Annotated in this window: 55 protein-coding genes and 1 tRNA gene (1 of these 56 cut by a window edge); 33 read left to right on the forward strand and 23 right to left on the reverse strand. The window is 68.9% G+C overall.

Translation table 11 applies throughout. From position 1 onward, the window contains the following. Positions 1-213: the start of an alpha-ketoacid dehydrogenase subunit beta gene (locus ACIQLD_RS17235; RefSeq protein ID WP_402609963.1), read on the reverse strand. 816 nt of this gene lie to the left of the window's left edge; 213 of the gene's 1,029 nt are visible here — the first part of the coding sequence; it begins with the start codon at positions 211-213; its stop codon lies off the left edge, out of view. Beyond that, positions 210-1,328 carry a thiamine pyrophosphate-dependent enzyme gene (locus ACIQLD_RS17240; protein ID WP_402609965.1) on the reverse strand — a complete coding sequence of 373 codons (1,119 nt, stop codon included), beginning with the start codon at positions 1,326-1,328 and terminating at the stop codon, positions 210-212. The genes ACIQLD_RS17235 and ACIQLD_RS17240 overlap by 4 nt, the downstream gene beginning before the upstream one ends. 151 nt (positions 1,329-1,479) lie before the next feature. On the opposite strand from ACIQLD_RS17240, the gene ACIQLD_RS17245 reads away from it, so the two are divergent. Next, entirely contained in the window at positions 1,480-1,917 is a 438-nt protein-coding gene (locus tag ACIQLD_RS17245) for an Lrp/AsnC family transcriptional regulator (RefSeq protein ID WP_021198788.1), read from the forward strand. Here the strand turns inward: ACIQLD_RS17245 and ACIQLD_RS17250 are convergent. The 3 genes from ACIQLD_RS17250 to ACIQLD_RS17260 are packed head-to-tail and all read right to left on the reverse strand — an operon-like array spanning position 1,902 to position 3,393. Then, entirely contained in the window at positions 1,902-2,330 is a 429-nt protein-coding gene (locus tag ACIQLD_RS17250; protein ID WP_402609967.1) for a DUF202 domain-containing protein, read from the reverse strand. The two genes, ACIQLD_RS17245 and ACIQLD_RS17250, sit on opposite strands and share 16 nt — an antisense overlap. Continuing rightward, positions 2,327-2,683, reverse strand: coding sequence for a YidH family protein (locus tag ACIQLD_RS17255; RefSeq protein ID WP_402609969.1), 357 nt, complete (start codon positions 2,681-2,683; stop codon positions 2,327-2,329). Before ACIQLD_RS17255 ends, ACIQLD_RS17250 begins: the two co-directional genes overlap by 4 nt. A 59-nt stretch (positions 2,684-2,742) precedes the next feature. Next, complete coding sequence (locus ACIQLD_RS17260; protein WP_402609971.1) at positions 2,743-3,393, reverse strand: HAD-IA family hydrolase; 651 nt, start codon at positions 3,391-3,393, stop codon at positions 2,743-2,745. A 91-nt stretch (positions 3,394-3,484) separates the two neighbouring features. Here ACIQLD_RS17260 and ACIQLD_RS17265 point away from each other — a divergent pair, with 91 nt between their 5' ends. Further along, the gene (locus ACIQLD_RS17265) at positions 3,485-4,600 is read left to right on the forward strand and encodes a DUF998 domain-containing protein (RefSeq protein WP_402609973.1); all 1,116 of its coding nucleotides are present in this window, start codon (positions 3,485-3,487) and stop codon (positions 4,598-4,600) included. Positions 4,601-4,619: 19 nt separating this feature from the next. Here ACIQLD_RS17265 and ACIQLD_RS17270 read toward each other — a convergent pair whose 3' ends face one another. Then, entirely contained in the window at positions 4,620-5,546 is a 927-nt protein-coding gene (locus tag ACIQLD_RS17270) for a spermidine synthase (RefSeq protein ID WP_402609975.1), read from the reverse strand. A 38-nt stretch (positions 5,547-5,584) separates the two neighbouring features. On the opposite strand from ACIQLD_RS17270, the gene ACIQLD_RS17275 reads away from it, so the two are divergent. The 5 genes from ACIQLD_RS17275 (at position 5,585) to ACIQLD_RS17295 (ending at position 12,043) form a co-directional block, all read left to right on the forward strand. Continuing rightward, a complete protein-coding gene (locus tag ACIQLD_RS17275) occupies positions 5,585-7,408 on the forward strand; it encodes an ABC-F family ATP-binding cassette domain-containing protein (protein ID WP_402609977.1) in 1,824 nt (607 codons plus the stop codon). A 40-nt stretch (positions 7,409-7,448) separates the two neighbouring features. Beyond that, positions 7,449-9,227: a Na+/H+ antiporter gene (locus ACIQLD_RS17280; protein WP_402609979.1), complete on the forward strand. Its 1,779-nt coding sequence runs from the start codon at positions 7,449-7,451 to the stop codon at positions 9,225-9,227. 103 nt (positions 9,228-9,330) lie between these two features. Then, positions 9,331-10,242, forward strand: coding sequence for a MetQ/NlpA family ABC transporter substrate-binding protein (locus ACIQLD_RS17285; protein ID WP_402609981.1), 912 nt, complete (start codon positions 9,331-9,333; stop codon positions 10,240-10,242). A 98-nt stretch (positions 10,243-10,340) separates the two neighbouring features. Next, on the forward strand, positions 10,341-11,384 hold the full coding sequence (locus tag ACIQLD_RS17290; protein WP_402609983.1) for a methionine ABC transporter ATP-binding protein: 1,044 nt from the start codon (positions 10,341-10,343) through the stop codon (positions 11,382-11,384). Continuing rightward, complete coding sequence (locus tag ACIQLD_RS17295; protein WP_402609985.1) at positions 11,384-12,043, forward strand: methionine ABC transporter permease; 660 nt, start codon at positions 11,384-11,386, stop codon at positions 12,041-12,043. Before ACIQLD_RS17290 ends, ACIQLD_RS17295 begins: the two co-directional genes overlap by 1 nt. Here ACIQLD_RS17295 and ACIQLD_RS17300 read toward each other — a convergent pair. Genes ACIQLD_RS17300 through ACIQLD_RS17310 form a run of 3 tightly spaced genes read right to left on the reverse strand, consistent with a single transcriptional unit; the run spans position 12,030 to position 13,985 of the window. Continuing rightward, positions 12,030-12,968 (reverse strand): pseudouridine synthase, encoded by a 939-nt coding sequence (locus tag ACIQLD_RS17300; RefSeq protein WP_402609987.1) that lies wholly within the window; start codon positions 12,966-12,968, stop codon positions 12,030-12,032. The two genes, ACIQLD_RS17295 and ACIQLD_RS17300, sit on opposite strands and share 14 nt — an antisense overlap. Before the next feature lie 19 nt (positions 12,969-12,987). Further along, positions 12,988-13,482, reverse strand: coding sequence for a MarR family winged helix-turn-helix transcriptional regulator (locus tag ACIQLD_RS17305; protein WP_029260528.1), 495 nt, complete (start codon positions 13,480-13,482; stop codon positions 12,988-12,990). A 29-nt stretch (positions 13,483-13,511) separates the two neighbouring features. Further along, positions 13,512-13,985: a GNAT family N-acetyltransferase gene (locus tag ACIQLD_RS17310; RefSeq protein WP_402609989.1), complete on the reverse strand. Its 474-nt coding sequence runs from the start codon at positions 13,983-13,985 to the stop codon at positions 13,512-13,514. A 112-nt stretch (positions 13,986-14,097) separates the two neighbouring features. Between ACIQLD_RS17310 and ACIQLD_RS17315 the strand changes: the two genes are divergently transcribed. The 6 genes from ACIQLD_RS17315 to ACIQLD_RS17340 all read left to right on the forward strand — a co-directional run bounded on the left by ACIQLD_RS17315 (position 14,098) and on the right by ACIQLD_RS17340 (position 19,713). Further along, positions 14,098-14,169 (forward strand) — tRNA-Gln (locus ACIQLD_RS17315). A gap of 1 nt (position 14,170) precedes the next feature. Next, the gene (gene glmU, locus ACIQLD_RS17320; RefSeq protein WP_402609991.1) at positions 14,171-15,601 is read left to right on the forward strand and encodes a bifunctional UDP-N-acetylglucosamine diphosphorylase/glucosamine-1-phosphate N-acetyltransferase GlmU; all 1,431 of its coding nucleotides are present in this window, start codon (positions 14,171-14,173) and stop codon (positions 15,599-15,601) included. A gap of 6 nt (positions 15,602-15,607) precedes the next feature. After that, on the forward strand, positions 15,608-16,642 hold the full coding sequence (locus ACIQLD_RS17325; RefSeq protein WP_402609993.1) for a ribose-phosphate diphosphokinase: 1,035 nt from the start codon (positions 15,608-15,610) through the stop codon (positions 16,640-16,642). Between the two features lie 93 nt (positions 16,643-16,735). Then, complete coding sequence (locus tag ACIQLD_RS17330) at positions 16,736-17,209, forward strand: hypothetical protein (protein WP_402609995.1); 474 nt, start codon at positions 16,736-16,738, stop codon at positions 17,207-17,209. A 14-nt stretch (positions 17,210-17,223) separates the two neighbouring features. After that, positions 17,224-18,105, forward strand: a complete 882-nt coding sequence (locus ACIQLD_RS17335) for an FAD:protein FMN transferase (protein WP_402609997.1) — start codon at positions 17,224-17,226, stop codon at positions 18,103-18,105. A gap of 33 nt (positions 18,106-18,138) precedes the next feature. Then, positions 18,139-19,713, forward strand: coding sequence for an FAD-dependent oxidoreductase (locus ACIQLD_RS17340; protein ID WP_402609999.1), 1,575 nt, complete (start codon positions 18,139-18,141; stop codon positions 19,711-19,713). A gap of 53 nt (positions 19,714-19,766) precedes the next feature. Here ACIQLD_RS17340 and ACIQLD_RS17345 read toward each other — a convergent pair whose 3' ends face one another. The 3 genes from ACIQLD_RS17345 to ACIQLD_RS17355 form a co-directional block, all read right to left on the reverse strand. Continuing rightward, positions 19,767-21,263 (reverse strand): sensor histidine kinase, encoded by a 1,497-nt coding sequence (locus ACIQLD_RS17345; RefSeq protein ID WP_402610001.1) that lies wholly within the window; start codon positions 21,261-21,263, stop codon positions 19,767-19,769. A gap of 26 nt (positions 21,264-21,289) precedes the next feature. After that, positions 21,290-22,018 (reverse strand): response regulator transcription factor, encoded by a 729-nt coding sequence (locus tag ACIQLD_RS17350; RefSeq protein WP_017828429.1) that lies wholly within the window; start codon positions 22,016-22,018, stop codon positions 21,290-21,292. Positions 22,019-22,089: 71 nt separating this feature from the next. Beyond that, a complete protein-coding gene (locus ACIQLD_RS17355; protein WP_402610003.1) occupies positions 22,090-23,055 on the reverse strand; it encodes an acetylxylan esterase in 966 nt (321 codons plus the stop codon). A 125-nt stretch (positions 23,056-23,180) separates the two neighbouring features. Between ACIQLD_RS17355 and ACIQLD_RS17360 the strand changes: the two genes are divergently transcribed. After that, a complete protein-coding gene (locus ACIQLD_RS17360) occupies positions 23,181-27,191 on the forward strand; it encodes a hypothetical protein (protein ID WP_402610005.1) in 4,011 nt (1,336 codons plus the stop codon). A 91-nt stretch (positions 27,192-27,282) separates the two neighbouring features. Here the strand turns inward: ACIQLD_RS17360 and ACIQLD_RS17365 are convergent, their stop codons facing one another. Together ACIQLD_RS17365 and ACIQLD_RS17370 are read right to left on the reverse strand one after the other, a co-directional pair. Further along, positions 27,283-28,443: a mandelate racemase/muconate lactonizing enzyme family protein gene (locus ACIQLD_RS17365; protein WP_402610007.1), complete on the reverse strand. Its 1,161-nt coding sequence runs from the start codon at positions 28,441-28,443 to the stop codon at positions 27,283-27,285. A gap of 96 nt (positions 28,444-28,539) precedes the next feature. Further along, positions 28,540-29,343: an IclR family transcriptional regulator gene (locus ACIQLD_RS17370; protein WP_402610009.1), complete on the reverse strand. Its 804-nt coding sequence runs from the start codon at positions 29,341-29,343 to the stop codon at positions 28,540-28,542. Between the two features lie 227 nt (positions 29,344-29,570). Between ACIQLD_RS17370 and ACIQLD_RS17375 the strand changes: the two genes are divergently transcribed. The 3 genes from ACIQLD_RS17375 to ACIQLD_RS17385 are packed head-to-tail and all read left to right on the forward strand — an operon-like array spanning position 29,571 to position 32,729. Continuing rightward, entirely contained in the window at positions 29,571-30,509 is a 939-nt protein-coding gene (locus ACIQLD_RS17375) for a carbohydrate ABC transporter permease (RefSeq protein WP_021199740.1), read from the forward strand. Then, positions 30,509-31,366, forward strand: a complete 858-nt coding sequence (locus tag ACIQLD_RS17380; RefSeq protein ID WP_167253394.1) for a carbohydrate ABC transporter permease — start codon at positions 30,509-30,511, stop codon at positions 31,364-31,366. The genes ACIQLD_RS17375 and ACIQLD_RS17380 overlap by 1 nt, the downstream gene beginning before the upstream one ends. A 49-nt stretch (positions 31,367-31,415) precedes the next feature. Beyond that, positions 31,416-32,729, forward strand: a complete 1,314-nt coding sequence (locus ACIQLD_RS17385; protein ID WP_402610012.1) for an ABC transporter substrate-binding protein — start codon at positions 31,416-31,418, stop codon at positions 32,727-32,729. A gap of 151 nt (positions 32,730-32,880) precedes the next feature. Here ACIQLD_RS17385 and ACIQLD_RS17390 read toward each other — a convergent pair whose 3' ends face one another. Together ACIQLD_RS17390 and ACIQLD_RS17395 are read right to left on the reverse strand one after the other, a co-directional pair. Next, on the reverse strand, positions 32,881-33,600 hold the full coding sequence (locus ACIQLD_RS17390) for an SDR family NAD(P)-dependent oxidoreductase (RefSeq protein ID WP_402610014.1): 720 nt from the start codon (positions 33,598-33,600) through the stop codon (positions 32,881-32,883). After that, a complete protein-coding gene (locus ACIQLD_RS17395) occupies positions 33,597-34,514 on the reverse strand; it encodes a dihydrodipicolinate synthase family protein (protein ID WP_402610016.1) in 918 nt (305 codons plus the stop codon). The genes ACIQLD_RS17390 and ACIQLD_RS17395 overlap by 4 nt, the downstream gene beginning before the upstream one ends. Before the next feature lie 112 nt (positions 34,515-34,626). On the opposite strand from ACIQLD_RS17395, the gene ACIQLD_RS17400 reads away from it, so the two are divergent. From ACIQLD_RS17400 to ACIQLD_RS17415, 4 genes are all read left to right on the forward strand, one after another. Beyond that, positions 34,627-35,544, forward strand: a complete 918-nt coding sequence (locus tag ACIQLD_RS17400) for an SMP-30/gluconolactonase/LRE family protein (protein WP_402610018.1) — start codon at positions 34,627-34,629, stop codon at positions 35,542-35,544. Then, positions 35,541-36,185, forward strand: coding sequence for a bifunctional 4-hydroxy-2-oxoglutarate aldolase/2-dehydro-3-deoxy-phosphogluconate aldolase (locus ACIQLD_RS17405; protein ID WP_402610020.1), 645 nt, complete (start codon positions 35,541-35,543; stop codon positions 36,183-36,185). Before ACIQLD_RS17400 ends, ACIQLD_RS17405 begins: the two co-directional genes overlap by 4 nt. A 103-nt stretch (positions 36,186-36,288) precedes the next feature. Further along, on the forward strand, positions 36,289-37,746 hold the full coding sequence (locus ACIQLD_RS17410) for an ABC transporter permease (protein ID WP_402610022.1): 1,458 nt from the start codon (positions 36,289-36,291) through the stop codon (positions 37,744-37,746). An 89-nt stretch (positions 37,747-37,835) separates the two neighbouring features. Beyond that, positions 37,836-38,561: an ABC transporter ATP-binding protein gene (locus tag ACIQLD_RS17415; RefSeq protein ID WP_402610024.1), complete on the forward strand. Its 726-nt coding sequence runs from the start codon at positions 37,836-37,838 to the stop codon at positions 38,559-38,561. 75 nt (positions 38,562-38,636) lie between these two features. Here the strand turns inward: ACIQLD_RS17415 and gndA are convergent, their stop codons facing one another. Together gndA and ACIQLD_RS17425 are read right to left on the reverse strand one after the other, a co-directional pair. Beyond that, positions 38,637-40,091, reverse strand: a complete 1,455-nt coding sequence (gene gndA / locus ACIQLD_RS17420; protein WP_402610026.1) for an NADP-dependent phosphogluconate dehydrogenase — start codon at positions 40,089-40,091, stop codon at positions 38,637-38,639. A 56-nt stretch (positions 40,092-40,147) separates the two neighbouring features. Beyond that, the gene (locus ACIQLD_RS17425) at positions 40,148-41,038 is read right to left on the reverse strand and encodes an NAD(P)-dependent oxidoreductase (RefSeq protein WP_402610028.1); all 891 of its coding nucleotides are present in this window, start codon (positions 41,036-41,038) and stop codon (positions 40,148-40,150) included. 99 nt (positions 41,039-41,137) lie between these two features. Here ACIQLD_RS17425 and ACIQLD_RS17430 point away from each other — a divergent pair, with 99 nt between their 5' ends. From ACIQLD_RS17430 to ACIQLD_RS17460, 7 genes are all read left to right on the forward strand, one after another. Then, positions 41,138-42,196, forward strand: coding sequence for a D-2-hydroxyacid dehydrogenase (locus tag ACIQLD_RS17430; RefSeq protein WP_402610030.1), 1,059 nt, complete (start codon positions 41,138-41,140; stop codon positions 42,194-42,196). Positions 42,197-42,251: 55 nt separating this feature from the next. Continuing rightward, a complete protein-coding gene (locus ACIQLD_RS17435) occupies positions 42,252-43,040 on the forward strand; it encodes an IclR family transcriptional regulator (RefSeq protein WP_402610032.1) in 789 nt (262 codons plus the stop codon). A 212-nt stretch (positions 43,041-43,252) separates the two neighbouring features. After that, positions 43,253-44,671: an MFS transporter gene (locus tag ACIQLD_RS17440; RefSeq protein ID WP_402610034.1), complete on the forward strand. Its 1,419-nt coding sequence runs from the start codon at positions 43,253-43,255 to the stop codon at positions 44,669-44,671. After that, positions 44,668-45,453, forward strand: a complete 786-nt coding sequence (locus ACIQLD_RS17445) for an SDR family oxidoreductase (protein ID WP_402610036.1) — start codon at positions 44,668-44,670, stop codon at positions 45,451-45,453. Before ACIQLD_RS17440 ends, ACIQLD_RS17445 begins: the two co-directional genes overlap by 4 nt. Next, positions 45,453-46,184 (forward strand): fumarylacetoacetate hydrolase family protein, encoded by a 732-nt coding sequence (locus ACIQLD_RS17450; protein ID WP_402610038.1) that lies wholly within the window; start codon positions 45,453-45,455, stop codon positions 46,182-46,184. The genes ACIQLD_RS17445 and ACIQLD_RS17450 overlap by 1 nt, the downstream gene beginning before the upstream one ends. A 16-nt stretch (positions 46,185-46,200) precedes the next feature. Further along, positions 46,201-47,238, forward strand: coding sequence for a zinc-binding dehydrogenase (locus ACIQLD_RS17455; protein WP_402610039.1), 1,038 nt, complete (start codon positions 46,201-46,203; stop codon positions 47,236-47,238). Then, on the forward strand, positions 47,235-47,726 hold the full coding sequence (locus ACIQLD_RS17460; protein ID WP_402610041.1) for a gluconokinase: 492 nt from the start codon (positions 47,235-47,237) through the stop codon (positions 47,724-47,726). The genes ACIQLD_RS17455 and ACIQLD_RS17460 overlap by 4 nt, the downstream gene beginning before the upstream one ends. A 43-nt stretch (positions 47,727-47,769) precedes the next feature. On the opposite strand, the gene ACIQLD_RS17465 is transcribed toward ACIQLD_RS17460, so the two are convergent. After that, a complete protein-coding gene (locus tag ACIQLD_RS17465; protein WP_017828452.1) occupies positions 47,770-47,895 on the reverse strand; it encodes a hypothetical protein in 126 nt (41 codons plus the stop codon). Between the two features lie 223 nt (positions 47,896-48,118). Here ACIQLD_RS17465 and ACIQLD_RS17470 point away from each other — a divergent pair, with 223 nt between their 5' ends. Both ACIQLD_RS17470 and pth read left to right on the forward strand, forming a co-directional pair. Further along, positions 48,119-48,733, forward strand: coding sequence for a 50S ribosomal protein L25/general stress protein Ctc (locus ACIQLD_RS17470; protein WP_402610043.1), 615 nt, complete (start codon positions 48,119-48,121; stop codon positions 48,731-48,733). Positions 48,734-48,831: 98 nt separating this feature from the next. Further along, a complete protein-coding gene (pth, locus tag ACIQLD_RS17475) occupies positions 48,832-49,413 on the forward strand; it encodes an aminoacyl-tRNA hydrolase (RefSeq protein ID WP_402610045.1) in 582 nt (193 codons plus the stop codon). 27 nt (positions 49,414-49,440) lie between these two features. Here pth and ACIQLD_RS17480 read toward each other — a convergent pair whose 3' ends face one another. Both ACIQLD_RS17480 and trpS read right to left on the reverse strand, forming a co-directional pair. Further along, positions 49,441-50,124 carry a hypothetical protein gene (locus ACIQLD_RS17480; RefSeq protein ID WP_402610047.1) on the reverse strand — a complete coding sequence of 228 codons (684 nt, stop codon included), beginning with the start codon at positions 50,122-50,124 and terminating at the stop codon, positions 49,441-49,443. Positions 50,125-50,145: 21 nt separating this feature from the next. Further along, the gene (gene trpS / locus ACIQLD_RS17485; protein WP_402610049.1) at positions 50,146-51,150 is read right to left on the reverse strand and encodes a tryptophan--tRNA ligase; all 1,005 of its coding nucleotides are present in this window, start codon (positions 51,148-51,150) and stop codon (positions 50,146-50,148) included. A gap of 45 nt (positions 51,151-51,195) precedes the next feature. Between trpS and ACIQLD_RS17490 the strand changes: the two genes are divergently transcribed. From ACIQLD_RS17490 to ACIQLD_RS17500, 3 genes are read left to right on the forward strand one after another with little or no spacing between them, the layout of a single operon-like run. Next, positions 51,196-51,840 carry an SRPBCC family protein gene (locus ACIQLD_RS17490; RefSeq protein ID WP_402610051.1) on the forward strand — a complete coding sequence of 215 codons (645 nt, stop codon included), beginning with the start codon at positions 51,196-51,198 and terminating at the stop codon, positions 51,838-51,840. After that, positions 51,837-52,520 (forward strand): DUF4166 domain-containing protein, encoded by a 684-nt coding sequence (locus ACIQLD_RS17495; protein WP_402610053.1) that lies wholly within the window; start codon positions 51,837-51,839, stop codon positions 52,518-52,520. The genes ACIQLD_RS17490 and ACIQLD_RS17495 overlap by 4 nt, the downstream gene beginning before the upstream one ends. After that, a complete protein-coding gene (locus ACIQLD_RS17500; RefSeq protein ID WP_402610055.1) occupies positions 52,517-53,155 on the forward strand; it encodes a DUF4166 domain-containing protein in 639 nt (212 codons plus the stop codon). The genes ACIQLD_RS17495 and ACIQLD_RS17500 overlap by 4 nt, the downstream gene beginning before the upstream one ends. Here ACIQLD_RS17500 and ACIQLD_RS17505 read toward each other — a convergent pair. Both ACIQLD_RS17505 and ACIQLD_RS17510 read right to left on the reverse strand, forming a co-directional pair. Continuing rightward, positions 53,149-53,988, reverse strand: a complete 840-nt coding sequence (locus ACIQLD_RS17505) for an exodeoxyribonuclease III (protein WP_402610057.1) — start codon at positions 53,986-53,988, stop codon at positions 53,149-53,151. The two genes, ACIQLD_RS17500 and ACIQLD_RS17505, sit on opposite strands and share 7 nt — an antisense overlap. 10 nt (positions 53,989-53,998) lie before the next feature. Beyond that, positions 53,999-55,204 carry a YihY/virulence factor BrkB family protein gene (locus ACIQLD_RS17510; RefSeq protein WP_402610058.1) on the reverse strand — a complete coding sequence of 402 codons (1,206 nt, stop codon included), beginning with the start codon at positions 55,202-55,204 and terminating at the stop codon, positions 53,999-54,001. Between the last annotated feature and the right edge of the window lie 77 nt (positions 55,205-55,281).

Raw genomic sequence — 55,281 nt, forward strand, 5'->3', positions numbered from 1 at the left:
GTCGAAGCAGCGCTCCTCGCCGAAGCGGGCAGTGAGACCATCGGTGATGCGGAAGACGCCGCCCAGCGCGCCCACGTCTTCACCGAACACCACGACATCGGGATCGGATTCGATCGCGTCGGCCAGGGCGCGGTTCAACGCAGCGGCCATCGTCATCGTCGACGCGGTGGCGGCTTCGCTCGCGGTGCGGGTGTCGTCCTGGGCGATCGTCATCGGTGTGCTCCGTTCGTCGCGGTTCCGGCATCGGTGAGACGCGATCGTTCGATCTCCCCGCGCAGCAGGTCCCACTGCTCGTCGAGTTGAGGGGATCGGGTCGCGGTCACGAAGCGGAACAGGTCTTCGGGGTCGAGGTCGGCGTCGGTGTTCAGCGCGGTCCGCATCGCCGTGGCGATCTCTTCGGCACCCGAAGCGAAGCGCTCCTCGGCGTCGGCGTCGAGCGCGCCGGCGGAGGTGAGGTGCGCACGAAGGCGCAGCAGCGGGTCACGGGCGATCCACGCCTGCACCTCGTCGCGCTCGCGGTAGCGGGTGTCGTCGTCGGCGTTGGTGTGCGCCTGCATCCGATACGTGTGCGCTTCGACGAGGCTCGGCCCTCCGCCGGCTCGCGCGCGCGACATCGCCTCGTCGAGCACGGCGAGCACGGCGGCGACGTCGTTGCCGTCCACGCGCTGCCCGGGCATCCCGTACCCGATGGCTTTGTGGGCGAGCGAGGGTGCCGCCGTCTGACGGGAGAGCGGAACCGAGATCGCGAACTCGTTGTTCTGCACGAAGAAGACCACGGGGACGTGGAACACCGCAGCGAAGTTCATGGCCTCGTGGAAGTCGCCCTCGCTGGTGGCGCCGTCGCCGCAGAGTGCGAGGACGACCGTGTCCTCGCCCCGATGCTTCGCGGCCTGGGCGAAGCCGACGGCATGCAGCAGCTGGGTGGCGAGTGGAGTGGCCTGCGGAGCGACGCGGTGTGCCCGCACGTCATATCCGGAATGCCAGTCGCCCTTGAGGAGCACCATCGCATCGGCGGGATCGACGCCCCGCGCGATGACGGCGACCGAGTCGCGATAGGTGGGGAACAGCCAATCCGTGGCGCCGAGCACCATGGCGGCGCCGATCTGGCAGGCCTCCTGCCCGTGCGACGACGGATAGACGGCGAGGCGACCCTGACGCACCAGGGCTCCGGCCTGATCGTTGATGCGGCGGCCCTCGACGAGCCCACGGTACGCCGCGAGCAGTGTGTCCGAATCGGGGAGCGCATACCGCTCGTCGACGACGGCCGTTCCGTTCTCGTCGATCAGTTGCACCGCGGTGTCTCGCGGGAGCAGGTCGGTGTGCAGCATGCGTTCGCCCTCCTTGCCGAACTCGATGAGGACAGCATGCCTCTGGTGCGTCAGTCATCCAAGATCTTTCGCCGAATCGTGGATGAAAGTGGGCTGCGTGGGGCATTCTTGAGCGAAGCGTCAGAAATTCTGTACCGAAGGAAGGGTGCGCATGGTCGCGCTGGATGAGACGGATCGGGCAATCCTCGAGGAACTGCGTCAGGATGCGCGCGCGTCGATGACCGCGATCGCGGATGCCGTGCACATCTCGCGCGCCGGTGCACACGCGAGGATCAAACGGCTCACCGACACGGGGGTCATCACGGGCTACACGGTGCGCACCGACCCCGTGCTCCTCGGGCACCACGCCAGTGCCTACGTGACCCTCGCGATCGAGCAGGCGACCTGGCAGGCGGTGAGCGAACGGCTGCGGTCCATACCCGAGATCGAGCACATGGCGCTGGTCGGTGGCGACTTCGATGTGATCCTGCTGGTGCGCGCGAACGACGCCCGCGATCTGCGTCGCATCGTGCTGGAGGACATCCAGGCGATCCCGTCGATCCGCTCGACCAGGACCACCCTGATCTTCGAGGACTATCCCAGGAACTGAGCCTCGAGGAGCGACGACACCACGACGATCCCGATGCACAGGAGACCGAATGCCGTGGCGAGAACGGTGAGGGCGACGAGCAGCCCTCCGCCGGGGGCCATGATCCGCGCCGAGCCCGGCGGCGACGCGCCCGGAAGCGTCGAATGCAGCCATGCGGTCATCCGCAGCTGACGACGGCGCGCCGCGAACCAGAGGGCGCAGGCCGCCACGAGACCGGCGGCGCCAGGGACGAAACCCCACACGGCGAAGGCCGGCGGCAGCAGCAGAGGGAAGATACGCAGCGATACCAGCGAGCCGATCGCGATCGCGAGGGCGGTGCGGCGCCAGGCGAGTTCCGTGCGCTCGGGCTGCAGGCCCGGATCGAACGGTCCCCGAGCGTCCGATCTCCTGGCATCCGACCTCCGAGCGGTCACCGCCAGAGCACCCCGGCCAGGACGAGCAGGCCGACGACGGTCACCACGATCGCGAGCACGACGGCGGAGAACGCTCCGGGCAGCGGGCGAGACCGACGCATCGCGCGCTCGGCACGCATCCACTCCCACCAGGCCAGGGGAGCGACGACGGTACCGGTGATCATCAGCACGAGCGAGGCTGCGAGCCGGAACCCGGCGTGAAGGTCGAGGCCGAGCACCTCCAGGGCGACGCCACCGGCGATCAGCGCGAGAGCCGTGCGCGTCCAGGCGAGGAAGGTCCGCTCGTTCGCGAGGGAGAAGCGCGGATCGGGCTCCTCACCGGTTTCGTAGACCGAGGCGGGGAAACGTCGCATCGCCTCATCGTAGCGGCGCGGTGGGGCGTGAAGCGGATCGGAGGGAGGAGCGGGTCGCGTCAGTCGATCGTGAGCTCGAACCCGTCTGCACCGGCGGTGACGGCGACCTGCGACAGGTCGGTGACCACAACGGTCGGGTGGTGCGCCGCCGCATGCGTGCCCACGCCGACGACGCGCATGCCCGCAGCGAGACCCGCCTGGATGCCCGCACCGGAGTCCTCGAACACGACGCAGTCCGCCGGAGCGATCCCGAGCAGCTCTGCCGCGCGGAGGAAGCCCTCGGGGTCGGGCTTGGAGGCGGACACATCCTCGGCCGTGACCTTCTGTTCGGGAACCGTGAGACCCGCTGCCCGCATCCGCGCGGTCATGAGGGCGACATTCGCGGAAGTGACGATCGCGTGCGGGAACGGATGCAGAGCACCGAGCAGCGCACGGGCCCCGGGGATCTCGATCACTCCGTCGACGTCACCCGCCTCGTTCGCGAGCATGATGTCGTTCTCGTGCAGGTTGATCGCATGATCGCGCTCCGGGAGCATGATCGCCATGCTCTGATGACCCTGCCGTCCGTGCACGGTGCGCAGCACCGTCTCGGGGTCGATGCCGTGGGGCTCGGCCCAGGCGAGCCACAGCCGTTCCACGACGGCGGTCGAGTCGACGAGGGTGCCGTCCATGTCGAGGAGGGCGGCGCGGGCGGCGATGGTCTGGGTCACCCGTCCAGGCTAGCCGCACAGGTGGCAATGCCTGGCGCGTGCCCCGCGTGCGCGTGAGCGGCTTCTAGGATGTGGACCGGGAAGGACGAGGATGAACGCACTCGCGAGCAGGGTCATGCAGGTGCTGCGTCAGGTGCGCGGTCCGGAGACGGCGGAGGCCGTCTTCGAGGCGACCGCGCTGATCGTCGGCGCCGGATTCTTCGTCGCCGGCTTCGTCATCGGCCTCCCCGTGTTCTGGGGACACGATCTGGCGATCAGTGGCAGCGGTTCGATCGGCGCTTTCGCGGCATACGGGGGTGCGATCACCGCGGTCATCGCGTTCACCCTCGGGCGCCTCGCCGTGCGGCCCGAGCAGCCCGACCCGCGCGCGGTGCGCGACGGATTCAGCGTGCCGGGCGACCGGCTGCGGTGGTACGACCTCACAGCCATCGCGTTCGCCCACGCGGCCATCGCGTGCCTCGGCTGGCTCGGCGTCGCTGAGCTCCTCGAGCAGAGCTTCACCGATGCCCCGGTGTTCCCGTTCCCCGGCGCCATCCTGGTGGCGGTCGCCTTCGCGCTGACCGGATACGTCTGCTTCCTCAGTGCCGTCGCCCTCACCCCGATGGTGCTGTCGCTGGTGCTCGCGGTCTTCCTCGTGGTCGGGGCGTTCGCCAGCATGCTCGCCTCCAGCGACGTGCACTGGTGGCGCAACAACCTGTCCGCGCTCGGCATGAGCACGAACAGCGCATCGGTCGCGTTCAACGTGACGCTGGTCATCGCCGGGGTGATGATCACGACGATCTCCCGCTACGCGACCGCCGGCCTCCCCGCCGAGAGTCCCGAAGAACGCCGTGGACGCTTCATGGTGCGCGGTGGCTTGATCCTGATGGGGATCTTCCTCGCGTGCGTCGGCATCTTCCCGGTGGACGAGTTCTTCCTCCTGCACAACACCGTCGCGACGGGCATGACCGTGGTGTTCGGGGTCGTCGTCGTCGGGCTGCCGTGGTTCCTGCCGACCATCCCTCGTGTGTTCGTGGCCTTCGGGTGGATCTACGTGCTGGTGATCATCCTGCTCGCGGCCTTCTTCGCGGTCGGCTACTACAACCTCACCGCTGTCGAGCTGATCGCCGCCGTGCTGATCTTCAGCTGGATCATCGTGTTCCTGCGCACGGCGGGGTCGGTCACCGCACCGGTCGTCGCGGCCGATGCTTCCGCGGAGGCGGGCTGACGATGCAGTCGCGCTCGCGCTAGTCCCAGATCGGGTCGTCGGGGTCGGGGGAGTCCGTGCCGTCGGCGTCGGTCATGATGCGTGCCTCGGCGATCCACGACGTCAGCGAGCCGTCGTGGAGCATGTGCGGTCGCGGTGATCCGAGAAGGTCGGGGGTCGTCACGATGTCCAGCGGATCGTCGCTCGCGAAGATGACGACGTTGCCGAGGGGTCCTTCATCATCCTCCGGTTCCGCGTCGAGAACGACGGCGACGTGGGCGAACACGGTGCGCAGTGTCGCCGCCTGTCGCCGGGAATACTCGAACGGATGACCGTCGAGCAGGTTCACGGCCACGACGCCTCCTGTTGCGGAGCGCGCGGCGACGCGGCGGTAGAACTCCTCGCTGGCCACCCGGTGTCGGATGACTGCGGCATCCCACAGATCGACGACGGTGAACTGCGCATCGACCCAATCGGTGTCGACCGCGGTGCTGCCAGGTGCTGCGGCGTCGGGCGCGGGAGAAGGGGATGACGGCGCTGAGGATCGCGCCTCGTCGGGAAGATCTGCGTCTGCGACCGCTCGTGCATCGCCGAAGATGACTCGCAGATCAGCGCCGGGGGGCAGCGGCAGCGAGGCGATCACTGCTGCATAGAGTTCAGGCTCGAACTCGACCGCGATTTGGGGGGAACCGGCACGCGTGGCCTCGACGTAGCGTGCCAGCGTGAGTGCTCCGGCTCCCAGATGCACGGTGAACAGCGGTGCACCGGGCGCGGCTGCGGCATCCATCGCCCTGGCGATGTGCTGGGTGTAGGCGTATTCGAGTTCACTGGGGTCTGTCATCGAGACGACGGACTGCGCAATCCCGTCGACGCTGAGCTCGTAGCGCCCGGCTCGCCTTCTCGATTCCACCAGCTTGGCCTTGCGGTCATCGAGCGAGAGCGAGAACACCCGGCGATTCCTTGGCACCCGTCGATCCTAGATCGGGCGACTACCCTTGAGGGAACATGGCACATCTTCTCGGGGCTGAAGCCCTCCATCTCGAATACCCGACCAGAGTCGTCTTCGACTCCGTGACCCTCGGCATCGAGGAGGGCGACCGCATCGGTATCGTCGGCCGCAACGGTGACGGCAAGTCGAGCCTCCTCGGCATGCTGGCAGGCATCAAGCAACCGAATTCCGGACGGGTCACGGTGCGCGGAGGAACGCGCATCGGCGTGCTCGATCAGGCGGACAACCTCCCGGACGACCTCACGATCAGCGCTGCGGTCGTCGGCGACATCCCGGAGTACGAGTGGGCGGGCGACGCGCGAGTGCGCGACGTCATCGAAGGGCTGCTCACCGACCTCCCGTGGGATGCCGAGATCGGTTCTCTCAGCGGCGGGCAGCGGCGTCGGGTGTCGCTCGCGAAGCTCCTCACCGGAGACTGGGACGTCATCGCCCTCGACGAGCCGACCAACCACCTCGACGTCGAGGCGATCACCTGGCTCGCCGGCCACCTCAAGAAGCGCTGGTCGCCGAACTCGGGCGCCCTCATGGTCGTGACCCACGACCGGTGGTTCCTCGACGAGATCAGCACCGAGACCTGGGAGGTGCACGACCGCATCGTCGAGCCCTTCGAGGGCGGCTACGCGGCGTACATCCTGCAGCGCGTCGAGCGCGACCGCATGGCGGCCGCCACCGAGGCGAAGCGTCAGAACCTCGCCAAGAAAGAGCTCGCGTGGCTCCGTCGTGGTGCTCCGGCCCGCACGGCCAAGCCGAAGTTCCGCATCGACGCGGCCAACGAGCTCATCGCCGACGTGCCCGAGATCCGAGACAAGGTGTCGCTGCAGTCCCTCGCCGTCTCACGACTCGGCAAAGACGTGGTCGACCTGCTCGACGTCGGTGTCACCTACCCCACGGCTGACGGCGGGGAGAAGGTCGTGCTGCGCGACATCGAGTGGCGCATCGCTCCGGGTGAGCGCACCGGCATCCTCGGCGTGAACGGCGCAGGCAAGTCCACGCTGCTCGGGCTCATCTCCGGCACCGTCCAGCCGACCGTGGGCCGGGTCAAGCGGGGCACGACGGTGAAGGTGCAGACCCTCACCCAGCGACTCGACGAGCTCACCCAGCACTGGAACGACCCGGTGCGCGTGATCATCTCCGGCCTTCGCACCTCGTACACGATGGGCGCCGGTTCCAAGGCGCAGGACCTGACTCCCGGTCAGCTGCTCGAACGCCTCGGGTTCGACTCCGCCCAGCTCTCCACGCCGGTCAAGGACCTCTCGGGCGGCCAGCAGCGCCGCCTGCAACTGCTGCTCGTGCTGCTCGACCAGCCGAACGTGCTGATCCTCGACGAGCCGACCAACGACCTCGACACCGACATGCTCGCCGCGATCGAAGACCTTCTCGACTCCTGGTCGGGCACGCTCCTGGTCGTCAGCCACGACCGGTACTTCCTGGAGCGCGTCACCGACCAGCAGTACGCGATCCTCGACGGTCACCTGCGCCACCTCCCCGGCGGGGTGGACGAGTACCTGCGGCTGCGTCACCTGCAGTCCTCCACGGGGTCGAAGCAGACCGCGACGGCCGCAGCGACGGCGACGGCGACGGCAACTGCGAAGGGGCTCGACGGCGCGGCGCTGCGCACGGCGCAGAAGGAGGTGTCGGCCCTCGAGCGACGCATCCAGAAGCTCACGCAGCAGGTGAACGCCGCCAAGACCGCGCTGGCCGACCACGACCAGTCCGACTACGCGGGCCTCGGCGACCGGATGAAGAAGATCAGCGAGCAGCAGGCCGAGATCGAGGAGCTGGAGCTGCGCTGGTTCGAACTCACCGAGGAGATCGGCTGACGGAGGAATATCCTTCTCTCAACGCTGTTGGGAGGTAGGGATGGAAGGCCTCGAAGTAACAGTCCTGCTCGGACTCACGATTCTCGTCGGAACCCTTATCGCCCCGCGCGTGCGTCTCGCGCTGCCCCTCGTCCTCGTCATCTTCGGACTGCTGCTCGGCTTCGTGCCGCAGCTGCGCGAAGTGCAGCTGCCACCGGAGACGGTGCTGCTGCTGTTCCTCCCGGTCATGCTGTTCTGGGAGAGTCTCACCACGTCTCTGCGGTCGATCCGCCGCGACTTCCGCTACATCCTGCCGATGAGCACGGTGCTCGTCGTCGCCTCGGCATTCGCGGTCGCCGGCATCGGCGTGCTGTTCGGGATGCCGTGGGAGATCGCTCTCATCCTGGGCGCCGCGGTCGCTCCGCCCGATGCCACGGCGGTCGCCGCCCTCGGGCGTCTGCTGCCGCGCCGCATGTTCATGAAGTTGAAGGCCGAGAGCCTGACCAACGACGGCACGGCACTGGTGCTGTACGCCATCGCGGTGTCACTCGCGCTCGGCGGCCAGATCACGCCGATGTCGGTCACGCTCGACGTGCTGATCTCCTACGTCGGCGGCATCGCGGCCGGAGTCGTCGTCGCCGCTCTCGGCTATCTCCTGCTGCGTCGCACATCGTCGACGATCGTGATCAACGTCGCCCTGCTCCTGATCCCGTTCACCGCGTTCCTCCTCGCCGAGATGGTGCATGCCTCGGGCGTGCTCGCCGTCGTTGTGGCCGGACTCATCGTCGCCTACGTGTCGCCTCGGGTCACGACCGCTTCGTCCCGGCGGCAGGCCGATGCCGCGTGGCCGTTCGGAGTCTTCCTGCTCAACGGTGCGCTGTTCGTGCTGATCGGGCTCGAGGTGCAGTACGTCGTGCACGAGATCTCGGCGGCGGCGATCGGTCGGCTCGTGCTCATCACGCTCGCCGTCTGGGCGACCCTGCTGGTCGTCCGCTACCTGTTCCAACTGCTGAACGTGCCGTTCCAGCGTCAGACCGGCCAGCGGCCCGCACGCGGCGCCAGGGCGCGGGCCAGGGCCGTCTCCACCGTCGCCGGTATGCGCGGTGCCGTGTCACTCGCGATCGCCCTGTCCGTGCCCGCGACCATCACCGAGGGTGGGGCCGTCAACGGTCGCGATGAGATCGTGTTCGTCACGGCCGGCGTCATCATGCTGAGCCTGCTGGTGCAGGGCCCGCTCCTCCCCGCCATCGTGCGGTGGGCGCGGTTCCCGGTCGACCACGTCGAGGACGAGGAGTACGAGCTCGCCGAGCGAGCGATCTCCGGAGCGGCGCTCGCCGCCCTCGACGACCTCGCCTCCGAGCACGGCGTCGGGCAGGAGGTGCTCGACCGCGTGCGGTCGGAGGGCTATCAGATGCTCGAGTTCGCGAATGCGCGCTCCCTGGCCCGCGAGCAGGCGCTCGTCGACGCGGAGGCCGAGGCTCTCGACGAGATGCTCGGCGCGCCCGACCCGCTCAGCGCCGGAACCGCAGGACCGGGCGGGAGCCCCGACGCCGATCCGCCAGCGGGAGGAGCCGCCTCTCCGATCGCGGACGCGGACGCCACCGACGGCACGGTGCTGCAGATCATCGCGACCTCGACCGATGTCGACCTCGCGCAGCGTTCACCGCTGATCCGCCATGAGGAGCACACGCGGCTCAAGCTGGCCCTCATCGACCGCAAGCGCGAGGTCCTGCTCGGGCTGCGCGGCGCCGGCACGGTTGACGACATCGTCGTTCGCCGCATCTCGGCCCGACTCGACCTCGAGCAAGTGCGCCTGCAGGGCATCGAAGAGTACGACTGACGGTCCGCGCGCCCGGCTGTGACGCCGTGTGACACACGATTCCGTGAGTGCGCTCCTGCCTGCCTAACGTATTCGAGTCCCCCCAAGAGAGGAACTCCTTCACATGTCACGCCGCACCACCTCCATCCTCGCCGCGCTTGCCGCGGTCCCGCTCTTCGTCGCGCTCGCGGGCTGCGCCACGGGATCCTCCGACGCCGGCTCCGGCAGCGAGGGGTCGTCCGAGAACGAGGTCGTCAAGATCGGTGTCGTCGGCAAGGGCGATGAGCAGTGGCCGGCATTCGTCGACGCCGCCGCCGAAGAGGGCATCACGGTCGAACTGGTCGACTTCGGCTCCTACGAGCAGCCGAACCCCGCTCTCACCGAGGGGGAGATCGACCTCAACCAGTTCCAGCACATCGTCTACCTCGCGGAGTACAACAACGCCTCCGGGTCCGACCTCACGCCGATCGGCTCGACCGCGATCTACCCGCTCGGTCTGTACTCGAAGAAGTACGACGACGTCGACAGCATCCCCGAGGGTGAGACGGTCGCCGTTCCGGACGATGCCTCCAATCAGGCGCGTGCGCTGAACGTGCTGCAGCAGGCCGGTCTCGTCGAGCTCAAGAGCGGTGGCACGCCGTACTCCGACCTCGCCGACGTCGACACCGACAAGTCCAAGGTCAAGGTCACGGCGCTCGAGGCCGCGCTCATCCCGACCTCGCTCCCGGACGTGGCCGCCGCGATCATCAACAACGACTTCGTGCAGGACGCCGGTCTCACGTTCGAGGATGCGATCGCGCAGGATGACCCCGAAGACGCCAGCGCCCTTCCGTACGTGAACATCTTCGCCGCACGTGCCGAAGACGCCGACAACGAGACGTACCTCAAGCTCGTCGAGATCTTCCAGACGAACGAGGCCGTTCAGAAGGGGCTGCTCGAGTCATCCGGCGGCACCGCCGTGGCGCTGCAGACGCCGGTGAAGGACCTGGTCGCGTCGCTGAAGAAGGTCCAGGAAGACGCCGCGGACAAGAAGTAGGACGCGGGGAGAATCCACCCCTGTCCGATGAGGGAGAATCGGGTGGCGCGAACACGCGTCACCCGATTCTTCGTTCCCGAAGCAGACCGGAGCAGCACATGCCGATCGTCACCCTGACGAACGTCTCCAAGACCTATCCCTCGCGCACCCGTGAGGGCGCGGAAGTCGTGGCAGTGGATGACGTCTCCCTGTCGATCGAGAAGGGCGACGTCTTCGGCATCATCGGATACTCCGGTGCCGGCAAGTCAACGCTCGTCCGACTGATCAACGCGCTCGAACCGGCCACCCGCGGCTCCATCACGGTGGACGGCGTCGATATCACCGCGCTCAAGGAGAGCGAGCTGCGCAAGGTTCGCGGCGGGATCGGCATGATCTTCCAGCAGTTCAACCTGTTCTCCTCGCGGACCGTCAAGGCCAACATCGCCTATCCGTTGAAACTCGCCGGCTGGTCCAAGGCCGACATCGAGAAGCGTGTCGCCGATCTGCTCAGCTTCGTGGGCCTCGCCGACAAGGCCAAGGCTTATCCCGAACAGCTATCCGGAGGGCAGAAGCAGCGCGTCGGCATCGCCCGCGCTCTCGCCACCGACCCCGCGATCCTGCTCGCGGACGAGGCCACCAGCGCCCTCGACCCCCAGACGACCCATGAGGTGCTCGACCTGCTCCAGCGGGTCAACAAGGAGCAGGGTGTCACGATCGTCGTCATCACGCACGAGATGGACGTGATCCAGACGATCGCCACCAAGGTGGCCGTGATGGAGCACGGTCGCGTGATCGAGCAGGGCGATGTGTTCGACGTCTTCTCGGCACCGCAGAATCCGGCATCGCAGCGCTTCGTCGGAACAGTGGTGAAGGGCGTGCCCTCGCCCGCAGAGCGCTCCGTGCTGCGTGACCGGCATCAGGGACGCCTGGTCACGTTCTCGTTCCGCGACGGTGACTCCTCACAGGCTCAGGTCTTCCTCGACCTCGCCGGCGCGGGGCTCGACTTCGAGCTCGTCTACGGCGGGATCAATGACATCCGCGGGCGGGCGTTCGGGCACCTCACACTCGCGATCCGCGGGGACGACGCCGTGGTCGATCGCGCGCTCGCCGACATCGCGCAACGGGTCGAAGTCACCGAGATCGCCGGAGAGGAGGCACGCTGATGGACCGTTTGAACGAACTGTGGCCCGAGCTGTGGAAGGCCGCGCTCGAGACGCTCTACATGACGACGTTCGCGCTCGTCCTCGGCGGCATCCTCGGCCTGGCGATCGGTGTGATCCTGTACGTCACCCGTCCCGGAGGACTCGCGCAGAACAGGCCTGTCTCGGTCATCGCCAACCTCGGCGTGAACTTCTTCCGTCCGATCCCGTTCGTCCTCTTCGTCGCGGTCGCCCAGCCGTTCGCCAGGGTGGTGGTGGGCACCGGCATCGGAACCACGGCCGGTGCGTTCATGATCGCCCTCGCCGCGGCCTTCGCGATCGGCCGCATCGTCGAGCAGCACCTCGTCTCGGTGTCTCCCGGAGTGATCGAAGCCGCCCGCGCGATGGGGGCGGGGCCGTGGCGCATCCTGTTCACCGTGGCGATCCCCGAGTCACTGGGCCCGCTCATCCTCGGCTACACGTTCATCGTGGTCGCGCTCATCGACATGACGGCCATGGCCGGACTTATCGGCGGTGGCGGTCTCGGCGCGTTCGCCCAGATCTACGGATTCCGACAGTTCGAGCCGGTCGTGATGTGGACGGCGATCGTCCTGATCGTGGTCTTCGTCCACCTCGTGCAGATGCTCGGAACGCGCCTCGCCCGCAAGGTCATGCGCCGCTGAGGGGAGCGCCGCCGGCAGGTGCCTCCTGCAGGGTGCGACGAGTGGTGAACACCCGCTCCGCTCCGCTCAACGGATCGACGAAGCGCAACTCGCGAGCGAGCAGCTGCAGCGGGCGCTCGAAGTCGTCCGGGAGGTCATCGAGCAGCTCAGGGTAGAACCGGTCGTTCAGGATGCCGATGCCGAGGGCGGCGAGGTGCACACGCAGCTGGTGCATCTTGCCGCTGTGCGGGCGGAGCACGGTGTGGACCACGCGATCGTCGAGGTCGATCAGCTCGATCAGCGTCTCGGCGTTCGGCTCCCTGGCATCGTCGACCTGCACGCGCACCTGGGCGCGGGGCTTCTCGATGTGATTGCGGTACACGACCGGGAACGAGGGGAGTTCGCCGCGCTCCGGGAGGGCTGACACCGCCTCGTACACCTTCTGGACGTGGCGATTCTCGAACATCAGCTGATAGGCGCCTCTGGTCGCAGGGCGGGTCGAGAACATCAGCAGGCCGGCGGTCGCGCGATCCAGACGGTGGATCGGGGCGAGATCGGGGTTGTCGAGCAGGTTGCGCAGGCGCACCAACGCCGAGTTCTGCAGGAACTTGCCGCCGGGAGTCGTGGGCAGGAAGTGCGGCTTGTCGACGACCACCAGATGCTCGTCCTGATGCAGGATCTTGATCTCGAAGGGGATCCGCGTCTCGACGGCGGGCTCGCGGTAGTACCAGACGAACTCGACGCTGCCCAGCGGGGCGTCGCGTGGCACGGCCGAGCCGTCGGCGCGCACGATGTCGCCGCGGTCGAACCGCTGGAGCAGACGCTCGGGGTCGAGGTGGAAGAAGCGCTCGACCATGTAGGCGGCGATCGTGGGCCACGAACCGGAGAGGGGCACGTGCAGCCGCGTGGCTCCCACGCCGTCACGCACGGGGAGGGGAGAGGGCATGCCCATCAGATACGGCCGGTCACGAGTCGAAGCTCAGGCTCAACTTGCGCAGCAGCCCGGCGAGGCGATCCCGGTCCGAGCGGGAGAGGGCCTGCAGGAGGTCGGCCTCGACATCCACGAGACGTGTGATGGCGGCGTCGACGCGGATGCGGCCATCATCCGTGAGCGTGACCAGCACGCTGCGGCCGTCGCCGGGGTCGGCCTCACGGCGGACGAAGCGCCGGCCGACGAGGCGGTCGATCCGGTTGGTCATCGTGCCGCTCGAGACCAGGGTCTGCTGCAGCAGTTGCTTGGGGGAGAGCTGGAACGGTGCACCGGCCCTGCGCAGCGCCGAGAGCACATCCCACTCCCAGTGCTCCAGGTCGCTGCGACGGAACACGTCACGGCGGGCGCGGTCGAGGTGTCGCGATAGCCGGTCCATCCGCGACAGGACCTCGAGGGGGGAGAAGTCGAGATCGGGGCGCTGGGTGTTCCACGCGCCGACGATCCGGTCGACCTCATCCACCTCGCTCATCCGCCCATTATCGCGTGTGCGGGGCGGGATCAGGACGCCGCGGGCATCTCGAGCGTCATGAACGTGCTGTACGGGTCGAGGACGTAACCGCCGAACGGTCCGCATTCGCGGAAGCCGGCCGCGGCGTAGAGGGCACGCGCCGGGATGAAGAACTCGGCACTTCCGGTTTCGAGGGAGATCCGGCGGATGCCGCGGGCCCCGGCATCGTCCAGGAGGAAGGTGAGCATGGCGCGTCCGAGACCGCGTCCGCGCAGAGCGGGGTCGGTGCGCATCGACTTGATCTCCTCATGCCCGTCTTCGACCGTCGCCAGCGCGCCGGTGGCGACGGGCGTGCCGTCGAGATGGCCGGCGAACAGTCGCACGCCCGGGGCGAGCAGACGCTCGAAGACCAGCGCATGACGGCTTTCCGCGGGGGCCGTGTGCTCCAATTCCGCGTGATGGGCGACCAGGAACTCGGCGAGAGCGGGGCTTGCGGCCTTCACCCGTTCGATGACGATACTCATGGCGTCAGGATCGCAGATCGGTGTTTCGCGTAGATGACGGGCGGCGGTGTCAGCGGAACCGGGGCCGGAGCATGGCAGACTTGTCCCCGCGGCGCCCTCGTGGGCGGCGCGGTCCGCCGTGGTGTAATGGCAGCACGACAGCCTTTGGAGCTGTTAGGTCTAGGTTCGAGTCCTGGCGGCGGAGCATGACTGGGAACAATCTCGCCATCATCGTCCTCGCCGCAGGCCAGGGCACACGCATGAAGTCGCGTCTGCCCAAAGTGCTGCACCCGATCAGCGGGCGACCGCTCGTGGGGCACGTGCTCACCACCGCGGGGCGTCTGCAGGCGGCGCACGTCGAGGTCGTCGTCCGGCACGAACGCGACCAGGTGGTCGCGGCGCTCGCCGCCGACTACCCCGACGCGGTGTTCGTCGACCAGGACGACATCCCCGGAACCGGTCGTGCCGTGCAGGTGGCCGTCGATGCACTCCCGGCGGACTTCGACGGCGACGTGCTCGTCCTCTCGGGCGACTGCCCGCTCGCCGATGTCGACACCCTCTCCGCCTTCCTCGCGGAGCACCGCGCCTCGGGCGCTCCGGCCACGCTGATGACCGCGCTGGTCGACGACCCGACCGGCTACGGACGCGTCGTGCGCGATGCCGACGGTGGTGTCGACCGCATCGTGGAGCAGAAGGACGCGAATGCCGACGAGGCCGCCGTCCGTGAGATCAACGCCGGGATGTACGTGTTCCGCGCGGCGACGCTTCGGAGCTACCTTCCCCGGGTCGGTGTGGACAACGCCCAGGGCGAGATGTACCTGACCGACGTTCCCGGCCTGCTCCGGCGTGACGGCGATCGCGTCGCGGCCTCGGTCGTCTCCGACATCTCGGTCACCTTCGGCGTCAACGACCGCGCCCAGCTGGCCGAGGTCGGTCGACTGCTGAACCAGCGGATCGTGCGCCGCTGGCAACTCGAGGGCGTGACCGTGATCGACCCCGCCACCACCTGGATCGACGACGACGCGAAGCTCGCACCCGACATCACGATCCTCCCGAACACGCAGATCCTCCGCGCCACGGTGATCGCTTCCGGTGCCGTCATCGGCCCTGACACGACGCTCGTGGACTGCGAGGTCGGGGAGGACGCGATCGTCCGCCGCACCGACGCCACCCTGGCCGTGGTCGGTGCCGAGGCGACGGTCGGCCCGTTCTCGTTCCTCCGCCCCGGCACGGTCCTGGGCGCCAAGGGCAAGATCGGCGCCTACGTCGAGACGAAGAACGCCGAGATCGGCGAGGGCAGCAAGGTGCCGCACCTCTCCTACGTGGGCGATGCGACGATCGGCCGCGGCGTGAACCTGGGCGCGAGCACCATCACCGCGAACTACGACGACGTGCACAAGCACCGCACCGAGATCGGTGACGAGGTGCACACCGGGTCGCACACGGTGCTCGTCGCGCCCGTTAGGCTGGGAGCCGGTGCGAAGACCGGTGCAGGCGCCGTCGTCCGCAAGGACGTCCCCGCCGGCGCGCTGGCCATGAGCGTCGCCCCCCAGCGCAACATCGAGGGCTGGGTCGAGAAGAACAGAGCAGGCACGGGCGCGGCGGATGCTGCGTCCCGCGAGAATTCGGCGGAATAGGCGGACATGGCGCGCAAGAAGAAGACGGTCGACCTGGATCGCGACAACGGCGTGGCCCCCGGGATCATCGCCAAGACCAAGAAGCGCCTCGTCGTCGCCGGCGGTCGTTCGCATCCCGCTCTCACCGCAGCGGTCGCGGAGGCCCTCGGCACCGAGATCGCTCCGGTCGAGCACCGGACGTTCGCCTCGGGTGAGATCTACGCCCGCTTCGAGGTGTCGATCCGCGGTGTGGACCTCTTCCTGATCCAGACCTTCGGCGAGCCGGTCAACGAGTGGCTCATGGAGACGCTCATCATGATCGACGCGGCCAAGCGTGCATCGGCCAAGCGCATCACCGTCGTCGCCCCGTACTATCCGTATTCGCGTCAGGACAAGAAAGGCCGCGGCCGTGAGCCGATCAGCGCCCGCCTCGTCGCGGATCTGCTGAAGACCGCGGGTGCCGATCGTGTGATGAGCGTCGACCTGCACGCCGCGCAGATCCAGGGCTTCTTCGACGGCCCCGTCGATCACCTGTTCGCCAAGCCCGTGCTCCTGGACTACTTCGAGCGCACCCTGTCGCCCGAAGACCGTGAGATCCTCACCGTCGTCTCGCCCGACATGGGGCGCGTGCGCGTCGCCGACACATGGTCGGACAGCCTCGGCGCCCCGCTCGCGATCATCCACAAGCGTCGCGACCCCAAGGTCGCCAACCAGGTCTCCGTGCACGAGATCGTGGGTGCTGTCGACGGGCGCACCTGTCTTCTCGTCGACGACATGATCGACACCGGTGGCACGATCGTCAAGGCCGCCCAGGCGCTCAAGGCGAATGGTGCGCACCGCGTCATCGTGGCCGCGACGCACGCGATCTTCAGCGACCCGGCGTCTGATCGGCTGCAGGACTCGTCCATCGACGAGGTCGTCATCACCGACACCATCCCGCTCACCGAGTCGCGTCGCTGGGACAAGCTGACCATCCTGCCGATCGCCCCGCTGCTGGCACGTGCGATCCACGAGGTGTTCGAAGACGGCTCCGTGACGAGCATGTTCGGCGGCGACGCGTAACGCATCGTCACGGCACAGCCCGCGCATAGCCGGGGTGCTTACGGTCGAATGGCCGACGAGCGCGTCGGCCGACACCGAGCCGGGAGGACCACCATGATCCGCACGACCGTACCGACCTCTGTCCGCAAGGGAACCGCGCTCCTCGGGATCGCGGGACTCTTCGTCCTGGCCGGATGCTCCGGAAACGCCGACGCCGAGACCCCCGCCGACAACGGCAGCACACCGGATGCCGGCTCGTCCTCGTCGTCGTCCGGTGGCGACTCCACGGGCACCTACGCCGACGGCACCTATACCGCCGAGGGCTCGTACCAGACGCCCGAGACGGTAGAGCAGATCTCCGTCACCCTGACCCTCGCCGACGGCGTCGTGACCGACGTCGAGGTCACGGGAGACCCGCAGGCGCCCGAGAGCAAGCAGTACCAGGGGCAGTTCATCGACGGGATCGCCGAGCAGGTCGACGGCAAGGCGCTCGACGACCTGAACGTTAGCCGCGTCGCCGGCTCGTCGCTCACCAGCGGCGGGTTCAACAAGGCCGTCGAGTCGATCAAGGAGCAGGCCGCCGCCTAGGCGCCTGATTCCCCATGGCGAGCTGGCGCTTCGAGGCCATCGGAACGCACTGGGAGATCGAGACGACCGTTGCACTGCCGGACTCGGCGCGCGCAGAGGTCACGGCGGAGATCGAGCGCTTCGACCGCGAGTGGTCCCGATTCCGCTCGGACGCGGAGGTCGTGCGCCTCGGCCGCGAGGGAGGCAGCTTCGCCTCCGTCGATGCCCGGCCCATGCTCGACGCGTACCGTGAGCTCTCCGCTGCGACCGGAGGCGCCGTCAACCCTCTCGTCGCGGACAGCCTCGACGCGCTCGGGTACGACGCCGAATACTCTCTGGTGGCGGGTGATCCCGTGCGCGCACCGGAGGCCTGGGAACAGGACGTGTCCTGGACGGATGCCGATGTCACGGCCTCCGCGCCTGTTCTGATCGACGTCGGCGCGCTCGGCAAAGGGCGTCTGGTCGACCTCGTGATGGCGGTCCTGGCGCGCGTGCCCGGAGACCTCGTGGTCGATGCGGGCGGCGACATGCGGCTGCGAGGTGCCGGTGTGCGCATCGGGCTCGAGCATCCGTACGATCCGGCCAAGGCGATCGGCGTCGTCGAGGTGCACGACCAGGCGCTGTGCGCCTCGGCGATCAACCGGAGGGCGTGGGGGAGCGGGCTGCATCATGTGCTCGATGCCCGCACCGGGATGCCCGTGCGCACGTGGGCCGCGACCTGGGCATGGGCGCCGGATGCGATGACGGCCGATGCGGTGGCGACGGCCCTCTTCTTCGACGGCGGTGTCGAGCTCGCAGCAGCGTGGGCCGTCGAGTGGGTGCGCATGAGCACCGACGGGCGCGTGCAGCGCTCGCCCGGTTGTCCGGCCGAACTGTTCGTCGCCGCGGGAGCGTCGCACCCGTCGGCTCGGAACTAGGCCGGCAGCCCAGAATTAGGGAAGAGTGGAGACGTGATCACCTCATTCGCCGCCGCACGACAGCGGGTCCTCGCGGTGCTGGGCTCGTTGTCGATGTACCGTCTCGTGCTGTTCGCGCTCGTCGCTCTCGCGGTCATCGCCTTCGTCCTGTCACTCTTCGGCGTGATCGTCTCGCCGACCCCGCTCGAGCTCGTGGCCTCGTTCGTCGTGCTCGCAGTCGTCATCTCCGCCGTCGACGCGGTGGCACAGCGCATCCTCCGACTGCCCTGGCGCGTCGAATCGTCGCTGGTGACCGCCCTCATCCTCCTGTTCGTGCTCCGGCCGGGTGTCGAACCAGGGGCGCTCCTCGGCCTCGCCCTCGCCGGCGCCGTCGCGAGTGTCTCGAAGTACCTGATCGCGTGGCGCGGGCGACACATCTTCAACCCCGCCGCGTTCGGGGCAGCCGTGGTCTCGATCCTCGGCGCATTCGGCGCGTTCGAGTGGCTGGGCACCTCGTCGTCGTGGTGGGTCGGCACGCCTGTGCTCACGATCCCCGTGGCGGTGCTGGGCCTCGCGGTGCTCTGGCGCACCGAGAAGATCCGCGTCGTGCTGGTGTTCCTGCTCGTCGCCGTCGCGACCTCTGTGGTGCGCCAGGCGGTGCAGGCCGTGGAGTTCGACATCTCGTTCGACATCGTGACGGCGCTGCAGTTCGCGGTGCTGCAGTCGCCTTTCCTGTTCCTCGGGGCGTTCATGCTCTCGGAGCCGCTCACCCTCCCGCCGCGCCGTCGGCAGCAGCTCGTGGTGGCGGTCGTCGTGGGTCTGCTCGCGGGGTGGCCGATCTCGGTGGCGGGACTCTTCACACTCGGACAGGAGCGCGCGCTCCTGATCGGCAATCTGGTGGCGTTCGCCTTCGCCCTGCGCGGCTCGGTGCGGCTCGTGCTCGAACGGCGCGAGTTCGTCACCCCGACCGCACAGGAGCTGACGTTCCGTGCCAAGGGGCGCGTGCGCTTCCTTCCGGGGCAGTACCTCGAGCTCGACGTTCCGCATCACCGGCCCGACGCACGAGGAACCCGCCGCGAGTTCAGCATCGTTTCGGCGCCCGCCGATCTGCCGACGCTGCGCATCGCGTACAAGAACGGCGACCAGAAGCATCCCTCGAGCTACAAGCGCGCTCTCGCCGCCGCCGAACCGGGGGCGACCTTCGCGGTGACCGGCACCTGGGGCGACTTCATCCTGCCCCGCGGCGAGCAGCCGGTTCTCATGGTCGCAGCGGGCATCGGCGTGACACCGTTCGTCTCGCAGCTGCGGCAGCTGCAGGCGACCGGGCAGCATCGTGACGTCGTGCTCGTGTATGTCGCCTCCGACGCCTCCGAGCTCGCCTTCCGCGATGAGCTCGCCGCGACGGGGGTGCGCACCGTGGTGTTCACGCGTGACGAGCCGGCCGACCTGCCGGAGCACTGGTCGTGGGCGCAGGGTGCGCGACTGGATGCGGAGTCCCTCGAGCGCACCGTCGCCGACCTGGCCACGCGTCATGCTTTCATCTCGGGCCCGCCGCGACTCATCGCCGACCTCGCCCCGGCGCTGCAGAAGGCCCGCAGCCTCACGACCGACGCCTTCGCCGGATACTGAGCCGACCGACACGTCGGGTCAGGCCTCGGTGGTGTCGCCGGCTGCCGTCGGGGTCAGGCCTCGGCGGTGTCGCCGGCCGTTGCCGGGTTCATCGGGATGCGGACGGTGAAGGTCGTGTCGCCGGGTTCGCTGGTGACGGTGATGAAGCCGTGGTGTCCCTCGACGATGGCCTTCGCGATCGCGAGCCCGAGTCCCGTGCCGCCGGTCTGTCGGGCCCGCGAGGTGTCGCCGCGGGCGAAGCGGGCGAACAGCTCGTCGCGGATGGCCGGATCGATCCCCGGGCCGTCGTCGTGCACGCGCAGCACGGCCTCCTCGCCCTCCTGTGCGACGCTCAGCGTGACGGTCGTGCCTGCGGGCGTGTGGGTGCGGGCGTTCGCGAGCAGGTTCGCGACCACCTGATGCATGCGTCCGGCGTCTCCCACGATCGTCACGGGCTCGTCGGGCACGTCGATGTTCCAGTGGTGGTCGACCGCGGTCGGGCGCGCGTCCGAGAGGCCCTCGAGAGCCAGCTGGGTGAGGTCGACGGTGCCGTAGACCAGCTCCCGGCCCTCATCGAGACGGGCGAGCAGCAACAGGTCTTCGACGAGGCGCGTCATCCGCAGCGACTGGGCCTGGATGCGCTCCAGCGACGATGTCGTGCTCTCGATGACCTCGGGGCGCTCCGCCTGCGCGTTCGATTGGCGCAGCGCGCGCAGAGACAGCTCCGAGTAGCCCCGGATGGAGGCGAGAGGGGTGCGCAGCTCATGACTGGCGTCGGCGACGAAGCGCCGCATCCTCTCCTCGTTCTTCTGCCGGGAGGCGAGCGAGGTGTTCACATGGTCGAGGAGCTTGTTCAGCGAGGCGCCGACGAGTCCGGTCTCGGTGCGGGGATCGGCCTCCGATGCCGGCACGCGCTCGGTGATCGTCACCTCACCGCGGTCGAGTTGCTGGTTGGCGACCCTCGTCGCCGTCAGCGCGACGGCGCGCAGCGGACGCAGACCAACGCGGATGGTGATGGCCGTCGTCAACGCGAGCAGGATCAGGCCGCCGATCGTCGCGAGCGCGATCACGGTGAGCAGCTGCGTGAGCTGATTCTGGATCTCGTCGCGGGGGAGACCGGTGACCACGATCAGACCGTTGTTCGTCGGCAGCGCCATCAGGCGATACGAGCCGAGGTCGGTGAGTGTGACCGTCGCGACCGAGGTGTCCTTCAGAGACACTGCGACCTCGGCGAGCTGGGCACCGGTCAGCGGATCGAGCGTTCCGGCGAACTCGTCTCCTGCGTCGCTCTTCGCGACCACTCCGGAGAAACCGGTGACGGGACTGGAGACGACGAAGAGAACTCCGACGGGCGGCGCGGGGCTGCTCGCGAGGATGTTCTGTGCCGTCGCCGACGACGGCGCGAACGACTGGGAGCCGCGCACCAGTTGGTGGGCGTAGGTGCTCAGCTTCTGATCGAGCTGGTCTTCCATGGTCTTGCCCAGCGTCGCGCTGGTGATGACGGCGACGATGATGAGGATCAGCGAGACGAATCCGATCACGGCGGTCATCAGCCGTGTCTGCAGGCTCATCGGCCGTCTCATCACCGTCGCTGAGCTCACTGCGGGGCCTTGATCATGTAACCGACGCCCCGGACGGTGTGCAGCAAGGGGGTGCGCCCGGCATCGATCTTCTTTCGCAGGTACGAGATGTACAGCTCGACGACCGACGACTTGCCGCCGAAGTCATAGCTCCACACCCGGTCGAGGATCTGCGCCTTGGAGAGCACGCGGCGCTCGTTGCGCATCAGGTAGCGCAGCAGCTCGAACTCGGTCGCAGTCAGCTCGATCTCGGTGCCGTCGCGTACGACCTCGTGGCTGTCCTCGTTGAGGGTGAGGTCGGCGACGCGCAGGATCGACTGTCCGTCGTCGGCGGTGGCGTGACCCGTGCGGCGGATGATCGCGCGCAGACGGGCGATCACCTCTTCGAGGCTGAACGGCTTCGTGACGTAGTCGTCGCCGCCCGCGGTGAGCCCGGCGACGCGGTCGCCCACCGCATCCTTCGCGGTGAGGAAGAGCACGGGGACGAGGTTGCCGGACTCGCGGAGGCGCTTGAGCACGGACATCCCGTCGAGGTCGGGCATCATGATGTCGAGCACGAGGGCGTCGGGCTCGAACTCGCGCGCCACCTGGAGCGCTTCCATCCCGGAGGAGGCGGTGCGCACCTCCCAACCTTCCATGCGCAGGGCCATGGCGAGAAGATCGGTCAGCATCTGCTCGTCGTCGACGGCGAGGATGCGCAGGGGGGAACCGTCGGGACGGCGCAGTTCGGGCAGGTCGCTGGTCATGTCCCTATTCTGCGGAATCTCCTATGCGATTTCTATGGAGAACGCTATGTGTTCTCTGGGAGCGGAGGTGCTCAGGCGAGGCGCTCGTCCGGCAGTGCGAGGAAATCCATGCCGTCCTGCAGTGCGAGCCGATCGGCCAGTTCTCCGATGGGGCCGGGGAGATGGCCGCATGCCCGCACGCCGAGGCGCTTCGGGCCGGAGAGCGCGTGGTACACCGCGAACTGACCGCGGGGGTCGACCGCGGGATCGAGTACCGCAGCGCAGACGTGAACCGGGAGACGGAGGCGGCGCGCGGCGATCGCCGCGTCGAAGTAGTCGAGCACGGGCCGCGCCTCGGGGTGACTGTTGAGGTGCAGGCGTACGGCTTCGCCGCTCCCGGTGCACCGTCGGGACAGGCGCACGTCGTGGTTCCCGAAGCTCGGCACGTCGAGGGCGGCACGGCGGAATCGGGCATCCCAGGGGAGCGCCAGGGCGCCGATGCCGCCGCCGAAGCTGCCGCCACTGTAGTCGAGAGATGTCGCCACCGACGGCGCCAGCTCGAGCAGGACCGTCGCCGCGCGCCAGATGTCGGCCGCGCTGAACCGATGCGAGTACGTGTCGCGGTGCGCGATTCCGGCGAGCACGTGTTCGTCGGGCGCCGCGGGGAAGCGGCTCGCGGTGCCGACATGCGTGCCGGGCGCGACCGGGAAGATCGCAGCGGCGTCTGCGGGCACCCGTTCGACGTCGGGTCCCGTTCGGCCACCGTAGCCGTGTCCGACGACGAGGCCGCGGCGGGTGCCGGCGACGCCGTGCGGCAGCATCACGAAGGCGGCGGCCTGTTCGTCGGCCGAGGAATGGAAGCGGATCTCCGTCACTCGATGCGTCGCGGTCGCGGGGTGCTCCTGTGCGACCTCCCACGCCACCGGTCCGACGCCGAACTCCTGGAAGGCGACTCGCCAGAAGTCGTCGAAGTCCTCGGGCTCGTCCGGTGATGCGAGGGGGGTCAGGAGGGCGCTCAGCGAGTACTCCGTCATCTCCTCGGGAGGGTTGTGGGTCACCGTGTGCGTCCTTTCGGGGAGGTCTGCCTCGACGACGCTACCGGCGTCGACCGGGCGGACCGGTGCGGGTCGTCGGTGAGGCGGATCCATTGACATAATCGCATATGAATTGCAGTATGTGCATCATGGATTCAATAGCTGGCGATGGAGCCGAAGACAATCCCCTGCTGTGGAGCCGCCGCTCCGTGCTGCGAATGCTCGTGATCGCCGGCGTGCTTCCTCCGGTGCTCGGCTCGCCGTACGGCTCGGCTCCGGCCGCGGCGACAGAACTCACCACGCCGGGTGGCGTGTACGCCGACGCCCTCCGCCGGCTGGACAAGCCGAACCTGGCGTTCACCCAGGTCGCGCAGCTGGTCGGGGAGAACCACCGCATGACGTTCTTCCAGGCCACCTGGGACGGCGGGGCGACCATCGTGCGCGACCTCGAGGTCAAGCGCAACGGCGGGTGGTTGCCGATCACCGATCCCGCCCACCGGTTCGATGAGCAGTGGCTGGTGCTGGAGGGGACGCTGCCGACGGGGAGCGCCCCGGAGCTGTACGGCCCGCTCGCGCCCAGCTGGCTCGGATTCACCTCGTTCCAGGTGCTCGGACCCCAGGCGATCGAGTTGACCACGAGCACTGACGACGTCGATCTCGTCGTGCGGTGGCGCCTGGAGGGTGCCAATCCCGAAGCGCACTACGTGGTCACGGCCAAGACCGCGGGGGACTACATCGTCGGCTATCAGAGCCAGGACACGAGGTCGCTCGACGACCTCGACGAGGTGCTGTGCGGTTCGTACCAGCACGCGCTCTCGGTGCTCGACGGCTCCGCGCCCTTGGGTGCGTGGGAGCTCTTCGCCCCGATGGCGCTGACGCAGTACTCCGTTGGCGACGTCGCCGTCACCTCGGGGGTGTACCTGCCGTCCGAGGTGGCCGAGTTCGTGCACGAGCGGCAGCTCATGTCGGACCGGCAGCCGTACGGCATGAGCCTGCGCAACGACAGCCTCGACATCGTGCCGTCGATGTACTCGCCGCAGCCGGGGCTGCGCACGGCGATGACCGTCGGACAGCAGCGGGGCTTCGCCTTCGGCATCGCTGCTCGAGCCGACACCCTCTACGGCACGTACACACAGTTGTGCCGGAACGAGTACGGCCTCACCGCCTATCGGCGCAACGTCTACGACCGCTCGCTGACCGATGCGGTGCACGCGATGACCGCCTTGATCGCCGTCGAGCCGAGCGGTGACGATTCCGTCGACTACGTGCCGTCGTACTCGGGCTGGTGGAACCGGGCCAAGGGGTTCGTCGACGTCGAGAACGAAGACGCGGTCCGCGCGGCGGCCAGCGGTGTCGTGCTCGCAGCGCACTACCTGACCGGCACCGCAGACAGCACGCTCTACGACCGTCGCGCGCGTCCGCTCGTGGAGTACCAGCTCTCGCGCAAGGGCATCGGACACACGCCGATGATCGGCAGCCCGGTCTACAACGACAAGACGCAGTACCGGATCGGGAAGATCCCCACCGATGCCGTGAACCTCGCATCGCTGTACCAGCTCACGCACGGCCGCAACGCGGGCATCCAGCGACTCGCGGTGCAGGCGACCAAGGCGGGCGTGGTCGGGCAGAGCAGGGCACCGTTCTCCAACGCGCTCGCGACCTACCGGGTCACGGGGGATCCCGCCTATCTGACCGAGGCGACGCTGATCGCCCGGCGGTACGCGCAGGAGCAGATCCTCACGCCGTATCGCAGCAACGGCCAGCCGCCGGGAGGCTTCGCCTACAGCTTCTCGAAGTACTGGGTCGATCTTCTGGAGATGTTCGAGGCGACGGGCGAGGCCGAGTTCCTCGACGGGGCATATCGCGAGGTGCAGCGATTCATCACCCAGACGGCGGTGCGCCCGGTTCCCGACACGAACGTCACCGTGCCGGTCGGATCCGTCATCAAGCAGCAGTACGACTGGGAGTCGCGTTCGTCGCTCCCGTCGTACCCGACCACGAACGTGCCGACCGAGACGGTGCCGGCCTGGTACGTCTCACCCTCCGGCCTGACGTTCGAGGCGCTGTCGTCGTTCAAGCTCGGAGTCAGCACCTTGACGAACCCGGGCGGCGGCTACGTGTTCAACCCCTGCTGGGCCGGAGCGCTGCTGCGCCTGGCGCATCACACCGGAGATGAGCTGCTCGCCGACATCGCGCACAACATGGTGATCGGCCGCTTCACGACGTATCCCGGCTACTACGGGCGGCAGTTCCAGGTCGCGCACATGAAGCCCGACTTCGCGACGAGCGGTCCGGTGGGGATCACCGGGTACTACTTCCATCACGCGCCCGCCCAGCTCGGACTCGCGATGGACTACCTGATCAGCGAGAGCTTCTACCGCAGCGCCGGTGCGATCGAGTTCCCGCACGTGTTCGAGGCCGACTTCGCGTACTTCAAGTTCTTCGCCTACGGCCACGCGCCGGGAACGTTCTTCGGCGAGGAGGGCGTCTGGCCGTACTTCCCCGAGGGACTCATCGGGGTCGACAATCCGCTGGTCAACTGGATCGGCGGGGTCGGCAACAGCGCCCTCTACGTCAGCCTCACCAACTCGTCCGGCACCGCCCAACAGGTGGTCGTCGACCTCTCGACCGCGCTCACCGGTCTGCCCCGCAGCTCGTCGACCGCCGTCGAAGTCGTGGCCGCGAGCGGCGCCCGCTCGAGCTCGGCGGCCCAGAACGGTCGCGTCACCGTCACGGTGCCCGCCCGCGGACTGGTCGCGCTGGTGGTGCGGAACGTCACGGTGCAGCGGCCAGGGCTGCCGTTCGACGACATCGTCGATCACGGGCGCGACAGCTTCCACGAGATCGACTCCGACCCCGCCACCGAGTACGGGATCGCGCGCGGGATGCTTCTGGTGCGGCCCGACGGTCAGGGGTACGACGCCTATGTGCAGATCGACACGGAGCAGCAGGCCACGCTGTCCTACCGCATCGGCGCGCAGGCGGTGCAGCAGGCTCCCCAGAAGGCGTACCCGTTCGAGTGGACGATCCCCGTCGACGACCTGACGAAGACGTTCCGGTACACGATCACCTCCGGGGGAACGACCACGCCCGAGGTCACGCTGCAGTTGCCCGCTCGGATCAGCGGTGCGAACCCGGGACTTGCGGGTGACGTGATCGCCCAGGCGACCGGAACCGCGGGCGACCGTGTGCCGCTGATCATCGAAGTGCGCAACGCCACCGACGACCCGGTCACCGGCACCGTGGCCGTGACCCTGCCGTCGGGCTGGACCCTCGACGGTGCCGTCCCCGCCATCTCCGTTCCCGCACAGGCTTCGGCGCGGGTCGAAGCCGCGGCCGTCATCGCGCCCGCCGCACCACTCGGTGAAGTCGAGGTGAAGGGGAAGCTGGCGATCGCGGGCGAGGATCCCGTGACGCTGCGCCCCGCCGCGATCGAGGTGATCGACCGTCGTCGTCTGGTCTCGCTGACCTCCGACGTCGAGATCGTCAGCGGCCCCGGCGCGGTCGCGAAGCTGACGGCGCTCGTCATCAACACCGGGGTGACCCCGCTGCAGGGCACACTCGCGCTCTACGGACTCACGGGGTGGACGGTCGGGCAGCAGAGCACGACGATCACGGTGCCGCCGAGGTCGGACCTGACCCACACCTGGACGGTGACGGCAGGGGCCGGAGTCGCGCCGGGATCGTCGACGCGGTTCGAGGCGCGCCTGGATCAGGCTCTGCGACGCGGAGTGCTCGTGCGCGTCGCCGACGAGGGCGTGATCGCCCATACGCAGTCGCCGTGGCCGGGTTACCTGGAATCAGGCAACTGGTATCCGAGTGGACTCTCGGGCTGGAACGGCACGCGCACGCGCTACAGCGACTCCGACTCCGTGGGCAGCACCGTGACGTGGAACGTCGACCTTCCGCAGGCGGGGCTCTACCGCGTCTCGGTCTGGTACCCGACGAACCCCACGACCACGACCGCGGCCGCCTACGTCGTCGAGCATCAGAACGGCAGCTCCGAGGTGATCGTGGATCAGACCCAGGGCGCGGCAGCGTGGCGATCGCTGGGTTCTTTCCGCTACGCGGCCGGTGCGACCGGAACCGTGCGGCTCGAGGTCCGCAACACCAGCATCCACCGCGTCAGCGCTGCGCAGTTCGTGCGCATCGGGGACTGATCTCCCGTCCCTCCCGCTCGAATCGCGCAAATGGTCGCATCCGCCCGGCGGATGCGACCATTTGCGCGATTCGAACGGAGGTCGGCAGGCGTCAGTGACGCACATACTCCTTGATCGCGTCCTCGTCGACCGTGACGCCGAGTCCCGGACCGGTCGGGACCAGGAACCCGCCGTCGGCGCGCACCTCGAGCGGCGTCGTGAGCAGGCGGTTCGCGACCGGGAGCGTGAACGGCTGGTACTCGAACGCGAGGAGCGAGGCAGCGCTCGCCGCGACGTGCACGCCGGCGGCCATCGCGATGCCGAAGGCGGCGGAGTGGTGAGGCGCGACCTGCACGTGGAACGCGTCGGCGACCGCGGCGATCGCCAGCCCCTCGGTGATACCCGTGCGGCCGATGTCGGGCTGCGTGAGGCCGACGGCGCGGCGGGTGAGCCAGTCGGTGAACTCGAAGCGGCTGCGCATCGCCTCGCCGACCGCGATCGGGGTCGCGAGCGCGGTCGCGAGATCCCGGTGGCCCTCCACGTCTTCGGGGGCCAGCGGTGCCTCGAAGAACCAGGCCTTCCGGTCGTCGAGCTCGCGGCCGAGGGCACGTGCCTCGCCGAGCCGGTAGGTCCAGTGCGCGTCGAGCGCGACGTCGAGGTCGGGGTGGACGCCCCGCACCGCGTCGTAGGTGGCGAGGTCGGTGCGGATATCGACGCCGAGATGCAGCTTGATGCGGCGCACGCCGCCCTCGACGAGCTCAGCCGTCTTCTCCGCCCGCTCGACGTCGTCGACACCGCGGATCCCGGAGACATAGGTCGGCAGCACCTCGTGGAAGCGTCCGCCGGCGAGCTCGGAGACCGAGAGGCCGGTCGCGTGGCCCCAGAGGTCCCACAGGGCGATGTCGACGGCCGCCATGGCGTCGGCCTGGTGGCCCGTGAGGTGTCCGCGCTCGCGCATCGACTCGGTCATGCGGTGCCAGAGCGTGCGCACCGAGCGCGGGTCCTCGCCGACGATCAAGGGGGTGAGCAGGTTGTCGACGATCGCCGCCGCGACGACGGGGGCGACCGGCGCCAGCGCCTCGCCCCAGCCCACGAGACCCTCGTCGGTCTCGATCTTCACGAGCAGGGTCTCGTAGCCGGGGGAGTAGAGGCTGCGCCACGGCGGGCGGATCACGTAGCCGCGGTGGTCGACCGCGGTGTCGCCCGCATAGGAGTTGTTCGCATCCTCCTTCGACAGGTAGAGGGGGAAGGTCTGGACGCGCGTGATTCTCACAGGGGTCTCCAAAGAAATCGAGGGGCGAGCGGCCGGCGGCTGGTGCCGCGGTCAGGGATCAGGGGCGGATCGGGGTGCCGCGTCGCGGCCTGGGCGTCAGAGCGCGGCGAAGGCCGATGCGGTGCGGGACGGGCTGTAGCCGAGAGCCACGGAGATCTCGTCGGCGGCTTCGATCAGCTGCAGCGCGAGTTCCTGGTGCGGAGCGTGCAGGTCGAGCACCGAGAGGGGGCCGCTGGCGGAGAGGCCGGCGACGATCTCGCCCGCGCGGTTGCGGATGGGGGCGGCGATGCATGCGCGTCCGAAGGCGAGCTCCTCGATCTCGGTCGCGTAGCCGCGGCTGCGGGTCTCGTCGAGGGCGACCTGCATGGCGCCACGGTCGACGATCGTGTGGGGGGTGAAGCGCTGCGGGGTCTGTGCGAAGTACTCGTCCACCTGCTCGTCGGTCATACCGGAGAGCAGCGCCTTGCCGAGGCCCGTGGCGTGCAGCGGACCGGTGCGGCCGGCCATCGCGAAGGACTTGGGTGCGAGGGCGCCTTCGAAGTTGCAGAGGTAGGTGAAGGTGAAGCCGCTGAGTTCGGCGACGTTCACGCCGATCTCGATCCGGCGGGCGAGGTTCTGCGCGATCTGTCGCGACGCGCGGAAGATGGGGGAGCCGTTGAGGGCGATCGTGCCGAGCGACACGGCCGCCGGGCCCAGGCGGTAGAGACCGGTGCGGGCATCCTGCACCACGAACTTCATGCGGTCGAGTGCCGACATCATGCGCGAGACGGTGGACTGACCGAGCCCGGTAAGGGTGCAGAGCTCAGAGACCCTCAGCTCGCCGGACTCCTCGGTGAAGCATGCGAGCAACGACATCGCCCGTTCGACGGTCTGGGTGCCGCCCACCGATTCCGATGCCATGGTCACTCCTCCTCAGTGCTACCGCCGCGGATGCGACGCCGCGGCTGGTCGCCGCTGCCAGTCATCCTATTCAGAGAAATGGCTTCGAGCAACACAAATGTGGGTGTCTTATGCATTTTGTGGATTTCGCATCCGCATTGTGGTTAACTGGCCGCACGTCGACGTTGACGACTGTGACGACGACGCGCAGGGCCCCACGGGGTCGTCTCTACTGGAAAGTGACTGCAATGCAACAAGCCATACTCGAGCGGCCCGCAGAGAGCGAGCAGAAGGCCGTCGAGCCACGCTCCGGGCGACGCTCCACGCTGGGCGCGAAGGATCGCACCTTCGGTTTCATGATCGCACTTCCCGCGGTCCTCCTGTTCCTCGTGATCGCGATCTTCCCCCTCGTGTCGAGCATCTTCACGAGCCTCTTCGACCAATCGCTCCTGCGCCCCGAGCGCACGTTCGTGGGTCTGGACAACTACGCGGCCGTGTGGGAGGAGTTCTTCGCGCGACTCGGCACGACCCTCGTGTTCGCATCTCTCTCCACCGTCTTCCCCCTCGTGCTCGGCGTGGCGCTCGCCCTGCTGCTGAACGCCCGCATGCGCGGACGCAACATCCTGCGCGGCGCTCTCATGCTGCCGTGGCTGCTCCCCGGAGTGGTCGTCTCCTTCCTCTGGGCATGGATCTTCAATGACAGCTACGGCGTCGTCAACCACGTGCTCTCGGTCTTCGGCCTGCCGGAGGTCAGCATGCTCGGCACCCCGACCGGCGCGATGGCCGCCGTGGTCATCGCCAAGACCTGGCACTCGTTCCCGTGGATCATGGTCGTCGCGCTCGCGGTGCTCCAGACCCTCCCGAGCGAGCAGATCGAGGCCGCCACGATCGATGGTGCGACGCGCGCGCAGCGGTTCCGCCACATCTCGCTGCCGCACATCGCCGGCCCCGTCACCCTCGTCGCGGTGCTGGAGTTCATCTACAACTTCGGCAACTTCGACACGATCTTCGTGATGACCGGCGGTGGGCCCGGAAACTCGACCACGACGCTCGCGGTCAGCCTCTACGACCTGGCCTTCGGCAGCTACGAGCTCGGCAAGGCTTCTGCCATGGGCACCCTCTGGCTCGTCCTGCTCGCGATCATCACGACCGGATACCTGTTCCTCAACCGACGGCTGGAGAAGTGATGCGCCGTAGTCGCGATGTGGGGGAGTCGATCATCCGCCCCCACCTGTCCATCCCGGGGCGTGTCCTGCTCCTCCTGTTGGCACTGTTCGGCCTTCTGCCGGTGTACTGGCTCACGGCCACCGCCTTCACGAAGAAGGAGGACGTCTTCTCCCTGGATCGGCCTTTCTTCCCGGTCGACCCCACGTTCGAGAACTTCATCGGCTTCTTCCAGAACGATCTGCTGCTGAAGAACCTCATGAACAGCATCATCGTCTCGACCGGCACCGCTCTGCTGGCTGTCCTGGTCGGCGGGTTGATGGCGTACTCGCTGTCGAAGTTCCGCTACCGCGGCCGCAACGCCGTCATGTTCATGTTCCTCATCGGCCAGTTGATCCCCGGCGCCCTTCTGCTCATCTCGCTGTACCTGATGCTGAGCTCGGCCGGGCTGCTGTACACCTACACGGCGCTGATCATCTCGTTCACGACGTTCACGCTGCCGCTCGCGGTGTTCCTCTTGAAGGGCATCATCGATGCCCTTCCCGACGACATCATCGAAGCGGCCAAGGTCGACGGTCTGTCGCGCACGGGCACGATGTTCCGCATCGTGTTCCCGCTCGTCGTTCCCGGGCTCATCACCGCGGGCATGTTCGCCTTCATGCGCGGTTGGAGCGATCTCCTCTTCGCCCTGACCCTCGCCGGTCCCGACAAGCAGACGCTGCCCGCCGGTCTCACGCAGGCCTTCATCCGCGAAGGCACCGCCGACTGGCCGGCGCTCATGGCGGCGTCCCTCATCACCTCTCTCCCGCTCGTCATCATCTTCATCCTCCTGCAGCGCTACTTCGTCTCCGGCCTCGCCGCCGGAGCGGTCAAGGGCTAGCGATGCACCGCAGAACAGCTCGACCCCCTCATCCCGAAGGAGCAGTCTCATGAACATCTCGAACTCGCAGCTGAGCCGCCGAGCCTTCCTCGGAGGCGGCACCGTCCTGGCCGCTTTCGGTGCTCTCGCGCTCGCCGGTTGCGCGACACCCGCCGCACCCGGCACCGGTGCAGGTGCCACGGCCGCCGGTGCCACGGAGGCCAAGACCATCAACTTCTACGGCAACTCGCTCGGCGAGGAAGCTCTGAAGTCGGCGTGGCAGGGCATCCTCGACGGATTCTCGAAGCAGGAGGGCGTCAAGGTCGCCCCCGTGATCTACCCCTACGATCAGGCGGCCACTCAACTGGCGCTGACCGGGCGCTCCGGCAACCTCATGGGAGTGGGGCAGTCCGGCGGGTGGCAGGTGCTGACGCCCATGAACGTGCTCGCCGACCTCACCGACCTCGCGAAGGGGCTGGGTATCCCGCAGGGTGTGCTCGACTCGTACACCATGGACGGCAAGCTGCTCGTGCTGCCCCTGACGGCCGCCGGCATCGGCATCATCACCAACGGCGAGATCGCGAAGAGCGTCGGCATCAAGTCGGGCATGACCGTGGAGCAGTTCGCCACCGCGCTCGAGAAGATCAAGAAGCAGGACTCCTCGCTGATCCCGTACGCCGCCGTCACCAAGAACCCCGACCTCAAGGACGCCGTCCCGTGGATGTGGGGCTTCGGCAGCGACGTCGTCACCGACGACCTGAAGTGCACCCTGGGAGACGCCGAGAGCGTCAAGGCGGTCACCTGGTACAAGTCGCTGCAGGATGCCGGCCTGACGCAGACGAACGTGGCGCGCAGCGATGCCCGCATCCTGTTCGCGAGCGGGCGAGCCGCTCTGTACGACGATGCTCCGCTCGCGTCGACCTTCGTCAAGACGAACGGTGCCGCCCAGAACATCATCGACAACATCGGCGCGATCTCGCGTCCGACCGCCGGTGGCAAGGACTCGTTCAACCGGGCCTGGGGCAGTGGAGTCTTCGCGACGGCGGGCGAGGGAGAGCTCACCAGCCGTGACTTCATCCTCTACGCCGCGACCAACGTCGAGGCGGCGACCGCGCTGTACGAGAACTCCGCGGTGGCGCCTGCCGCCAAGAGCGTCGCCGACAAGATCCCGGCCCTCGCGGCCGACAAGTTCCAGGGCGCGTTCCGCACCGAGGTCTCCGAGCACGCCCGCGGTGCCGCGTGGGATCGTGTCGCCGTGACCGCGCAGATCGATGCGGCCATCGGCGCGGGCGTCGCGACGATCCTCGCCGGTCAGGTCGAGGTGCAGGCCGGGCTCAACGTGCTGAAGAAGGAAGTGCAGGGGCTGCTCGACGCGAACGCCTGAGCCGTTACTCGCTTCGAAACGCGTGAATGGTCGTGTCCCCACCGGGGGTGCGACCATTCACGCGATTCGAACGTCTGTGTGAGGCAGAACAACCACGACGAAGGCCGCGTCCCGATCAGGGGACGCGGCCTTCGTCGTGGTTGCCGGGGGTTCAGAGCCAGCGGTCGCGCAGTACCGGCTTCAGCCAGGCGGCGGGGGAGGAGATGGACAGGCCTCCGTCGACGGCGATCGACGTGCCGGTGACGAAGGACGCGGCGTCGGAGGCGAGGAACGCCACGACGGACGCCACCTCCTCCGGGCGTCCGATGCGTCCGAGCGGGTAGCCCTCGCTCTCGCCGGTGTCGATCGCCGAGATGCTCCCCGGCTGCACGGCGTTGGCGCGGATGCCCCGGGGGCCGTAGTCGAGGGCGAGCTGGCGGATGAGGCCGTCCACGCCGGCCTTGGCGGCTGCGTAGGCCGGCAGGGCCGGGGCCGCGAGCGACGAGTTGACCGAGGTCACCGCGACGATCGACGATCCGGATGCGAGGCGGGGGAGCGCGGCGCGCGCCACGAAGAACGCCGAATCGAGCGTGGCACCCAGCGCGCTGCGCCAGTCCTCGTCGCTCGTGGCCTCGGCGCGTCCGATCGGCATGCGCCCGGCCGCGAGCACGACGACATCGAGTCGGCCGAGTGCCTGCTCCGCATCCGCGACGGCGCGGTCGGCGGCCTCCGGTCGGCTGCAGTCCGCGACGAGATACCGCGCGAAGACGGGATCGTCGGAGTCCTCGAGCCCCACCCCGACGACGGCGTCTCCACCGTCGACGAAGGCGCGGGCGATCGCGAGACCGATGTCGGAGCTGCCGCCGATCAGCAGCACGCCGCGGCGGGTCACACGCGCACCGTGGTGGGGATCGGAGGAAGCGCGAGTTCGTCGATCACGAGCTTGACCGACGAACGGCTGCCGGCGTCGAGGCGCGAAGCCGGGTAGCGGACCGTCGCGTGGTCGATCACGCCGCGCGCGACGAGGACCTCTTTGTGCACCGCCCACGCGATGCCACCCTGCAGACCGATGAGCACGAGAGGGAGCATACGACGGAACTCAGCGCGGGCCTCGTCGACGCGCCCCTCGAGGAACTGGGCGAGCACCGGGCCGAGGAGGTCGGGGAACTCGCAGGCCGGCATCGTGCCGACGGCGCCCCTGGCGTACTCCTCCAGGCAGAACTGCGCGTTCTGTCCGCCGAGCACCGCGAAGGCCGGGTCGTCGATCGCCGAGACGACCGCGCCGACCTTGGGGGCCGTCGGCGGTGCTTCGACCTTCACGGAGTCGACGCCGTCGAGGCGGGCGAGCTCGGCGATGAGAGCCGGTGCCATCACGACGCCGGTGACGCCGGGCGCATCCTGCACCATGACGGAGAGCGAGGTGGCGGCGGCGACGTCTCCGTAGAAGTCGACGAGTGTTCCAGCTGGCGGCTTCACCATGAACGGAGGAAGCACCATGAGAGCGTTCGCGCCCCCTTCCTCGGCGAGGAGGGCCTGCTCGATCGACGTCGCCGTGGACGTGCCGTTGACACCGGCGATCACGGGGACCCGGCCGTCGACCACGCGGACGACATCGTCCAGGATCGTGCGGCGCTCCTCGGTGGTGAGGGCGAAGCCCTCGCTCGCCATGCCGAAGACGGCCACACCGTCGACGCCGGACGCGAGCTGGAACTCGACCAGTCGGCGCAGGCTCTCGCGGTCGAGGGCGCCCGACTCGTCGAAAGGAGTCGCCAGGATGGGCATCAAGCCGTGGAGTGTCGGAGCCATCAGCTGTTTCCCCGCTTCATCATCGTGTGTCCACATTTCTCGCAAGTGTTATGCATATTGTGAGATAGTCTGCCATATAACGGTTACGACCTACCAGAGAAGGATGGCCCGGATGTCGCACCCCCAGACCTCCCGTACCGTCGAGATCCTCTCCGACGCCCGCTACGTCCAGGCCGAATCGCCGCGCTGGGACGCCCGCGACGGGAGCCTCGCCTGGATCGACATGTCGACGGGTTCGCTGCACCGCGGCCGGATCGAGGACGGCAGGGTCGTTCCCGAGGCCGCGGTCGTCGTCGGAGCGCAGATCGGCGCTCCGATCCCGCTCGCGCAGCCGGGAGAAGGCTGGCTCGTCGGCGTCGACCGCCGCATCGTGCATGTGAGCGACGACGGCGTCGTCTCACCCCTCACGGACGACATCGCGGCGCCAGGCGACTACATGAACGACGGAGGCGGCGATCCGTCCGGGCGCTTCTGGGTCGGCAGCCAATCGATGCCCCGTGATCCCCACTGCACCCTCTGGAGCATCGGTGTCGATGGGGAGCCGACCGCGCGCCTCCACGGCGTCACCGTCTCCAACGGCCTCGCCTTCGACCGCACCGGCGCCACGCTCTACTACATCGACACGCTCCCGCACCGCAGCATCGAGGCATTCGATGTGGCGCCGGACGGCGAGCTCTCGAACCGTCGTACGGTATGCCGGGTCGAAGGCGGCAACCCCGACGGCATGGCGATCGATCTCGACGGCATGCTCTGGGTCGCGGTCTGGGATGCCTCCGAGGTGCGCCGCTACTCGCCCGACGGAGAACTCCTGGAGACGATCACCCTTCCGGCGAAGCGGCCGACCGCCGTGACCCTGGTCGACAGGCTGCTCGTGATCACCACCGCGAGCATCGGGCTGACCGACCCCACCGACGCCGATGGCGCATTGCTCGGCGTGGAGGTGGAGGTCGGCGGTGCACCCGCGTTCCCGTGGCGCGGCATGGCACCGACCCCTCCCGCGGTCGGCGCCGCCGAGGAGGTGGCCTCGTGAGCACCGTGGACAACACGCAACTGCAGGAGCGGCTGCGCAGCGCGCGGCTCGTCGCGATCCTGCGGGGGACGGATGTCGATGCCACGGTCGCCGCCGCGCGGACGCTGCTCACGGCGGGCGTGCTCACGCTCGAGATCGCACTCACCCTGCCGGACGCGGAGGAAGCGATCGCCCAGGTCGTGCAGGACGCTCCTGGCGAGGCGCTGATCGGTGCCGGCACGGTGCTCGATGAGGGCGATGTGGAACGGGCCGCCGCCGCCGGTGCACAGTTCATGGTGACGCCCACGCTCAGCGCGTCGGTGCCCCATGCGGTCAGCCTGGGCATCGGCGTGCTTCCCGGTGTCTACACGCCCACCGAGATCCAGCGCGGCCACGACCTCGGCAGTGCGGCGGTGAAGCTGTTCCCCGCGTCGGCGCTCGGCCCGGGCTTCATCCGTGCCGTCCGCGATCCTCTTACGCAGGCGCGGATCATCCCCGTGGGAGGAGTGCGCGTCGACACCGTCGGTGAGTACCTCGCTGCCGGTGCCTTCGGCATCGGAGTGGGCGGGCCTCTCGTCGGCGACGCCGCGAGTCCCGGCGGCGATCTCGAAGCGCTCGCCGTCCGCGCCAGTGCATTCGTGCAGGCCGTGCGCGCCGGGTGACCGGCGCACTCCATAGGTTCCTCATCACCGGTCCCTCGATCTCGCATATGCGCGATTCCTAACGTCGATCTCGCCCCGCGATGGCCGCGGCGGAAGGAGAGAGATGTACGGAACATATCTGCGGCGCGAACTCGCCGGCCGCAAGAAGCAGACGGCGATCGTCGCGATCGGGCTGGCGATCGCGATCGCGCTCGTGATCGTCGTCAACGCGCTCACCGCCGGAGTGCGTGACGCGCAGGCGCAGGCCCTCGCCTCCGTCTACGGAGTCGGCACCGATCTCACCGTGACGGGAGCGGCCGCCGACCCCGGCCAGGGTGAAGGGCCGCGTTTCGACTTCGACGCGGATGCGGGTCAGAGCGACGGTGAGACCACCACGCTCGCGCAGTCCACGCTGCGGACCGACTTCCTGCGTGGCACGCTCGACGCGTCGGTGCTCGACACCGTCGCCGCCACGGACGGGGTCGCCGCCGCATCCGGGGCGCTCAGCCTCACGAACTCGACCTTCTCCGGCGAGGTGCCCGACGGAGGATTCACGCCGCAGGACGGCGAGCAGCCGGCCGCGCCCGAGGAGGGCCAGAACCCGTCGGACGGCGGACAGGGCGGCGGCGGATCCTTCGGAGTCGACTCGTTCTCCGTGCTCGGGATCGACCCCGCAGCGACCTCCGTCGGTCCGCTCGCGTCTGCCGAGGTGACCGACGGTCGCGGATTCGACGCCGATGATGCCGAAGCGCTCGTCGCCCTCGTCGACAGCACCTACGCCGGCGCGAACGAGATCGCGGTGGGAGACACGATCGATGTGGCCGGTTCCGATGTCGAGGTGGTCGGCATCCTCGGTTCGACCTCGGGCAGCGCGGACACGGCGGCCGACGTCTATCTGCCGCTGCGCACCGCGCAGACGCTCGCCGGTGTGGACGACGTCATCTCCACCGTGTACGTGCAGGCGGATTCGGCCGACTCGATCGAGGCCGTGCAATCCGCGCTGTCCGACGCGCTCCCCGATGCGACCGTCACCTCGCAGTCCGAGCTCGCCTCGACCGTCTCCGGTTCCCTCTCCAGCGCGACCGCGCTGATCACCGACCTCGGCACCTGGCTCTCGATCATCGTGCTCGCCGTTGCCGTGCTGCTCTCGGTGCTGCTCACCCTGTCGGGTGTCGGACGTCGCACCAGGGAGTTCGGAACGCTCAAGGCGATCGGCTGGTCGAACGGCCGGGTCGTCCGTCAGGTCGCCGGAGAGTCCATGGTGCAGGGACTGATCGGGGGAGCGGTCGGTCTCGTCCTCGGCATCGCCGGCATCGTGCTGATCAACGTCCTGAGACCCACGGTCGCCGCGAGCGGTGCGAGTCAGGGCACGGGCCCCGGGAGCGTGGGCGGGGGCCCGACCGGCGGCGGAGGGATGTTCCAGAGCCCCGTGGCGGATGTCGTGCTCCAGGCGCCGTTCACCCCCTGGGTGCTGGTCGCCGCCATCGGTCTCGCGGTGCTCGGCGGTCTCGTCGCCGGAGCGTTCGGCGGCTGGCGCGCCGCGCGTCTCAGCCCGGCGGAAGCCCTGCGGTCGGTCGCATGAGCACCGCACGCGCTGGCGACGTCCGACAGCAGCCGCCATTCCCCACGCGGGCACCCCGCACGTCGACACCCCACGAGCAGGAGAAGCAGATGACCATCGCAGACCTCGACCAGAAGACGCAACGAACCGGGAACGAGCAGCCGATCTACCGCGTCGCCGGGGTCACCCGGACGTACACGCAGAAGGGGCGGATCGTGAAAGCGCTCACCGGCGTCGACCTCGACATCATGCCCGGTGAGTTCGTCACCATCCAGGGGCCGACCGGAGGCGGGAAGTCGACTCTGCTGCAGCTGCTCGGGGCCCTCGACACGCCGACGACGGGTTCCCTCCTGCTGGACGGCCGTGAACTCGCGTCGGCATCGGCGAAGGAACTCGGCCGCATCAGGGCGGAGGAGATCGGGTTCGTGTTCCAGGGGTTCAACCTGATCCCCACACTCACGGCTGCCGAGAACGTCGACATGGCGCTCGAGCCCCTCCATCCCGACAAGGAGGAGAGGCGTGGGAGGGTCGCTGAGGCCCTCGCGCACGTCGGTCTCGACGACAGGGGCGACCATCGACCTGCCGAGCTCTCCGGCGGTCAGCAGCAGCGCGTCGCGATCGCGCGCGCCATCGTCAAGAGGCCGCGGGTGCTCCTGGCCGATGAGCCGACCGGCAATCTCGACGAGAGCATGCGTGACGAGATCCTGACGCTCCTCGAATCGCTGTGCGCCGAGGGGATCACGATCATCGTGGTGACGCACGACTCGGCGGTGGCGCGGCGCGCGACTCGGCGCCTTCGGCTCACGAAGGGCGTCGTCCAGGACATCACGAAGTAGAGGGCGGTGGCGACACGGTCGTGACGCACGAAGGGCCGGGTACCTCGCGGTACCCGGCCCTTCGACGACAGGACGTCAGTGCGTGTCTTCCGCCTCGATCTCGGTGCGGTCGCCCGACCACAGCGTGTGGAACGTACCCGGCTTGTCGATGCGCTTGTAGGTGTGCGCACCGAAGAAGTCGCGCTGGCCCTGCACGAGGGCGGCGGGCAGGCGGTCGGCCCGGATGCCGTCGTAGTACGACAGCGACGACGAGAACGCCGGAGCCGGGATGCCCGCCTGAGCCGCGGTCACGACGACGCGACGCCACGACGCCTGGCCGCGGGTGAGTGCCTCGGCGAAGTACGGGGCGGTCATCAGCACGGGCAGGTCGGGGGTCGCCGCGTAGGCGTCGGCGATGCGGTTGAGGAACTGGGCGCGGATGATGCAGCCTCCGCGCCAGATCTTGCTGATCGCGCCCAGGTCGATGTTCCAGCCGTACTCGGCCGCACCCGCGCGGATCTCGTCGAAGCCCTGCGAGTAGGCGACGATCTTCGAGGCGTAGAGCGCCAGGCGCACGTCTTCGATGAACTGCTCGGTGTCCTCGGCGGAGACGGTGAACTCCTCGTCGGGGCCGGGGAGGGCGCCGGCGACGGCTCGCTGCTCGGGGTGAGAGGAGAGCGAGCGGGCGAAGGTCGCCTCGGCGATACCGGAGACGGGGACACCGAGCGAGAGAGCGGTCTGCACGGTCCACGCGCCGGTTCCCTTGGCGCCAGCCTGGTCGAGGATCACGTCGACGAGCGGCTTGCCGGTCTCGGCATCGACCTGACGGAGCACCTCGGCGGTGATCTCGATCAGGTACGACTCGAGCTCGCCCTTGTTCCATTCGGCGAAGATCTCGGCGATCTCAGCGGGCGACTTGCCCGTGCCACGGCGGATGAGGTCGTAGGCCTCGGCGATGAGCTGCATGTCGGCGTACTCGATGCCGTTGTGCACCATCTTGACGAAGTGGCCGGCGCCGTCATGGCCGACGTGCGTGACGCAGGGCTCACCCTCGGCGATCGCGGCGATCGACTTGAGGATCGGTCCGAGCGTGACCCACGATTCGTCCGACCCGCCGGGCATGATCGAGGGGCCGGTGAGGGCACCCTCCTCGCCACCGGAGATGCCGGCGCCGACGAAGTTGATGCCGGTCTCGCGAACCGCCTTCTCGCGGCGGATGGTGTCGGGGAAGTACGCGTTGCCGCCGTCGACGATGATGTCGCCCGGCTCGAACACCTCGACCAGCGCGTCGATCACGGCGTCGGTCGGGCCGCCGGCCTTGACCATGATGATCGCGGTGCGCGGCTTCTGCAGCGAGTCGGCGAACTCCTGGTAGGTGTGGGCCGGAACGAATCCGGCCTCGGGGTGCTCGTCGAGGAGCGTCTGGGTCTTCTCGTAGCTGCGGTTGAAGATCGCCACCGTGTTTCCCTCGCGGCTGGCGAGGTTGCGGGCGAGGTTCGATCCCATGACGGCGAGTCCGACGACTCCGATGTTCGCTGATGCTTCGGGCACAGAAGGCTCCTCGATCGTGAAGAAGGGGTGGTTTCAGCGTATCGCTGTACGGGAGGTCAGTGGCCACCTGTGTCACGAGAGGCGATGAAGCGTCGTGACACGGCGATGTCGCGGTCGCCGAGCCCGGCGGCGACCAGCTCGTCGAAGGCCGCTCTCAGCGCGGGCAGCAGCACGGGAGAGGTGCCGGTGGCTTCGGCGATGTCGGCTGCGAAGCCGAGGTCCTTCACCATGTATTGCGCGATGCCGCTGGGGGAGTCGTCGCCGGTGACGAGCTTCTCGCGGCGGCTGTCGAGTAGTCGCGACCCCGCGTAGCCGCCCGAGAGCAGCGACCAGAGCGCGTCGAGGTCGAGGCCGGAGCGCTCGGCGAGTACGGTGGCCTCGCCGAGCGCCATGATCGTCGCCGACACCACGAGCTGGTTGCAGGCCTTGGCGACCTCGCCGGCGCCGAGCGGGCCCAGCAGCACCGGGGTGCCGCAGGGGGCGAGGACTTCCGCCGCGACGGCCGCGTCCTCGGGGTCACCGCCGAGCATGATCGAGAGGGTTCCGGCGATCGCGCCGTCCTCGCCGCCCGAGACCGGGCAGTCCACGACCCGCACGCGTCCGTCGGTCTCGGCGCCGACTCGTTCCGCGAGCGCGCGCACGGCGGGGGCGGAGGAGGTCGAGCCGATGAGGATGAGCAGGTCGCCGGCGTCCGCGAGCAGTCCGTCCGGGCCCCCGAGCATCGCTTCGAACGGCGGAAGGTCGGGCAGCATCATGAGCAGGACGTCTACTCTGGAGGCGAGCTCGCGTGGCGTCTCCGCCCAGGAGGCTCCGGCGGCCAGCAACTCCGGTTGCGGACGGCGGGCGTGGATGACGAGTCCACCGTGTGCGGCGAGCAGGCGCTCGGCCATCGGGCGGCCCATGGCGCCGAGGCCCACGGCGCCGACGGTGACGGATGAGATGCTCATGCGCACACGGTAGCAACAATCCAACGCATAGAACAGTGTCCAACAGGATGGATCTGAGCTATGGTGAGGATCCAGAGACTTCCCGAGGAAGGGATCAGCATGACGGGGACCGAGAAGAAGCTGCGCGCCGTCGTGGCGGTACCGCTGCCGGAAGACCTGTGTCGCCTGATCGAGGACCTCGAGCCGCGCCTCGAGGTGGTTCGCGACCACTCGCTGATGGCTCCGATGCGCGGGCCTGCCGACTGGACGGGCGACCCCGATCACGTCCGCACGCCGAGCGAGCAGCAGGCTTTCGACGAGTTGGTCGATTCGGCGGACGTGCTCTTCGGCATCCCCGACGTCGATGCGAAGGCGCTGGCGAGGACTGTGTCGGCGAATCCTCGTCTGCGCTGGGTCATGACCACCGCCGCCGGCGGCGGGGCATCGGTGAAGGCCGCCGGCCTCGACCGTCAGGCCCTCGACCGCATCGTGTTCACCACCAGCGCCGGCGTGCACGGCGGCCCGCTGGCCGAGTTCGCCGTCTTCGGTGTGATGGCAGGAGCGAAGAACCTCCCGCGCCTCCTCGCCGATCAGGGGACGCGTACCTGGCCGGACCGCTGGGAGATGCGTCAGCTCGACGAGATGACCGTGCTGGTCGTCGGTCTGGGCGGCATCGGAGCGGAATGCGCGCGGCGTTTCCACGCGCTCGGCGCGCGCGTGTGGGGAACGACGCGCTCCGGAGCGCCGGTGGCGGGAGTCGATCGCCTGATCCCGCTGGATGAACTGACCGATGCCGTGGCCCACGTCGATGCGATCGTCGTCACGCTTCCGGGCACGGCGCAGACCCACCATCTGATCGGCGCCGATGTGCTCGATGCGGTGAAGCCCGGCGCGATCGTCACCAACGTCGGCCGCGGCACGGTGATCGACGAGACCGCTCTGCTCGGTGCGCTCGACGACGGCCGTGTGGCCTTCGCCGCTCTCGACGTCTTCGAACAGGAACCCCTCGACGAGGCCTCGCCGCTGTGGAGCCACCCGAACGTGCTGGTGAGTCCGCACACCGCGGCCCTCAGTTCGAAGGAGGAGGAGCGGATCGCCCGACGCTTCGCGGAGAACGCGGCGCGCCTGCTCGATGGCGAGCCGCTGACCGCCGTGGTGGATACGGTCGAGTTCTACTGATCGGCCCGCAGGTGATCGACTGCCTGCGGCGCCCCTGATGGCGGAAGGCGCGGCCATGGAAGATGACACCCGCGAGGGGCGCGACCCCGCGCCCGCCGTGACCCGCAGCATCCGCCTGCTCGGCATCCTCGCCGAGGCGGGTGGTCCGCGCACGCTCACCGAGCTCGCGGGAGACCTGGGGTTGGCGAAGTCGTCGACAGCGAACCTCTGCCTCGCCCTCGAGGCCGGCGGCATGATCGACCGCACGGCGCAGGGATACCGTCTCGGTGTGCGCACCGCAGAGCTGGGAGGCGCGTTCGCCGCGCAGTTCAATCAGGTGCGTGAGTTCTACAGCGTGTGCGAGGCCTCGCCGCAGCTGGCCTCCGAACTCGTGCAGGTCGCGATGCTCGACGGCACCGATGCGCTGTATCTGGCGCGGCACGAGGGGTCGCGCTCGCTTCGGCTGGGCACGCCGCTCGGTTCGCGGCTCCCCGCTCCGCTCTCGGCCACAGGTCGCGCGCTCCTCGCTGCCATGAGCGATGCCGAGGTCGTCGAGCTCCTCGGGGATGACGCGGAGTTCCCGCAGCTCACCGAGCGCAGCGCGACCACCATGCCGGGGCTGCTGGAGGTGCTGGCGACCGCCCGTCGACGGGGCTGGGCGCTCGACGCCGAGGAGTCGTTCCGCGGCATCGTCGGCGTCGCGGTTCCGCTGGAGGGATGGGCCCCGACTGATCCGCCGCTCGCGCTCGGTGTCGCGATCCGGGCGGCCGAGGCCGACTACGAGCGCATCGAGCGTGTGGGTGAGGCGCTGCGCGATGCCGCCGCCGCGCTCACGAATCCGTTCAGCGCCGCCGTCCGGCGCTGACGTCTCCGTCGCCCGTCGCCCGGGTTCGGAAGGGTCTGTGCGCCTTCCGCGCGCCTTCCGTGCGTCCGCCGTGCGCCTTCCGTTCGCCCGACGTGCAGCCGCCGCGCGCCCGCCGGAGATCGCTGTGCACCGAAGAGCGTCCAAAGGGTTGAACGCAATCCAACAGGCTGGTACAGTCGGGGGCACGCCGCAGGCGAAGCCGATCGAAGGAGATGGCCGTGACAGACCCCCGCACCTCACCCCGAGCAGCGTCCGATGACCCGGAATACGCGGCGAACCTGCGCCGCGCGACCCTCGCGTCGAGCATCGGCAGCGCGTTGGAGTACTTCGACTTCGCGCTCTACGGCCTCTCGACGGCGCTGATCTTCAATGTGCTGTTCTTCCCGCAGGATGACCCGGCGATGGCCACGGTCGCCGCGTTCGCGACCTTCGGCGTCGGGTTCCTCGCGCGTCCGTTCGGCGGCCTGTTCTTCGGCGTTCTGGGCGACAAGCTCGGACGCAAGTGGGTGCTGGTCGCGACCATCGTGCTGATGGGCGGCGCCTCCACCGCGATCGGGCTGCTTCCCACCTACGCCGCGATCGGGGTGTGGGCGCCGATCCTGCTCGTGCTCATGCGCCTGCTGCAGGGGTTCGGTGCCGGTGCCGAGCAGGCCGGAGCCACCGTGCTGATGGCCGAGTACGCGCCGGTCAAGCGCCGCGGCTTCTTCTCGGCTCTCCCGTTCGTCGGCATCCAGGCGGGCACGCTGCTCGCCGCCGTGGTGTTCGGCCTGATCACACTGCTCCCCGAGGACCAGCTGCTGAGCTGGGGATGGCGCGTGCCCTTCCTCGCCTCCTTCGCGCTGATCCTGCTCGCGCTGTTCATCCGGATGCGGCTGCGCGAGACGCCGACGTTCATCGAGCTCGAGAAGCACGAGCAGATCGCCGACCGCCCCATCAAGGAGATCTTCACCCACGGCCTGCCCGGCGTGATCGTCGGTGTGGGGCTGCGGATGGCCGAGAACGGCGGCTCGTACATGTTCCAGACGCTCGGTCTCGCCTTCTTCGTCACCGTGGTCGGCGACACGGCCGACAAGAGCCTGCTCACGTGGGGTGTCACCCTCGGGTCGCTGATCGGCGTCTTCTCCGTGCCGTTCACCGGACACCTCTCCGACCGCTTCGGGCGTCGCACGGTGTACCGCTTCGGAGCCGTCTTCATGCTGGTCTACACGTTCCCCGCCTGGTGGCTGCTGTCGCTCGGCAACTACGCCGTGGCCATCGGCGTGATCGCGATCGGTATCGGCGTCGCCGTGAACAGCATGCTCGGACCGCAGTGCGCCATGCTTCCCGAACTCTTCGGCAACCGTCACCGGTACCTGGGCGTGGCGATGGCCCGCGAGATCTCGGCCGTGCTCGCCGGCGGTCTCGCCGGTGTCCTCGGTGCGTACCTGATCGCGGTGAGCGACGGCAACTGGGTTCTCCTGGCCATCTACATGGCGGTGCTCGCCCTCATCACCACCGCCTCGACATTCCTCGCTCCCGAGACCCTTCGCCGTGACCTCACCCGCGTCGACGACGCGATCAAGGTCTCGCGCGAGGAGGGCGGCGACGACGTCTTCGCCACCACGGTGTCGATCAAGGCCGTCGGACGATGACCGCGCTGCCGGCGGGACTCGCCGCCTTCGACCTGACGGGGCGCACAGCGCTGGTCACCGGATCGAGTCAGGGGATCGGCAGGACCCTCGCCGAGGGGCTCGCCGGCGCAGGAGCGACCGTCGTCGTGCACGGGCGGGATGCCGCGAAGGCACAGGCGGCGGCGGAGGAGATCGCACGGGTCACGGGAGCGGTCGTGCACAGCGTCGTCTTCGACGTGACCGAGGCGGCGGCGGTGGATGCCGGCGTCGGCGAGGTGGAGCATCTGATCGGAACCCCCGACATCCTCGTGAACAACGCCGGTGTCCAGCGCCGGGCGCCCATCGCCGAGTTCGCCGACGAGGACTGGGATGCCCTCGTGCAGACCAACCTCTCCAGCGTCTTCCATCTCTCCCGACGGGTCGCCGCCGGCATGATCGCCCGCGGGTCGGGCAAGATCATCCAGATCGGCAGCGTGCAGTCGCAGCTCGCCCGCCCTTCGATCGCGGCGTATTCGGCGACCAAGGGTGCGATCGTGATGTTCACGAAGGGGCTGTGCGCGGATCTGGCCCCGCACGGCATCCAGGCCAACGCGATCGCCCCCGGATACTTCGCCACCGAGCTCACGAAGGCCCTCGTCGCGGATGAGCAGTTCTCCGAGTGGGTGCGCGGACGCACGCCGGCCGGCCGGTGGGGAGACACCAGGGACCTCGTCGGCGCCCTGCTGTTCCTCGCGAGCGCCGCGAGCGACTTCGTCAACGGGCAGACGCTGTTCGTCGACGGCGGCATGACGGCGGTCGTCTGATGCGTCTCGGACGCGTCGCCACAAGCGGTGGCCGCCGGTGGGTGCGACACGGGGTCGACGGGCTGATTCCCGTATCCGATCCGTTCCTCGCCTTCGCCGAGGGGCGAGACCCGGACGACGCCGGGCCGCCCATCGAAGGCTCGATCGTCGCACCGGTGGATCCGCCGGTGATCGTCGGCATCGCCCAGAACGGACCGGCGCACGTCTCTCCCGTGCAGGCCTGGCTCAAGAGCCCGCGGACCGTGACCGGCAGCGGTGTCGAGGTCGTGCTGCGCCGCGACGCGGGCGGCCAGGTCGCCGAGGGGGAGATCGCGGTCGTGATCGGCCGCCCGACCCGGGGCCTGACCGCGCAGAATGCGCACGAGTACGTGCTCGGGGTCACCGCGGTGAACGACCTCTCGAGCCCGGAGCGCGCGGCATTCGATCCGCGCAACTTCGAATCGAAATCGGGGGAGGGGTACACCCCGCTCGGCCCCTGGATCGACACCGAGGCCGGGATCGACGATGTGCGCCTCGAGGTCGAGGTCGACGGACGACCCGTCGCCGAGACCGGAAGCCGGGAGCTGCCCATGTCGATCCGCGACTGCCTCGCCTACGTGGCCGCATGGTCTCCACTCGGTCCCGGCGACGTCGTCATGACGGGAGCTCCGCACTCGCAGGCGCCCGTGGGGCCGGGGCAGACCGTGACCGTCAGGGTGGCGGGAATCGAGCTGGTCACGGCTTTCGTGTGACCGAGGAAGGATTGCGGTGAACAATCTCGCCGTGGTGGCGCATGCCGCCGAAGATCTGCGGATCGAAGACATCGGCGCCCCGGCGCCCGGGCCGGACGAGGCCGTCGTGGCCATCGCCTACGGCGGCATCTGCGGATCCGACCTCCACTACTGGCGGCAGGGGGCGGCCGGCGCATCTGTGCTGCGTGAGCCGATGGTCCTCGGGCATGAGGTGTCGGGCGTCGTGGCAGTGGCTGCGATCGACGGCACGGGACCAGCCGTCGGCACGCCCGTGGCCGTCCATCCGCTCACCGCGCACGGCGATGGTCGCACACCCTGGCCCGCCGAGCATCCGAACCTCGCGCCGGCATCGACCTATCTCGGGTCGGCGATGCACCTGCCGCACACCCAGGGAGCCTTCGCGCGGCGCGTCGCGCTTCCCGCACGCATGCTGCATCCGCTTCCCGCGGGCCTCGACCTGCAGACGGCGGCCCTGGCAGAGCCCGCGGCCGTCGCCTGGCACGGCGTGCAGAGGGCGGGGGATGTGCGCGGCCGGCGGGTGGTCGTGATCGGCGCCGGACCCATCGGTCAGCTCGTCGCCGCAGTGGCCCAGCGCGCAGGCGCGTCTTCCGTGACCGTCACAGACCTGCAGCAGCGGCCGAGGGAGGTCGCCGAGGCGCGCGGGATCCGAGCGATCGATGCGCGGGCCGAGAGCGAGATCTCCGAGCTCTACGCCGATGTCGTGATCGAGTCGAGCGGCACGATTCCAGGGCTCGACGCCGCTGTCTCCGCTGCTGTCCGCGGGGGCACGGTGGTGATGCTGGGGCTCCAGCGCGGTGGAGGGGCTCCCGCGCCGATGGCCACGGCGATCACCCGTGAGCTCACGCTGCGGGGGTCCTTCCGCTTCGGGGCGGAGTTCGACGAGGTCATCGCGGCCCTCGCCGACGGCAGCCTCGACGTGCGCCGTATCATCAGCCAGGTCCTGCCGGTGGACGATGCGCTCGATGCCTTCGAATTGGCAGCCGACCCTGCGAGTTCCTGCAAGGTGCTCATCGACTTCGGCCGGGAGGCATGAGTGTGCGCGTCGTCGTGATGGGCCCGAGCGGCTCGGGCAAGTCGACGGTGGGTGCGTTCCTCGCCGAGACCCTCGGCGCCCGGTTCATCGACGGCGATGATCTGCATCCGGCCGAGAACGTCCGCAAGATGGCGGCCGGAGTGCCCCTGGATGACGCGGATCGGCTGCCCTGGCTCCGTCTGGTCGGCGAGACGCTGCAGAGTGAGGAACGCGTCGTCGTGGCGTGCTCGGCGCTCAAGCGCGTCTACCGCGACGTCATCCGGACCGGAGCGCCCGAGACGTTCTTCGCTGAACTCGCGATCAGTCGTGCGGTGCTCGAGGAGCGGATGCGTGTGCGCGCCGATCACTTCATGCCGGCGGCGCTCCTGGACTCACAGCTCCAGACTCTCGAATCGCTCGAGGCCGATGAGGCGGGAATCCGGCTGGACGAGTCGGCGGACGTCCGGACCGCGGCCGCCGTCATCGCCGAAGCGGCACGGCGGCGCTGAGAGTTCGGAACCGAGCGTGCGGATCCGGCTCCACAGCCGGGGGTCAGTCCTTGCGGTACCCCGAGCGTCCCATCGCGAACAGCGCGATGAACGACGTGACGGCTGCGCACACGGTCATGGCGCCGATGAGCCAGAGGAGTGCGTGCGAGAGGAAGGCGCCGTCGAGCATGGGGGTTCTCCGTGTTCTGCAGAAAAGGACCGGTGTCCTCAGCCTATCGGGTCATCCGGTACCATTGAGGCTGTACCTCGGCGAGGGATGCTTCTGCGCGTGCGCGAACATCCGTTATCGACGCGGCGAAGCAAGCCCGGTGGCTTTCCTCCTGCGTCAGCGAGTTCGAAAATTCCAAGACCACCGCGCGGCGCCTTCGCTGCGTGCCCCGAAGGAGAACCCCATGTCTGAAGACACCAAGGTCCAGGCCGAGCTCCGCGAGAGCTTCGGCAAGGGCTTCGCCCGTCGCCTCCGCGCCGCCGGCAAGATCCCCGCCGTCATCTACGGCCACGGCACCGAGCCGGTGCACGTCGCGCTGCCGGGCCACCAGGTCTCGCTCATCATCCGTCGTGCCAACGCACTGCTCGAGCTCGACATCGAGGGCAAGGGCCAGCTCGCCCTCGTCAAGGACGTCCAGCGCGACCCGGTGCACCAGATCATCGAGCACATCGACCTGCTCGTCGTGAAGAAGGGCGAGAAGGTCGCCATCGACGTCCCGATCGTCGTCACGGGCGAGTCCGCTGCGGGCACCATCGTCAACCTCGACGCGACCACGCTGTCGATCGAGGCCGAGGCCACGCACATCCCGCAGAACATCGAGGTCTCCGTCGAGGGCCTGGAAGAGGGCGCGCACATCACCGGCGCCGACGTGAAGCTCCCCAAGGGCTCCACGCTGCTCTCCGACCCCGAGGTGCTCGTCGTCGCGATCTCCGTCCCGGCTGCACCCACCGAGGATGACGAAGAGGCCACCGAGGCCGGCGAGGCCACCGAGGCTGCCGAAGAAGCCGCCGCGGAGTGACCTCCGACTGATTCATCACAGAGGGGACGCGATCCGATCGCGTCCCCTCTGTCGTATCCTGACCGGGACTGCGCACCCGGCGGGGAGAGGACGACGACATGGCATCGACCTGGCTCGTGGTGGGACTCGGCAACCCCGGCCCGCGATACGAGGCCACGCGCCACAACATCGGGCAGATGGTGGTCGACGAGCTGGCATCGCGGCGCGGCGAAGCCTTCCGTGAGCACAAGGGCGGAGCCCGCGTCGTCGAGACGTGGTTGCGCCCCGGGGCGGACAAGCTGGTGCTGGCCAAGCCGAACACCTTCATGAATGTCTCGGGAACCCCGGTGGCGGCGCTGGCCCGGTTCTACTCGGTGCCGTCCGAGCAGGTGATCGTGGTGCACGACGAACTCGACATCCCGTTCGACACGGTCAAGCTGAAGACCGGGGGAGGACACGGCGGGCACAACGGCGTACGCGACGTCGCACGAGCGCTGGGGACGGCCGACTTCCCGCGCGTACGGGTAGGGATCGGCCGTCCGGTCGGACGTCAGGATCCTGCGGACTGGGTGCTCGCCCCCTTCGGCAAGGAGGAGCGGCCGAACCTGCCGATCCTCATCGCGGATGCCGCCGACGCGGTCGAGCTGCTGGTCGGCGAGGGCCTTCTCGCGGCGCAGCAGAAGCACCACGCGCCGCGCTGAGACGGCCGCTGCGGGGTCGTGGCCCGGTCAGGCCGTATAGGTCGACAGGCCCGTCGCAGCGCCCGCGGTCAGCGCGACGACCAGGGCGATGAAGAAGATCACCGACGCCAGGACGGCGACCACGAGAGCGGCGATTCCTGCGCCGCGGCCACGCTTCTTGGCGATCGCGACGATACCGAGCACGATCGCTGCGATGCCGACGACGGTCCCGAGCCAGAAGGAGAGCTCCGCCCAGAGCACCTGGTCCCGTACCGGGGTGAGCACGCGGAGGTCGTCGGCGGTGACCGATGCGCCGTTCGGGAGGAACCGACCGATCTCGAACGCGCTGATGCTCACGACGATCGCCGGCACCACGGCCGCGATGAGCGCGAGAACCAGCGCAAGTGTTCCGAAGAGTCCGGAGGTGGACGGTGTCGCGGCGTCGGGCACCTGATAGGCGCCGGCCGGGGTCGCGTAGCCGCCGACAGGCACTTGGTAGGCCCCGGGAGGGGCTGCCGGATACCCGGGCGCGGGCGCTGCCGGGTAGCCGGAGGGCGTTGCCGGAGGATACGGGGCACCCGCCGGGGGATACGCGGGAGCTGCAGGGGGATACGCGGGAGCTGCCGGAGGGTACCCGGGGGCGGTCGGCGGCGGGAACGCGCCGGTCGCGGGCGGCACCGGCGAATCGGAGGGCACGGCACCGGACGGGGGAGGCAGCTGCGGATCAGTCACGCCCCCATCCTAAGGCGAGGCTCAGACGCGGCGGAGCAGACCCACCCGGTCGTACACGTCCGAGAGGGTCGCATCGGCGACGGCGTCAGCGCGCGCGGCGTTCTCGGCCAGGATGCGATCGAGCTCGGCGGGATCATCGAGCAGTTCGAGTGCGCGGGCGCGCACCGGCTCGAACTCGGCGACGACGACCTCGGCGAGGCCCTTCTTGAAGTCGCCGTACCCGCGTCCCGCGTACTCGTCCTCGATCGCCGCGACCTGGCGGCCGGAGAGGGCCGCGTAGATCGTGAGCAGGTTCGAGACGCCGGGCTTGTTCTCGCGGTCGAACCGCACCGAGCCCTCGTTGTCGGTCACGGCGCGCATGACCTTCTTCGCCGACTTCGCGGGGTCGTCGAGCATCCACAGCACGCCGGCGTCGCTCTCCGCCGACTTCGACATCTTCGACGTCGGGTTCTGCAGGTCGTAGATGCGCGCGGTCTCCTTCTGGATGACCGGCATCGGCACGGTGAAGGTCTCGCCGAAGCGCGAGTTGAAGCGCTCGGCGAGATCGCGCGTGAGCTCGACATGCTGCTTCTGGTCGTCGCCCACCGGCACCACGTCGGTCTGGTAGAGCAGGATGTCGGCAGCCATCAGCACCGGGTATGTGAACAGACCGACGCTGGTCGAGTCTGCGCCGTACCGGGAGGACTTGTCTTTGAACTGGGTCATCCGGCCGGCCTCGCCGAAACCCGTGATGGTGCTGAGGATCCACGCGAGCTCGGCGTGTGCGCGCACGTGCGACTGCACGTACAGCGTCGACAACGACGGCTCGATGCCGGCGGCGATGTACTGCGCGGCCGTGCGACGGGTCTTCTCGCGGAGCTCGGCCGGGTCCTGGGCGACCGTGATCGCGTGCAGGTCGACGACGGAGAAGTAGGCGTCGTAGGAACTCTGCAGGTCTCGCCACTGGAGCAGCGCGCCGATGTAGTTGCCGATCTGGAGGGAGTCGGCGGAGGGCTGCATTCCGGAGTACAGGCGAGGTTTCGTCACGGGATCAATCCTATGGGGTGCGTGCCGTGCCCCTACGATGGGCGCATGGCCTCCGCATCCCCTCGCTCACGGTCGCGAGGGGATCGTGCCCTCTACGTCGAGATCCTCATCCGTGCGCCGCTCGACGAGGTGTGGCGGCTGACGCAGGATCCGGCCTCGCATGTGCGCTGGGATGCGCGTTTCAGCGACATCGTGCCGCAGCGCACCAGAGCGGACGGTGCCCAGGACTTCCGCTACGAGCTCGATCTCGGGGTGCACACGATCCGCGGGACCGGCGTCTCGCTCGCCGCGAAGGAGAGTCGTTCAGGCGAGCGCACCTCCGCGCTGCTCTTCGACACCGACGACGCGCTCTCGCCGCTGGGCACCGGACGCGGGTACTGGCGCTACGTGCCGACGGGGGAGGGAGTGCGGTTCCTCACCGGCTACGACTACGCCCCGGGGTGGGGGTGGGTCGGTCGGGTGCTCGACCCGCTGGTCACCCGACGTTTCGTCTGGTGGCTCACGGCGCGCAGCTTCGATCGCCTCCGGCTCTGGGCTGAACAGGGGGTTCCGCCGGAGGAGACGAGCGGATGGCGATCGTTGCGTCGCGGCTATCGACCGCGCGCTCGGAACTGCCTCTCCCGGCCGCTCCGCCGCACGGGACGCACGATCATGGAGGACGCACCGGTATCCCTCGAGGAGATCGCATGACGACCGGGACCGGGATCTTCGAGCGCGCACTGGGAGACGACTTCGCGCGCCTCCATCCGCAACTGCAGCGTCGCTTCGGGGTCGGCGTGGACGCCGGATACGGCTGCATCGGACGCGGAGTGATGACCGAGGTCCGGCGAGGCCCGTGGTGGACCCTGCCCTTCCTGCTGATCGGCACGTTCCGCAACATCCTGTTCCCCGAGCGGGGGCGGGATGTGCCGTTCCGGATAGACAACCTGGCCTACGTCGACGACTTCGGTCGCGAGACCGTGACGTTCGTGCGGACGATGGACGTGCGCCCCGGCCGCCGCCGCCGATTCGACGCGACCATGATCTACAGCGACGCCCGTCGACGGGTGGTCGACTACCTGGGTACGCACCAGCACCTGGCCGTCGACCTCGATTTGGCCGTCACCGACGACGGCGGGCTCCTGCTCACCTCGGGCGCACAGCGCTTCTACGAGGGGCCGATCGCCTTCCGCTTCCCGATGCTGTTCAGCGGGCGCGCTCGGCTCATCGAGCGCTACGACGACGAGCAGGAGCGGTATCTGATCGACCTCGAGATCCACAACGACGTCTTCGGGTTCCTGTTCGGCTACCGCGGTGCGTTCACCTGCGAGTTCGTCGGCGGACCGGCTCCGGAGACCGTCAAGCCGTACCGCGAGGAGCTCCGCGAGTGACTGCACGCGGAGCAGCCTTCCTCGAAGCACTGGGGGAAACGGCGGAGAGGCTTCACCCCGAGATCCTGGCGCAGATGCGCGTCGAGGCGAGGAACGACAGTGCTGAGGGGGTTTTCGCGGTCGCCGGGAGCCGGTTCGGGCGCCTCGCCGCCCTCGCGTCGCCCCTCGTCGGGCCGCGGCTGCTCGTGACGCGATTCGGCCGCGACGTGCCCTTCCGGATCGACACGGTGTCGGGTCGGTCGCGCTCAGGACGGGCGACGCTCGAGACCGTGCGCGAGTTCCGTTTCCCCGGCGCGACGCAGCACGTCGCGGACCGACTCATCGCGACGGGACACCCCGGTATCGTCCAGAACGCGCTGGGGGCCCGTGGGCGGGTCGAGATGCTCGAGGAGTGCTCCGTGAGTGACGAGGGGGCGCTGCGCATGCGCACCCGCGCTGTCGCGTTTCGCGTCGGCCGACATCGGATCCCGCTGCGCGGCATCCTCCGCATCGACGTCGATCTCGTCGACGGCTGGGACGTGGATCGTCGTCGACGTACGGTCGAGATGCGCGCGACGAGCCCCATGCTCGGGACCGTCCTGGAGTACCGGGGATGGTACCGCTACGCGGATGCCACCCCCGGCACCGCTCAGTAGCGGTAGTCGACGACGACGGGCGCGTGGTCGCTCCAGCGCTGGTCATAGGCCGCAGCGCGGGCGACGTGATAGGTCTCGACGCGCTCGGCGAGTGCAGGCGTCGCGAGGTGGTAGTCGATGCGCCACCCGGAGTCGTTGTCGAACGCCTGCCCGCGCATCGACCACCAGGTGTATGGTCCGTCGACCTCGCCGTGGAACTTGCGACCCACGTCGATCCAGCCGAGGCCGGTGCCCACCGTTCCGTCGACGCCCGAGACCTCCGCGCCGGCCTCGCCGAGGAACCTGTCGAAGTACGCGCGCTCGCGGGGGAGGAAACCGGCCTTCTTGCGGTTGCCCCGCCAGTTCTTGATGTCGAGCTCGCGGTGTCCGACGTTCAGGTCGCCGGTCACGAGAGCGAGGGCGCCGTCGGCGCCGAGCTCGCCGAGACGCGCGCCGAACGCGTCGAGGAACTTCCACTTCTCGTCCTGCTTCGGGGTGTCGGCCTCGCCGGAGTGCACGTAGGCGCTGACGACGGTCAGCGGACGGTCACCGATCAGGTAGTCGGCCTCGATCCAACGGCCCTTGGAGTCGAAATCGTCGGGACCGAAGTCGGTGCGAGAGGCGAGAGCGGGTGTGCGGCTCGCGATGGCGACGCCGGCACGTCCCTTCGCGGTGGCCTCGTCGTGGACGAACGACCAGCCGGGGAGCGCGGCCTCGAGATGCTCGTCCTGCCCGCGCACCTCTTGCAGTGTGAGGATGTCGACGCCGGCGTCGTCGAGCCAGGAGCTCATCCCGTTGCGAGCCGCCGCTCGGATTCCGTTGACATTGACCGTGGCGATACGCAGATGAGGCATGCTCACAAGCCTAACGAGCGCCGCCGACATCCCGTCCCGGCCGGTGCAGCTCCGTGAGCAGACGCTGCGCGAGGGGCGTGCTCGGATCGGGCGGCGGGGGAGGGGAGGCTTCAAGGTCGGCGAGTTCCTCCTCCGCATCGCGCACGGCCTTCGCTGCGCCCCACGCCCGGTACCAGGGCGCGGCGTCACGGGCGGCATGGGCTTCGCGCACGCGGATGCGCGCGGCCGTCAGCAGGGCCTGATACTCCGCCATGCGGCGCTCGGCCTCGGTCAGGGTGAGGAGGGGCAGGTCGCGATCCTGTGCGGCCACCGCGATCCACGAGGAGGCCACCAGCATCACGACACCGTTGACGCGGAACCACAGCAGAAGACCGATGAAGATCGCGAACGTCGCGAGCAGCGGGTTGGAGGGCGTGTAGCTGAGCAGGAAGCCCGCACCGAACTGCAGGATCGTCATCGCGCCGCCGCCCAGGAGAGCGCCGGGCCAGATCGTCTGCCAGTGGAGGGAGGTTCCGGTGAGGAATCGGACCATCGCCGCCAGGGCGCCCGACATCAGCGCGAACGAGACGATGACGGCGCCGATGCGGATGAGGATCACCCCGTTGGAACCGGAGTCCCAGCCCAGCAGACCGAGGAGCCAGCTCAGGATGGCGGCGCTGGCCGAACTGAGGACCGAACCGGCCACCAGGGAGGCTCCGAAGATCACCGCGGCGAGCAGGTCGCGCGCCTTCAGGATCACGTAGCTGCGGCGATCGGGCGGCAGGCCGAAGATGTCTCTGGTCGCACGACGCGAGAAGGTGACCCAGCCGATCGCGGTCCAGATGACAGTGCCGAGCGCGATCAGACCGGTGATGCTCAGGACTCCGGTCGTGCTCGCGGCGATGTCCTTCACCTGATCGGGCGTGACCACTCCACCCTCGGGGAGGATCAGATTGGGGATGTAGCTGTTGATCATCGCGATGAGGGCGTCGACGGCCTCATCGCTGCCGCCGAGCCAGAGCCCGGCGATCGCGAACGCGAGGTAGATCGCGGCGAAGATCGCGAAGAGGGCCTGGTAGCTCACGCCCGCGGCGAGGAGGAATCCGTTGTGCTGCAGGAAGTGTCGCCAGACGCGCACCGGGAACAGCCCGAGGGTGCGCTGCGTCAGTGCGGTGGCTCGTTCGACGGCCGCATCGAGGCGACCGGATTCGGTCGCGGAGCCATCGGGTTCAGACACGTCACCACCCTATCCAAGGGGAGGGGCGGGCGAGAGCAGGCGGAGACACGAGAACAGGCGGCCCCGCCGGGGAACCG

It is taken from the genome of Microbacterium sp. NPDC091662, from assembly GCF_044756705.1.
Classification (GTDB): Bacteria; Actinomycetota; Actinomycetes; order Actinomycetales; family Microbacteriaceae; genus Microbacterium.

Bases quoted from the DNA above. Each gene is read 5' to 3' on its own strand.
- ACIQLD_RS17490 (WP_402610051.1), top strand. From the start codon at position 51,196: ATGGCCTCCGCATCCCCTCGCTCACGGTCGCGAGGGGATCGTGCCCTC.
- ACIQLD_RS17430 (WP_402610030.1), top strand. From the start codon at position 41,138: ATGACGGGGACCGAGAAGAAGCTGCGCGCCGTCGTGGCGGTACCGCTG.
- ACIQLD_RS17395 (WP_402610016.1), bottom strand. From the start codon at position 34,514: ATGGCTCCGACACTCCACGGCTTGATGCCCATCCTGGCGACTCCTTTC.
- ACIQLD_RS17425 (WP_402610028.1), bottom strand. From the start codon at position 41,038: ATGAGCATCTCATCCGTCACCGTCGGCGCCGTGGGCCTCGGCGCCATG.
- ACIQLD_RS17240 (WP_402609965.1), bottom strand. From the start codon at position 1,328: ATGCTGCACACCGACCTGCTCCCGCGAGACACCGCGGTGCAACTGATC.
- ACIQLD_RS17325 (WP_402609993.1), top strand. From the start codon at position 15,608: ATGGCGCGCAAGAAGAAGACGGTCGACCTGGATCGCGACAACGGCGTG.
- ACIQLD_RS17370 (WP_402610009.1), bottom strand. From the start codon at position 29,343: ATGGCATCGGAATCGGTGGGCGGCACCCAGACCGTCGAACGGGCGATG.
- ACIQLD_RS17380 (WP_167253394.1), top strand. From the start codon at position 30,509: ATGCGCCGTAGTCGCGATGTGGGGGAGTCGATCATCCGCCCCCACCTG.
- pth (WP_402610045.1), top strand. From the start codon at position 48,832: ATGGCATCGACCTGGCTCGTGGTGGGACTCGGCAACCCCGGCCCGCGA.
- ACIQLD_RS17440 (WP_402610034.1), top strand. From the start codon at position 43,253: ATGGCCGTGACAGACCCCCGCACCTCACCCCGAGCAGCGTCCGATGAC.
- ACIQLD_RS17415 (WP_402610024.1), top strand. From the start codon at position 37,836: ATGACCATCGCAGACCTCGACCAGAAGACGCAACGAACCGGGAACGAG.
- ACIQLD_RS17445 (WP_402610036.1), top strand. From the start codon at position 44,668: ATGACCGCGCTGCCGGCGGGACTCGCCGCCTTCGACCTGACGGGGCGC.
- ACIQLD_RS17245 (WP_021198788.1), top strand. From the start codon at position 1,480: ATGGTCGCGCTGGATGAGACGGATCGGGCAATCCTCGAGGAACTGCGT.
- ACIQLD_RS17255 (WP_402609969.1), bottom strand. From the start codon at position 2,683: ATGCGACGTTTCCCCGCCTCGGTCTACGAAACCGGTGAGGAGCCCGAT.
- ACIQLD_RS17360 (WP_402610005.1), top strand. From the start codon at position 23,181: ATGGATTCAATAGCTGGCGATGGAGCCGAAGACAATCCCCTGCTGTGG.
- ACIQLD_RS17505 (WP_402610057.1), bottom strand. From the start codon at position 53,988: ATGCCTCATCTGCGTATCGCCACGGTCAATGTCAACGGAATCCGAGCG.
- ACIQLD_RS17285 (WP_402609981.1), top strand. From the start codon at position 9,331: ATGTCACGCCGCACCACCTCCATCCTCGCCGCGCTTGCCGCGGTCCCG.
- ACIQLD_RS17295 (WP_402609985.1), top strand. From the start codon at position 11,384: ATGGACCGTTTGAACGAACTGTGGCCCGAGCTGTGGAAGGCCGCGCTC.
- ACIQLD_RS17280 (WP_402609979.1), top strand. From the start codon at position 7,449: ATGGAAGGCCTCGAAGTAACAGTCCTGCTCGGACTCACGATTCTCGTC.
- ACIQLD_RS17435 (WP_402610032.1), top strand. From the start codon at position 42,252: ATGGAAGATGACACCCGCGAGGGGCGCGACCCCGCGCCCGCCGTGACC.
- ACIQLD_RS17310 (WP_402609989.1), bottom strand. From the start codon at position 13,985: ATGAGTATCGTCATCGAACGGGTGAAGGCCGCAAGCCCCGCTCTCGCC.
- ACIQLD_RS17400 (WP_402610018.1), top strand. From the start codon at position 34,627: ATGTCGCACCCCCAGACCTCCCGTACCGTCGAGATCCTCTCCGACGCC.
- ACIQLD_RS17350 (WP_017828429.1), bottom strand. From the start codon at position 22,018: ATGACCAGCGACCTGCCCGAACTGCGCCGTCCCGACGGTTCCCCCCTG.
- ACIQLD_RS17470 (WP_402610043.1), top strand. From the start codon at position 48,119: ATGTCTGAAGACACCAAGGTCCAGGCCGAGCTCCGCGAGAGCTTCGGC.
- ACIQLD_RS17450 (WP_402610038.1), top strand. From the start codon at position 45,453: ATGCGTCTCGGACGCGTCGCCACAAGCGGTGGCCGCCGGTGGGTGCGA.
- ACIQLD_RS17335 (WP_402609997.1), top strand. From the start codon at position 17,224: ATGGCGAGCTGGCGCTTCGAGGCCATCGGAACGCACTGGGAGATCGAG.
- ACIQLD_RS17305 (WP_029260528.1), bottom strand. From the start codon at position 13,482: ATGAGCGAGGTGGATGAGGTCGACCGGATCGTCGGCGCGTGGAACACC.
- ACIQLD_RS17460 (WP_402610041.1), top strand. From the start codon at position 47,235: ATGAGTGTGCGCGTCGTCGTGATGGGCCCGAGCGGCTCGGGCAAGTCG.
- ACIQLD_RS17495 (WP_402610053.1), top strand. From the start codon at position 51,837: ATGACGACCGGGACCGGGATCTTCGAGCGCGCACTGGGAGACGACTTC.
- ACIQLD_RS17290 (WP_402609983.1), top strand. From the start codon at position 10,341: ATGCCGATCGTCACCCTGACGAACGTCTCCAAGACCTATCCCTCGCGC.
- ACIQLD_RS17330 (WP_402609995.1), top strand. From the start codon at position 16,736: ATGATCCGCACGACCGTACCGACCTCTGTCCGCAAGGGAACCGCGCTC.
- ACIQLD_RS17345 (WP_402610001.1), bottom strand. From the start codon at position 21,263: ATGAGCCTGCAGACACGGCTGATGACCGCCGTGATCGGATTCGTCTCG.
- ACIQLD_RS17385 (WP_402610012.1), top strand. From the start codon at position 31,416: ATGAACATCTCGAACTCGCAGCTGAGCCGCCGAGCCTTCCTCGGAGGC.
- ACIQLD_RS17410 (WP_402610022.1), top strand. From the start codon at position 36,289: ATGTACGGAACATATCTGCGGCGCGAACTCGCCGGCCGCAAGAAGCAG.
- ACIQLD_RS17265 (WP_402609973.1), top strand. From the start codon at position 3,485: ATGAACGCACTCGCGAGCAGGGTCATGCAGGTGCTGCGTCAGGTGCGC.
- ACIQLD_RS17275 (WP_402609977.1), top strand. From the start codon at position 5,585: ATGGCACATCTTCTCGGGGCTGAAGCCCTCCATCTCGAATACCCGACC.
- ACIQLD_RS17465 (WP_017828452.1), bottom strand. From the start codon at position 47,895: ATGCTCGACGGCGCCTTCCTCTCGCACGCACTCCTCTGGCTCATCGGC.
- ACIQLD_RS17375 (WP_021199740.1), top strand. From the start codon at position 29,571: ATGCAACAAGCCATACTCGAGCGGCCCGCAGAGAGCGAGCAGAAGGCC.
- ACIQLD_RS17300 (WP_402609987.1), bottom strand. From the start codon at position 12,968: ATGCCCTCTCCCCTCCCCGTGCGTGACGGCGTGGGAGCCACGCGGCTG.
- glmU (WP_402609991.1), top strand. From the start codon at position 14,171: ATGACTGGGAACAATCTCGCCATCATCGTCCTCGCCGCAGGCCAGGGC.